Source organism: Sphingomonas sp. (assembly GCF_050725575.1).
GTDB lineage: Bacteria > Pseudomonadota > Alphaproteobacteria > Sphingomonadales > Sphingomonadaceae > Sphingomonas.
In genome coordinates, this window is the sequence record NZ_JBOHHW010000010.1 from 1 (window position 1) to 55,905 (window position 55,905).

The following is a 55,905-nucleotide window of genomic DNA, read 5'->3' on the forward strand; positions in this document are numbered from 1 at the left end:
AGTGTCCGGGCCGCTGGTGGAGGCCGGCGCGGTCGGCTCGCACGATCCCGGCGTCTCCAATCTCGTCATCAATGCGAATGCGGAGCGCCAGGTCGCGGACGGCTGGTCGGTGGACGCGGGCCTGAGCTATGCGGGGTCACGGTGGGTCGATACGGCCAACAGCTTCAAGGTCCCGGCCTTTACCACCATGAGCCTCGGCATGCGCGGCCGCTTCGAGGTTGCGCATCATCGTGCCGACCTCCGCGTTCTGGCGTCGAACATCACCAATACAAAAGGCTATATGGCCCCGCGCTCCGGCGAATTGTCTCCGATTCCGCCACGGACGGTGCGGGCCGTGCTGACCGTGACTCTCGCACCGAATCGCGGATCGGGCCAGTGAGCGGCGCCGGCGCGTGGATCATCCCTTCGACGGCAACGCATCCAACTCGCGATCGCGCGCAATCTCACTCACCAGCCAGTCGCGGAAGCGCCGGATCTTGGGCGTGTTGCGGCGATGTTCGGGATAGACCAGCCAATAGCCGAAACCGCGCGTCGAGACCTGATCGAACAGCCGCACCAGCCGCCCTTCGGCAATATCGTTGCGCCAGAAAAAGGGCGTCAGCATCGCGATCCCCTGCCCGGCGATCGCGGCATTCCCTTCATGGGCCTGGGAATCGAGCCGGACGCCGGGTCGCAGCGGGCCTTGCGGCACATCGATACCAGCCTCGCTCAGCCAGACCGACCACCAGCGGTCGTGCGGGCTGACCAGCGGCAGCGACATCATATGCTCCGGCGCGATCATGCCGCCGTGCCGGGCGAGGAATGCCGGGCTGCACATCGGGGTAAAATCGATCGGCAGCAGCAATTCCTCAACCAGGCCGGGCCAGCCGCCCTGCCCCGCACGCACCGCCAGATCGACATCGTCAGAGACGAAATCAGCCAGCGCGTCGCTGGTCAGCAACCGTACCGCCATGGCGGGATGCGCCATCTGGAACCCGCCGAGCCGCCACGCGAACCAGGTATTGGCGAAGGTATTGGAGGTTGAGATGGTCAGCAGCGCCTCATCCTCCGCACGGATCGACCCGAACGCCGAATCGAGTGCCTCGAACGCCCGCACCACCTGAGGCGAAATGCGCCGTCCCGCATCGGTCAGCAGCACGCGCTTCTTGTCGCGGCGGAACAGCGGCACGCCGAGCCGCTCCTCGAGCAATTTGATCTGATAGCTGACCGCCGCCTGCGTCATGCCAAGCTCGACCGACGCGGCAGTGAAATTCTCATGCCGGGCGGCGGCCTCGAACACGCGGACGGCAGCGAGCGGAGGGATGCGGCGCATGACGAATTGATAAGGCCAGCTTGTGGATCATGTCCAACGATTTGTTGGCGGCGACTCAGCGTGACGGGCATAACCCAATTGTCGGCAGCACAGGCCGGCAAGGAGACAAGCAATGCGTGACGATTTTCACAGCCAGGCTTGGGCCGACCATCACGGCGACCTGACCGCCTCGATCAATAAGGCCATCCGCAGCTTCATGGCCGGCCTTGAGCGACTCAACGCCCTTCAGTTCGACGCACCCTGGCGTGCGGAACAGCAGGCGAAGACGAGCCTCAAGCATTGATCGCACGACCCGTTGCCGGCCGCCCCGTGGCGGCCGGCACGACGCGTTTTCCGAAGGCGCTTCGACAGCGCGCCGGGGGACGATTATAGCAACGGACATGTTCCGGCTTGCCCTGCTCGCGCTTCTCGCGTTCACCCCGTCCATGACGTCCGCTGCCGATCAAAAACTTCTCACCTGGCCCGACCTGACGGGCCGCACCCAGCCCAAACCCGACGCGACGATCGCCTATGGTCCCGACCATATGCAGAAGGTCGATGTGTGGCTGCCCGCCGGGAAAGGCGTTCATCCGACAGTCTTGATGGTCCATGGCGGCTGCTGGACGACCAGTATCGCCGATCGCAGCCTGATGAACTGGATCGCCGACGACCTGCGCCGCGACGGGATCGCGGTGTGGAATATCGACTATCGCGGCGTCGATCGCGGCGGCGGCGGCTATCCCGGAACCTTCCTCGATGCAGCCGCAGCAGCTGACGCGCTGAGCGACAATGCCAAACGCTTTCACCTCGATACGAAACGCATCGTGGCGGTCGGACATTCGGCCGGCGGGCATCTCGCGTTGTGGCTTGCGGCCCGTCCCAACCTGCCCGCACAAAGCCCGCTTCGTGAGAGCAAGCCGCTCAGGATCGCGCATGTCGTCAGCCTGGGCGGCCTGCCCGATTTGGAGGCGACCGCCGCCAGCCCGGACAATGGCTGCGGCGTCGAGGTGGTCGCGCAACTGATCGGCACGCCCTCCACCGCCCGGCCGGACATCTATGCCGACACATCGGTCCCGCGTCTGTTGCCGCTGCGGGTGGCGCAGGATCTGGTTAATGGCCTTGAAGATCGGATCATCCCGATCCGGCTCGGCACGGGATATGAGGCACAGGCGAAGCAAGCCGGCGACACAGCCGTGCTGCATATCGTGCCGGACACCGGCCATGTCGAACTGGTCGCGCCGGAAAGCGCTGCCTGGAAGGAGAGCAAGCGCTTGATCCGTGCCGCGCTGAAAAAATAGATCAACGACCGCGCTAGCGCGGCTCATCTCGCAAAAATCCGGACCCATCACGCTGCGGCGCATGATGAAGCGTTGTTTTTCCGCGTTGACTTGATCCCCTATTGATGTGATGTTGCATCATAACATTGGGAGATCGACGATGCGTAATTTGCTGTTGATAACTGTCCCTCTTGCGCTGGCCGGCTGCGACCAGGTCTCAAACAATAGACAGGCACAGCCGATACGTATGGAGTCGATGCCCATAAGGTCGGTGAATTCGCCTCCTGACCGCGCGTTCGCGCCCAGTGCAGACATTAGCACACCCCCCAGCATTGCGGTGACCGCAGCACCGGGCGTCGCCTTTACCTATCGCTACGCCTTTCGCCTGCCGTCGGAGCGCATCTCAGCCACGCAGGAAGCGCATGTGGCGGCGTGCGAGAAGCTCGGCATCGCGCGGTGCCGCATCGCCGGGATGCGTTATCGCTTGCTGGGCGAGAACAATATCGAAGCGATGCTGTCGTTCAAACTTGATCCGGCCATTGCGCGCAACTTCGGCAAGGACGGCATCGCGCGGGTCACGGCCGTCCAGGGTACACTGGTCGATGCCGAGATCACCGGGACCGACGCCGGCGCGGCAATCGACCAGCTGACCGTGCAGCACAGCCGCGCGACCGACGAGCTGCGCCGTATCAATGGCGAGCTTGCCAAGCCCAAGCTGACCGCGAGCGAGCGCGTCGACCTGCAGCGGCAACGCGCAGAGATTTTGCGGACCATCAGTGCAACCGAGGACAGCCGCGCCGAACAGCGCGACAGCCTTGCCACCACGCCGATGACCTTCACCTACGAATCGGGCAAGGCGATCCGCGGCTTCGACGCCAGCGCACCGCTTAGCAGCGCGCTCGATACCGGGCTCGGCTCAGTCCAGATCACCATCGCGGTGGTGCTTGGCCTGATCGCGATCTTTGGCCCGCCCGGGGTAATCATATTGCTCGGCTGGCTGGCCTGGCGGCGTTTCCGACCGCGGCGCGATGTTGCACTGGCAAAAGCCGAGACCACAGCCAGCGACTAATTGCGCGCCTGAGACGCTTGGCGTATAGCTTTGCCCTTCTGGCCCCGGCCCGCGCACCCGCGCCGCCGGGGCTGTCTTTTCGTGACTTTCTTTTCAGGGGTAATGCCGCATGGCTCGCCGCCGCCAAATCTACGAAGGCAAGGCCAAGATCCTTTATGAGGGTCCTGAGCCGGGCACGCTGATCCAGTATTTCAAGGATGATGCCACCGCGTTCAACGCCCAGAAAAAGGGCACGATCAGTGGCAAGGGCGTGCTCAACAACCGCATCAGCGAGCATGTCTTCACCCTGCTCGGGCTGATCGGCGTGCCGACCCACTTCATCCGCCGCCTCAATATGCGCGAGCAGTTGATCCGCCAGGTCGAGATCATCCCGATCGAGGTGGTGATCCGCAACGTCGCTGCGGGGTCGCTATCGACGCGGCTCGGGATCGAGGAAGGCACGCAACTGCCGCGCACGATCATCGAATATTATTATAAGGACGATGCGCTCGGCGATCCGATGATCACCGACGAACATATCGCCGCGTTCGGCTGGGCCAGCCAGGAGGAAATGCACGACATCGCTGACCTGGCGATTCGCGTGAATGATTTCCTGTGTGGCCTGTTCGCCGGGATCGGCATCCGCCTGGTCGACTTCAAGCTCGAGTTCGGGCGCATCTGGGACAATGACTATGCCCGGGTGATCCTTGCCGACGAGATCAGCCCCGATGGCTGCCGGCTATGGGACATGGAAACCAACGAGAAGCTCGACAAGGACCGTTTCCGTCGCGATCTCGGCGGCGAAGTCGAGGCGTATCAGGAAGTGGCACGGCGTCTGGGACTATTGCCGGAGGGCGTCGACGGCGCGGTTCTCGACCTGGAAAAGCATCGCAAGAGCCGGGGCAAATAACCCCGGCGCGAGCTCAGCCTTTCACGCGGAACCCGCAGATGATGCCGAACACGAACGCGCTGAACAGAGCGAGCTGAACCCGGCCGGCCGGATCGCTCCAGCCGAAATATTGCCCGCCAAAGGCAAACAGCCCGACGAACATGATCATTGCGAGGGTCGCCATGGCGCCGTTCCCCAGATGGCCCCTCGCCCCAGCGCGACTCGCCGCTCACAGCATCGCGCTCAATTCGTAAACGAGCGATGAAGCTTGCGGCAGGCGGATGGCCTCGCCATAGGGTCCGCAGCCCCGCCCAGAGCATCAGGACGCGCATATGAAACTCCGCATCTTCGTCACCCTCAAGCCAGGGGTGCTCGACCCGCAGGGTAAGGCAATCCACAAGGCGCTCGACGGCCTTGGCTTTGGCGGCGTCAATGACGTCCGCGCCGGCAAGCTGATCGAGCTCGATGTCGCCGATTCGACCGATGACGCCGCGATCGACGAGATGTGCCGCAAGCTGCTCGCCAACACGGTGATCGAGAATTACCGGGTAGAACGGGCATGAAGTCCGCAGTCATCGTCTTTCCCGGATCGAACTGCGACCGCGATCTGGCGGTGGCAATTCGCGATGTCAGCGGCACCGCCCCGGCGATGGTGTGGCACGGCGACACCGAACTGCCCGAGGGCCTGGGCCTGATCGCGCTGCCCGGCGGCTTTTCCTATGGCGATTATCTGCGCTCCGGCGCGATGGCGGCGCGCTCGCCGATCCTGCGCGCCGTGATCGCAGCGGCCGAGCGCGGTGTGCCGGTGCTCGGCGTGTGCAACGGCTTTCAGGTGCTGACCGAAGCGGGCCTGTTGCCCGGCGCGCTGATGCGCAATGCCGGGATCGACTTTGTCTGCCGCGACGTACCGCTGACAGTCGAGAATGCGCAGTCGATCTTCACCAGCCGCTACGCACAGGGCGAGAAGATCATCGTCCCGGTCGCGCATCATGACGGCAACTATTTCGCCGACGACGCGACGCTCGACCGGATCGAAGGCGAAGGCCGGGTAGCGTTTCGCTATGACGACCAGGTCAATGGATCGGCGCGCAACATCGCCGGCGTGATCAACGCGAGCGGCAATGTGCTGGGCATGATGCCGCATCCCGAGCGCCGGATCGAGGCCGCGCATGGCGGCACCGACGGTCGCCGCCTGTTCGAGGGATTGCTGGAGCTGGTCGGGGCCTGACCGCCCCTGCTCATCCGCCTTCACGCTTTTATCCAGATAGGCTCTTGCGTCATCGGTGATTCGATGGCATTGGGCCCGCATGTTCTCGACTCTCCCTACCATGCGACCGCACCCGGCACTCTGTCGACATTGACGGACGCATGACTGCGCCCGTTACTCAGGGTGTAGTTCAATTGGTAGAGCGCCCGCTTTGGAGGCGGGAAGTTGTAGGTTCGAGTCCTGCTACCCTGACCATAAAATCCCGATAATTCTGCTGCCTTCAGGTGTGGCCGAACGCAATGCAGTGCGCGGTCGGTTTGTGATTCCGATGTTAGCGGGTGCAAGTCCCGCCGGTCACCCCTGAGGGCAGCAGGCGCTCAAGCGCGACTATGTCCGAGTGGCGAAATGGGAACGCAGCGGATTGCAAATCCGCCATGAGCCGGTTCGATTCCGGCCCCGGACTCCTTATGCCAGACGAACCTATCTGGTTTTACCGGAGCCCCGAAACAGGTTGGTACGACGCGCCAGGAACAGGATCACGCTGGGCCAGAAGATCGTGTTCCACAGGTCATGGATATTGGCGGCGTAATTCTGCGCGACATGCCCGACATAGCGATCGCGAATATCCCAGATCTCGCCGATCACCGCAGCCGCCGCGACCACGAGCCACGGCTTCCAGCTGCTCAGTCGCCAGCCGAACAGCAAGGCCGACCCGAACAACAAGCCGAGCGCGACATAGATGTGCAGCGCATCCTTGGCGAGATGGAGGTTATTGACCAGCCAATATTTTGTCGCCTGAAGCGGGCTCAAACGCGCGCCTTGAACGGGGTGAAATCCGTCCCTTCATCGAACACGTCGATCCCTTCGCGACGCTTGAGGAAAGCGACAACGGCATAGGTGACCGGGGTCAGGATCACTTCCCAGCTGACCTTCAGCACCCATTGCGTCACCAGCACGGTCAGCACGAGATTGGTCGTCCAGCCCTCGGCGCCGAGAAAGGCCAGTGGATAGAAGATCAGGCTGTCGACCCCCTGCCCCGCCACCGTCGAGCCGATCGTCCGGGTCCAGAGATGCTTGCCGCCGGTCCATAGCTTCATCTTCGCCAGCACATAGGAATTGACGAACTCACCGACCCAAAAGGCGCAGAGCGAGGCCAGGACGATGCGCGGCACCTGCCCGAAAATGGTTTCATAGGCCGCCTGATTGCCCCAGCTCGGCGCCGGTGGCAGCGCGACGACGACCCAGGACATGAACGCCATGAACAGCACCGCTGCCGATCCGGCCCAGATCACGCGCCGCGCCCGCGCATAGCCATAGACCTCAGTCAGCACGTCGCCGATCACATAGGAGATCGGGAAGAACAAGATGCCCGCGCCAAACGGCCAGTCGCCGATCCATGGCAGAGTGACAGTCGCGACCTTCCCCGCGCCGAGCACGTTCGAGAGCAGGATGATCGCGACGAACGCCGCCATCACGAAATCGAAATAGCGCAGCTGCCCCCCGGCAATCTCGCCCGCCGCAACGGGCCTGGGGCCGTGATTTTTCCAATCGCTCATGAATGAAGTTATGAAGCCGGTTTCGCGCCCGCGCAATCCGCGCTAACCGGCATCCTACGCGCCCGTAGCTCAGTTGGATAGAGCACGAGACTTCTAATCTTGAGGCCGCAGGTTCGACTCCTGCCGGGCGCGCCAACCTTTTCAATGAGCTGGCGCCTTCACCAGGCAAGGTGACCGGGACGTCGCGACCCTGACGGAGGGCGGATCGATTCGCCCGATTGTCCGGGAGCCGGGGCCGGTCGGCGGCGGTGCTCGCTCGCACTGCGCAATATACCGATTTTATAGAACCTAATCTTCGATACTATTCGGCTATTCCGACGACTGCCCCGCCGCCACATCCGCAGCCGCAGCGGTGCACCATGGAGGTGGTACCGCAAAGGAAGGACCCACCCCATGTCTAACACCGCTACCGCTCCGGCGCCCATCGACGTCGGAAATCTCAGTCAAGCCGCCGGCCCGGCCGCACTGCCGCTGGTCGGCCGCATCCTGATTGCCTCGATCTTCCTGCTGTCGGGCATTTCGAAGATCACCGCGCCGGCCATGATCATCGGCTATATCCAGTCGGTCGGCCTGCCTTTCCCGACGCTCGGCCTGGCCATCGCGGTCCTTGTCGAAATCGGCGGCGGCATCGCACTTGTTCTCGGCTATCGCACCCGGCTCGTCGCCGCGGTGATGGCGATCTTCTCGATCGCGACCGCGCTGGCCTTCCACAATAATCTCGCCGACCAGAATCAGTTCATCCACTTCTTCAAGAATGTGGCGATGGCCGGTGGTCTGCTCCAGGTGGTCGCGTTCGGCGCGGGGCGCTTCAGCCTCGACGCCCGCCGCTGACCGGTCGCTCCCGGGAAGGCCTGTCCACAAGGCGTCCCGGGCGCAGCACCCCCAGGAGGAGGAGGCAGCCATGGCCTATTTCCACTTCACCCGCTCGCCGTTCGAGCGTCGCGCTGCCCGGGCTCTTGTATCGCCCGCCGCCGCCGTGCGCTTTGCCGTGCTGATTGTTCTCGCCGCGACCGCCGTGCTGTTTTTCGTCCAAGTCCGTGCCGTGCTCGACGACCCGATGCCCGCCGCCATGCTCACGCTGGTGCTCGCCATTCCGCTCACCAGCCTGCTGCGCGGCCCGATCGCCGACCGGCGGCGGCCATAGGGTGACTGCCCGCTGCGTTACAACAAGGTCAAGGGCTAGGCCGACCGCCTCAGCCGGACGCCGCCTCGGTCGCCGATGTAGCCGACGCCTGACCGAGAAAGCGCTCGATCAGCCAGGATGCCGCGGGCCCCGGTAGCGTATCGGTGCGGTAGATCGCCTCGAGGACATAATCCCCACCCCTCATTTCGGGCATGTCGAGATGGACGAGCCGCCCCGCGGCCAGATCGTCGGCAATCATCGGCACTGGCATGTTGCCCCAGCCGATCCCTTCCTTGAGCAGGATATGCTTGGCGCCTAGGTCCGCCAGCCGCCAGGTGCGGCTGCTGACCACCGCAAAATCGCGCCCCTGAGTGAGCGGCGAACGATCGGTCAACACAAGCTGGATATGCTCCCGTCCCGCGCCGGGCGGGTTGCGGCCGGCGCTCGCCAGCGGGTGATCGGGCGACGCCACCGGGATCATCGGCACGCTGCCGACGCCAATGCGTTCAATCCCGACAATCCCTGCATCAAGCGGACCGCTAATGCCGATCGTGGCGACGCGGTCGAGCACGAGCTTGGTCACCGCGCCGAGCGTCTCGACATGGAGGTGAAGCAGCACGGTCGGGAACTCGACGCGGAACGTCTTGAGCGCGTCGACCACGCGGCCGGCCGGCAGCAGAACGTCGATCGCGAGATGGACTTCAGCTTCGAGTCCCTGGAGCAGGCCACGCACCTTGGCACGCAAGCCGTCAATGCCGCTGGCGACCGTGCGCGCCTCGGCGAACACCGTCCGCCCGGCCTCGGTCAGCTGCGGCTTGCGGGTCGATTCACGATCGAACAGCGTCACACCGAGCTGGGCTTCAAGATTGGAGATTGAATAGCTGATCACTGAGGTTGCTCGATTGAGCCGCCGCGCTGCGCCGGCGAAGCTGCCGACCTCGATGACCGTCAGGAAGACCTTGAGCTGGTCGAGCGTGGGCGTGCCGGGCTCAGCAATCATATCGATTTCCTCGAACGTTTTGATCCATCTTATACTGGTTTTATCGTAACACCAGCCGCCATACATTCTCTCCATCGACTTTGGAGGACGCCATGCGGCACCAATATCAAAAGCAGCCTGATCTCAGCGTCGACGAATGGTACGTCGTTGCCGACGCCTATCTCCAGGCGTCGTCCGCGCCGAAAACTCCATTATTCTCGACGGTCGCCGCACGGTTCAAATTGGCGGTTGGGATCGGCGAGGCCCCAGCCATCGACCGCGATCCCCGCGCCGAGTTGCTGCGCGACTTCGTCGCGCGCACCCGCCGCTACCGTTGTCCGGCGAATGAACTCACCGACGCGCTGATCTCCGCGGGCCTTTCCGATCGGCAAGTCGCCGCGCTGGCGCTGTTGTCGATCCATTGAACCCCGTATCCAAAGGAGACGATCATGACGCTTCAATCGAACAGCCAGCCGGTCGAGCAAGTCGTCCTGCCGGCCACCCGCGACCTTGGAGGCTTCGACGTTCGCCGCGCGTTGCCCTCCGCGCAGCGCCGCATGGTGGGCCCCTTCGTCTTTCTCGACAGCTTCGGCCCCGTCGTGTTCCGGGCCGGCGACGGCGTGGACACGCGTCCCCATCCGCATATCGGCCTCGCGACACTGACCTATCTTATCGAAGGCGAGATGGTCCACCGTGACAGCGAGGGCTATGTCCAGGCGATCAAGCCCGGCGAGGTCAATCTGATGACCGCCGGCCGCGGCATCGTCCATTCCGAGCGCACTGGCCCTTAGGCGCGAGCAGCGGGTGGCACGATGTTCGGCTTCCAGACCTGGCTCGCCTTGCCGCTCGACCTTGAGGAGACCGATCCCGGCTTCCAGCATGTCGATGCCGACGCACTGCCCCAGGATCATGGCGACGGCATCACCGTCCGGCTGCTGGCCGGCACGCTGCACGGTCGGCGTGCGCCGACCCGCATCTTCTCGGATACGCTCTATGCCGATCTTGCACTCATCGACGGCGCGCGTTTCCAGATCGAGGCGGGCCATGTCGAGCGCGCACTCTACGTCATCGATGGCGCGATCGAGGTGATCGGCCAGAGCGGCAGCTTCGGCAAGGATCAGCTCGTCGTCTTGAGGCCCGGGGCGGAAATCGTCGTCAAGGCGATCGGTAGCGCACGGATGATCCTGCTCGGCGGCGAGCCGCTCGAAGGCAAGCGTCATATCTACTGGAACTTCGTCTCGAGCCGCCACGAGCGGATCGAGCAAGCGGCCGACGACTGGCGCAACCGCCGCTTCCCAGGCGTCTCCGGCGACACCGAGTTCATCCCGCTCCCCGACGCCCCGGCAAAGCGCGCCGCCTGACGGCCCCGTTTCCAATCTCAATCTCAAGGAAAGACCCTCAGCATGACTTACGCAATCATCGGATCTGGCGCGATTGGCAGCGCACTCGCCCGGCAATTCGCCCGCCACCAGATTCCCGTGGCGATCGCCAACAGCCGTGGTCCCACCTCGATCGTTTCGCTCGCCGACGAGCTCGGCTCCCCGATCGTACCCTGCTCACTTGACGGCGCACTCGATGCCGACGTCATCATTCTCGCCGTGCCGTTTGCTGCGGTGCCGGAAGCAGTCAAAGGCCATGCCGGCTGGCACGGCAAGATCGTCGTCGATGCAACCAACGCGATCGACTTCAGCGATTATTCACCGGCCGATCTCGGCGGCCGTCTGTCGAGCGACATCGTTGCCGAGGCGGTCCCGGGGGCGGCGCTGGTCAAGGCGTTCAACACATTGCCCGCCGCCATCCTCGCCCGCGATCCCGCCGCCGGCCACGGCAACCGTGTACTGTTCGTCTCCGGCAATGATGCCAGCGCGAACGCCACCATCAGCGAACTCGCCACGCGGCTCGGCTTTGCGCCGATCACGCTTGGCGCGCTCGCCGATGGTGGCCGCCTGCAACAATATGGCGGGCCACTGGTCGCGCAGGATCTCGTCAAGGAGCACTGACCGCTTCTCCGCCAGGGGGATCCCCACCCCCCGGCGGACGTCGTTTCCCACAACCAAGGAGTATAGATCATGCGTATCTCGGACATTCTCGCACTCAAGCCTGGCAAGCTCGTCAGCGTTCCCCCCGACACGGCGATCCGCCGCGCGGTCGCCCTGATGGCGTCCGAACATGTCGGCGCCCTTGTCGTCATCGACCTCGAGGGACGTTTGCTCGGCGTGGTTTCCGAGCATGGCGTGGTCGATGGCCTTGCACGTCACGGCGTCGACCTGCTCGACCGGCACGTGACCGACATCATGATGTCGGATGGGCCAATCGTCGCGCCGGCCGACACAGTGGTCGCGGCAATGCGCATCATGACGGAACGGCGCGCTCGTCACCTTCCTGTGGTCGACGATGGCCGACTGACCGGGCTGGTCAGTGTCGGCGATGTGCTCAAATCGCGCCTCGCCGAAAAAGCGGAAGAGGTCACCGTCCTGCAGGACATCGCCCGGTTCCGGCTGGCCGCTGCCTGACCACAACGCCGCGACGGGCACCGCGCGGCAGGGCATTGCTTCATCCCCCTGGCGTGGGGTCGCCCAAGATGGTTGCGAACAGCGGAGTCAGCAGGTCGGTCAGCAGTCCGGGTTCGGCGTTCGCAAGCGTGTCGAGCTTCATCATCTGGCGCATCATCTGGAACCCCGCGACCAGGGCGAGGAGTAAGCCGGCACGCTCGGCGGCATGATCGCCGATAATGGTCCGGCTCGCCGTCGCATGATGCGCGGCGGCGATGCGCTCGCGGGCGATGCGGGCGGCAGTCTCACTCGACGCCGAGCGGAACAGGATCAGGAAGCCATCGAGTGGATGCTCGCCGGTCGCGGTCAGGCCGACCAGTGCTTCGGCAAAGGCGCGGGCGATATCCGGCGCGGCGAGATTGTCGGACGAGAGGATGACGGGGTCGCGCATGCTGTCGGCGACGACCTCGCCGAAGAGGCCCTCCTTCGATCCGAAATACCGGTTCACCATCATCGCGCTGACACCGCCCCCGGCCGCGATCGCGCGCACCCCGACGCCGTCATAGCCATGCTCGGCAAATGCCCGGCGTGCCGAAGCAAGGATTGCGGCCCTGGTATTTTCCGCCTTGGCGGAACGCTTTGCCGGGCGCGGAGAGTCGGTCATTCGGTACTTCTCCAGTCGCAATGATGGTCACGTCTACGAAGCCGTGACGCTTAAGCAAGGTCCACTAAGCGAGGCCCAGTGCGACAAGATTGCGCGCGCAATCCAGCAGCGTTGTCTCCGCCGCTTTCGGGGCAAAGCCGAGCAGCTGTCTGGCCTTGGCCGTATCCATCTCGTTGCGGCGCCCGAGATCGGCCTTGAACATCCGCAGGTCCGATATGAACAATGCGAGCAGCCGGAAGACCGCATCGGGCATGCGGCGATGAGGAACCCGCCTGGCATCCGCCCCGAGCCCGTCGCGCAGCAGGTCGGCGATCTCCCGCATCCAGAGGAACTGGCCGCCGACCAGGAATCGCTGGCCGGGCGCTTCGGGGGCGGTAAGCGCGCGAATATGCATGTCGGCAAGGTCGCGGACATCGGTGACCGAAAAGCCCAGATTGGGCAGTGCGGGTGGCTGCCCCCGCAGCATGCGCTGGACCACCTGAACCGAGCCGACCGTGTCCGCCGAGAGCAACGGACCCAGGACCGCGCCGGGAAGGATGGTCGTCAGGGTGGTTGTGCCGCGCTGGTGCGTCATGAAATCCCAGGCGGCGCGCTCGGCCAGGATTTTGGACAGGCGATAAGGGTCGAGATTGGGCGCGTCGGGATCGGCCCAGACGGTCTCCCTTGCCGGCCCGCCCCCGTGCGACGACGGGCGCGCCGTTGCCGCCGCCGATGTCATGACGATACGCTTGACCCCGGCGGCGGTCGCGGCCTTGAGGACGCGCAGCGTGCCGTCGCGGGCTGGCGGGACGAGCGCCTCACGCGTTTGCTGCCCGGAATGTCCCAGCGGCGACGCGACATGAAGCACATGCTCGCACCCGGCCATAGCGTCGGCCCAACCGGACTCGTCGGTGAGATCCGCTTCGACGAAGCTCAGATCAGTGACATCATGGCCGGCATCTTCCAGCGCAAACCGGACGCGGTCTGCCTTGTCGAGCGATCGGAGCGTGGTTCGAACGGCATAGCCCTGCGCGAGAAGCCCGGCGATGCACCAACTGGCGACATAGCCCGTCCCACCGGTGACGAGAATCCTGGTCATATCGACTCCATAATCATGGCAAATTCCAAGAAGTATACGATCGTATACAATCTTGGACATTACGAGTCTACAGTCGTCTAATTCTCCTCGCATTCCCGGCTGGGACCATCGAGCCATTGCAACAAACACTCCTGCGATGAGGTAGCGGTCATCCTCACAGGCGGCACTCATCAGGCTCAGAAGTTTCAAATTTTCCAAAAATGATAATTCTGTCCAAATTGGGATTGCATTCTCTGATGCAACCTGATCTATCACGATCGCCGAATGTTGAGATCGTGTGCAGCTTCCGATTTGAAAACGAGATGAAGCGCGGCGCGTCGCAACCAATTTTCCATATCAACAAAAACAAAGGGGGGTATGTATGAAGTCCATTCACTTATTCTGGTATGCCAGCACCGCGCTTTCGATGACCATGGGCCTCGCCCCGGCATCCGCGCAGACGGCGACCACGACAGACAGCGCAGCGATCACCGAGACCGCCCCGGCCGATGAGGCCGCAGCGGACGACGATATCGTCGTGACGAGCTCGCGCATTCAACGCTCCGGCTTCAACGCGCCGACACCGACCACCGTGCTTGGCGAAGCCGAGCTGCGTCAGGGCAATCGTCCGAGCGTTGCCCAAGTCCTGAACGACAGCCCGCAATTCCGCGCCACATCCACTCCGGCCACGACGACCGGCAATACAAGCAGCAGCACATCGACCGCCGATCTGCGCGGGCTGGGCTCAGTGCGCACGCTGACCCTGCTCAACGGGCACCGCTTCACCGGCTCCACCGATCTCAACATCGTACCGCAGAACCTGATCAAGCGCGTCGACGTCGTGACCGGCGGCGCATCGGCCGCCTGGGGCTCGGGTGCAGTCGCGGGCGTCGTCAACATCATCCTCGATGATGAGATGAAGGGCTGGCGCATGGGCGCGCAGACCGGTGTATCCTCGCGCGGCGACACGGCCCGCTACGGCGCCGATCTCGCCTGGGGCACGGATTTCGCCGGCGGCCGCGGCCATTTCATGATTTCCGCCGATTATATGCGCGAAGAAGGCGCATTCGGCCGCAAGAGCCGCCCCAATCTGGAATCAAGCGTGTTCCAGCGCGCCGACGGCCGGCTGATCCTCGCCAACGACGTCAACTACACCATCATCAATCGCGGCGGATCGCTCCTGCGGCTCAGCAATCTCTCGCCCTATAACCTGATCTTCAACCCCGACGGCAGCCTCGGTCCGCTGCCGCTGGGCAGCCAGACCTCGGGTCAATTCACGGTCGGCGGCGATGGCCAGAACATCTATGATTATGTCGCCGTGAGCTCACCGTATCAGCGCAACAATGTCTACGCGCGCGCCACCTTCGACCTCACCGATTCCCTGAAGCTGTGGGTCGATGGCAGCTATAGCCGCATATGGTCGGATTATACGTTCTTTCCCGAAACGCCGATCGTGGCGATCATGCCTGACAATGCATTCCTGACTCAGACGGCGCGCAACCAGCTTGCCGCCGCCGGCATCACCGGGCCATTCGTCCTCGGTCGGATCCTGGACGATGTCGGCCCGGACAAGATGCTCAACTTCAAATTCTCCCGCCGCAATCTCGAGGGCGCGTTCGGCCTTAAAGGGTCGTTCGGCGATGGCTGGGGCTATGATGCCTATTACGACCATGGTGAACTCAGGGCCGACCAGTCGCTCTACAATCAGCGGATCGGGGCCAAATTCAACAATGCCGTCGACGCCGTGCTGGTGAACGGCACGCCGGTATGCCGTATCAACGCCGACGCCAGCACCACCAATGACGATCCGAATTGCGCGCCGATCAATCTACTCGGCAACGGCAATATCTCGGCCGCCGGTGTCGCCTACGCCTTTGGCGGCACCCATTCCATCGTGACGAGCAAGCTCGATGCGACGGGCGCCAGTGTGCATGGCCAGCCCTTCTCGACCTGGGCCGGCAAGGTCGACATCGCGTTCGGCACCGATTTCCGCTGGGAGAAACTCACCACCAGCCATATCGACCCCCTGTCGTTGTCGAAGGCCTTCGTGACCCTCAACTCCGCGCCGACCAATGGTGGCTTCAGCGTCAAGGAGGTGTTCGGCGAGGTCAACGTGCCGTTGATCGATATCGCAGACGCGATCCATCTCGAGGTCAATGGCGCCGCACGCTATTCGGACTACAGCACCAGCGGCGGCATCTGGTCGTGGAAGACCGGCGGCACCATGCGTATCGCCAACGACCTGCTGCTGCGCTCGGTCTATTCGCGCGACATCCGATCACCCAGCATCACTGAATATTTCCTCGGCCGCGCGACCAACAAGGCCGATCTCTACGATCCCTTCCTCAAAAAGACCCAGGCGACCGTATCGATCTATACCGGCGGCAACCCGAACCTGACGCCAGAAATCTCACATACGCTGACACTCGGCGGCTCCTATTCGCCGCATTATGTCCGTGGCCTGAGCTTCTCGGTCGATTATTACGACATCAAGATCGACAATGTGATCACCACGATCACGGCTGCGGACACGCTCAACCAATGCAAGCTTGCAAACCCCAACGACCCCACTTGTGGTGGCGTGATCACCCGCAACGCGAACGGCGAGCTGGAGTCCCTTACCGCCACCTACCGCAACCTGGTATCGTACAGCACCCGTGGCCTGGATATCGAGGCGTCGTACCGGACAACGCTGGGCAACGGTAAGCTGGGCTTCCGCGTGCTCGCCAATCACATCTTCGATCTGATGATCGCCGATGGTGTCGGAACGAACGACGTTGCGGGTGTGGTAGGCGGAGATACCGCCTTTTCCACGCCGAAATGGCGGGTGACCGGCTCGGTGACCTATGAAAGCGGCGGCTTTGGGGCGGATCTGCGCGCCCGTTATGTCGGCGGCGGCATCTTCAGCCTGCAAACCGATGCAAACAAGCAGCCGATCATCAACAACCAGATCAGCGCGCGGACCTATATCGACCTTGGGCTTCAGTTCAAAACCGGGCCGTTCACGCTGTTCGGCAACGTCAACAATCTGTTCGATGCCGACCCGCCCTACACGCCCTACACCAACGCCAATTATGACGTGATCGGTCGTTATTTCTCTGCTGGCGTCAAACTGAAGTTCTGATCGTCGCCCCCATTTCCGGGGCATCATGAGACGGCCATCGGGGCAGCGGTGCGATCCACCGCTGCCCCAAAGCTTTTGTGGATGACGGAGCCGAACCCCGACGCGATGATGGTCCGGTGAGCTGTTACATCCACTGACTGACCCGGAGATCGCCCCTGTTATCCCCTGTTTTCGGCTTTGTATTTCTCGCCCCTGTTATTGTTGGACCCGATCGCCGGATTATGCGTCTGTTTTGAGCAGCATGGCTGGCTCTGCCCCTGTTATGAAAACAGGGCGGAACAGGGGCAATAGCAGGGGCCGTTTTGATCGAAACAGGGGCGACGATCGCCCGGCATTTTCGTGGCCATGTGAAAGAGCGGGACGAGAGCGCCTTACGACGCCTCCTCTGGCTTCACTATGTGACATCACGCCGCGCGATTGAATCGCTGTCCATCGCAGCACCGACGCAAACACGGGACGGAACCGATCGAACGCCATTCAAACCCCGAACTTGATCAGGGATCATCCCATTCAACCACGTATCTCTTCCATTGCTTCCCCGGTGAAGGCCGGGCCCAGTTGTGAGCGTTCGCGTTGACGTGAATCTTTGTTTACTGCTGTGTTGCAACTGGGCCCCGGCCTTCGCCGGGGGAAGAACAAGATGCATGTTGGCGCAGGTTGCAGCGCGACGGATTGGCCCTCTCACATGATCCGAAATCCGAAACGGGGCGGCAAACCGAAGCCTTTGGCTGCCGCCCCAGGTCCCTATCCTGACCTCAGTAATTCACCGACATCGAGAGCAGGCCGAAGGTCCAGGCGACATACAGCACGGTAAGCGTCGCGATCAGGATCAGGGTTGCCCAGAGCTTGCCGAACCAGCGGCGCTTTTCCCGCACGGCGAGCAGCAGGTTCCAGCCCGCCAGCAGGACGCCGCCGACGAACACGAGCAAGCCGACGATCTGCAGCGACCAGAGCTGCACGTCCGAGCGGGATGTCATATTGTCGAGGTTCGAGATCCAGGCGCTGGCCCAGACCCAGCCGCCGAGCACCGCCAGCACGAGCCCGGACCCGAGCCGGACGCCGCGATAGGCGAGCCGCGAGCGGCCCTGCAGTGTGAGCGGCGCCTTGTACCGGCGGCGGATCAGCGCGGACACCGGCCAGTGCAGCATGGTGAGCAGGAGAACGCCCATGCCCGCATAGAGCAGGGGCAGCAACCAGGCCGAGGACTGCGATGCGGGCGTCCGGTCATAGACCATGAACGGCGACATGCCATCCATGCTCCAGCGCACCACCTTGCCGTCGACGACCTGGGCGGCGAGCCGCTCATGTCCGCCGATATTGCGCCAGACAAAGGGTGCGATCTCGACCCATTTCATCGGTTCGCGGTCCATGCCGCGGGCAGAAGGGACGATCAGCTCGCCCTTCGGCCCCACCGTGATCGACACCTGCCCCAGCAGCTTGAGCGACGCGAAGATGGTCGTTTCCGACCGGCGGCTGTTCAGCCAGTTGCCGACCATCATTCTGGCGTGCTCGACGGCAGTCTTCGCATCGACCCGGCCGTCGACCGGCGCGATGTTCGGGAAATAGCGATCGGCAAATCCCTCGAACAGCGCACGACGTACCGAGCCGACCGAGCGGTCCTTGCCCATGCTGTTGAACGATGCGTACACGCCGACATTCTCGTTCATGAACAGGTGAAGCGCGGTGTGGAAGGCCAGCGTATCGCCGAGATGAGCGATGACCTGGCGGCCATTGATGTTGGTTTCGAAAAAGCCGAGTTCCATCCGGTTGAGCGGCGGCAACAGAGTCAGCGGCGAATTGTGCATCAGGCGCGCGGTTTCGGGCTTCATCAACCCTGCCCCCTGATTGAGATGCGCGATCATGAAGCGGGCCATATCGGTGCCGGATGACGACAATGCGCCGGCCGGGACCGTCGCCAGAATCTCGAATTTACGCGGTTCGCCCGAGGCCTCCATATAGCCTGTGGCCATCAGCGGCTGGAATGGCTTCGGCAGTGGCTGGCGAAAGGTCGAGTGCGCCATGCCAAGCGGCTTGAAGATGTGCTGTTCGACATAGTCGTCATACGGCATCCCGGACACGCGCTGGACGATGTAGCCCGCCAGCGCGGTGGCATAGTTGGAATAGGATGGCGTCGTGCCGGGGGTGAAGACACGCCGCGGTAGCCCGCTCTTCACATAATCGCCCAGCGGCATGAGATATTTCGGGTCGTTGAACATGGTGTATTTGCCATGTTCCTCGAAGCCGGTGGTATGCGTCATGATCTGGCGCATGGTGACGGGCAGGCCGTCCTTCAGCGGAATCCTGAAGTCGAGATACTTGTTCACATCGGCATCGAGATCGATCTTGCCCGCCTCGACCTGCTGCATCACCGCGGTCCAGGTGAACAGCTTCGATACCGAACCAGGGCGGAACAGGGTCAGGTCGGGATCGACCGGTGTGCGTTTGGCGACATCGGCATAGCCGAAGCCGCGCTTGGTCACGATCTGGCCGTCCTTGACCACCACCACCACGCCGCCGGCGACGTCGCCCCTGGCGAGTGCGTAAGGCAGGAAGCCATCGAGCCAGCTATCCAGATCCTGCTTCGTCAAAGCCTGCCCGCCCGGAGCGGCAGCCGCCTGCGATGGCGTGGCCTGCGGCCGCGGCGCGACGGCGGCCTGAGGGGTTGGCGCGAGCTGGGCCGCCACACCGCCGCCAATAAGCAGCAATGCCAGCGACGCGAGCAATGTGAATGAGCGCATATCCAACGACCTTCCCTTGCGTTGCCGCAGCCGAGATTGCCGGGCTCGATACGACGCGCTATCTTTGATAATATTTCTAATTTAGAAATATTACGATCCCAATTAGAAAATTGTCAATGTGAATTCGGGCGCCCGGAACGGCACCGAATTCCCGTCGCTGCGGGAATGGTTGCGGGAAAATGTCTTTTTGAGCGTTCTGCGGGAATCTGCGGGAATTTCTGCGGGAATTTTGATGGAGCGACACGGGAATTTTTCGCGTGGTTTGCGGGAAAATCGGGACGTCGCGGACACGTTCATGAGGGACTCGATTTCTGCTCTGCTTGATTCAAACTGTCCGCCGGATGCGCTTTACCCGGCGCGCGACGCATCCATCCGGGAGAGCAGATATGACAGGGCCCGACAGTGACTTGAATCATACCAGGCATGCCGGCCGGAACGATGATCGCCCCGACCAGCCGGCGCGCTATTCCCCGACCGCGCGCGTCACCACGCCGCCCTTCATCACGAACGCCATCGCCTCGAGCGCGCGGACGTCGCTGAGCGGATCGCCCTTCACCGCGACAATGTCCGCCGCCTTGCCGGTGGCAAGCGAGCCGATTTCATCCTGAAGCCCGATATGCGTCGCGCCCCAGACCGTCGCCGACCGGATCACTTCGATCGGGGTCAGGCCAGCCTTGGCCATCAGCGCGAATTCGCGAGCATTCTCGCCGTGCGGCGAGACCGCGGAATCGGTACCGAACGCGATCTTGACGCCACCTTCATGCGCCCGGCGCAACGCAGCGATCATCGACGGGCCGACAATCCGGGCCTTGGCGCGGACATTCGCCGGCATCCATTCGGCGGTTTCGGCCTGGCGCGCGACAGTGTCGCCAGCCAGCAGGGTCGGCACGAGATAGCTGCCCTTCGCCTTGAACAGCCGGATCGATTCCGCATCGAGATAGGTGCCATGCTCAACCGAATCGACACCGGCACGAAGTGCGGCATTAACCCCGTCAGTGCCATGCGCGTGCGCCGCCACCTTGCGCCCGAGATGGTGCGCGGTCTCGACGATCGCGACCAGTTCGGCATCGCTCATCTGCTGGCCCAGCCCTGCCGCGGTGTTGGACATCACCCCGCCGGTCGAGGCGGTCTTGATGATGTCGGCGCCGCTCTGCACCGCGAGGCGCACCGCCCGTGCGCAGTCGTCAGCGCCGGAGCACAGAGTCGGCGCGCGGAACATGTCGTGGATTTCCTGGCGATAGCCATGCACATCGCCATGCCCGCCATGCGCTGCGACACCACCGGCGGCGATGATCCGCGGCCCGGTCACCTTGCCCGCCGCGATCGCGTCGCGCAGCGCGTTGATCGCCAGCGGATCGGCGCCGAGGTCGACCACGGTGGTGAACCCCGCACGGAGCGTCCGCTGCGCATTGACCAGGCCATCAAAGGCCTGATCGGTCGCGGACTTGGTCACCGCATCGAGCTGGCTGGTCGGGCCGGACTGGAAGGTGATGTGCACATGGCTGTCGATGAAGCCGGGCATGACGAAACTGTCGCGCAGGTCAATCACCTTGCCGTCGCCAACGAAGCCATCGCGGATTTCGGTGACCCGTCCGCCCTCGACCACGATGGTCTTGTTGGTTTCGACCCGCCCGCTGGCCGGATCGGCCAGCAGCCGTCCGGCCTGAATATAGGTCCGGGGCGCCCCCTGGTTCTGGGCCGCCTGTCCCTGCGCCGCCGGGCCTTGTGCCGCGAGCGGCTGAACCGCCGTCGCGCACATCATCGCCGCCAATATGGCCGTCTTCATCTGCACCCTCCCCATTCTGTTTTCATTGATTGTTCGCGCACTCAGGCGACCGTGCGGCCCCAGATATCCTCGTCGCACCAGGCATTGCCATGCTCGTAGCGGATCGACGGGACACGGTCGGCGGCAAGGAAAATCGGCCCGTCGAGATCGACAATGTCGCACAGCTGGCCAAGCACGAACGCCGGCCCCATCGCCAGGCTCGACCCGACCATATTGCCGACCATCACGCCCAGACCGAGTTCGCGTGCGCGCCGCGCGATCGCCAGTCCTTCGGTCAGCCCGCCGCATTTATCGAGCTTGATATTGACCACGTTGAACCGGCCGACCAGTCCCTCGACATCGCCAAGGGTCAGCGCGCTTTCATCCGCAGCGAGCGGGATCGGGCATTGATAGCCGTCGAGATCGGCTTCGCGCCCCCGTGCCAGCGGCTGTTCGAGCAATTGCACATCTGCCGCCACCAGCGCCGCGACCAGCGTGTCGAGATCCTCGATCGCAAAGCCTTGATTGGCGTCCACGCCAATCCAGCATTCCGGCCGTGCCGCGCGCACCGCCTGGACCCGTGCGATATCGGTATCGAGGTCACCGGTGAGCTTGAGCTTCAACGCGATCGCCTGGGCATAGCCCCGAGCGCCCGCCGCCATCACCTCCGGATCATCGGCGCCGAGCGTAAAGGTGGTGCGCAGCGGGCAAGGCTGCGGCACCCCAGCGCTTTCCCAAACCGGTGTGCCGCTGCGCCGCGCCTCCAGTTCCCACAGCGCGCAATCGATCGCATTGCGCGCACCGCCGGCGGGGAGAAGCTGCAGCAAGTCTTCGCGCGTCACCCCGGCCTCGACCGCATCGCGCACGCCGTCGATGGCGGCGCTCATCACGGCCACGTCGTCGCCGAGATAATAGACCCCCGCCGCTTCGCCGCGCCCGATATGCTCGCCATCGGAAATCGTCGCCACCACCACCGGCGTTTCAGTGAAGACATGGCCGGAAATGCGGAACGGCTTGGCCAGCGGCAGCGATTCAACCACATAATCGAGCGACAGCCGGGTACGCACAGTCATTGTCGATAGTCCTTTGGTTTCAGATCATTGGCGGTTTCAGATCATTGAGCGCCCGTACCGGGAGCCAGCGCGGCCACGATGCGGGAGAGATAGGTGTTGTAATCGAAGGTCTGCCCCTCCGGCGTCCAGCCAAGCCGGACGATCACCGCATCACGCGACGGGATCACCGCGACAATCTGGTGATTATGCCCCATCGCCATGAAGGTATCGACCGGCAGATCCTTGAACAGCCGGCGGCGCTCCCCGGCATCGTCGCCGCGATTGAGCCAGAACTGGCCGCTGTAAAGTGGCCGCGGCGCAGCGGCGGTGGGCGTGTGGACGAAGTCGATCCATGATTGCGACAGCAGCCGCTTCTTCCCCACCATCCCGCCATTCAGGTAAAGCTGGCCGAACCGCGCCCAGTCGCGCGCGGTGGCATAGGCATAGGAACTGCCGACCGGCACACCGGATTCATCCGGTTCGATCAATGTGCTCGTCATGCCAACAGGTTCGAACAGACGCTTGCGCGCGAACCGCGTCGCCGCTTCGAGCGACGCGCCAGTCGCGGTGAACACAATGCGCGAAAGGATATTGGTCGTGCCCGACGAATAGCTCCACACCGATCCGGGCGCCTTGTCCTGCGGCAATGATGCCGCCAGCGCGCCCATATCGGGTGCGGCGAACAACATGTTGATCGAATCATTGCCGGGCTCGTAGCTCTCGACGAAACGCAGGCCACTCGACATGGTCAGCAGCTGGCGCAAGGTGATCTTGCCGCGCGGATCGCCCGCACCCTGCCATTCCGGCACCGGCGCCGGCGCATCGAGTTTGAGCACGCCGTCATCGACCAGCAAGCCAATCAATGTGCCGGCAATGCTCTTGCTCGCCGACCAGCCGAGCAACTCGGTGTTGCGGTCGAAGCCCGGGGCATATTGCTCGGCGACGATCCGTCCGCCCTGCACCACGACGATCGCGCGAGTGTCGGGATATCCGTCCTTGTTCTGCTCGACAAAGGCCTGGTTGACCGCCTTGTCGAGCGCCGCCTTGTCGACCTTTGGCCCCGGTCCCTTGGGCTGGGCATCGCCCAGCGGCCAGGGTTTCGCCGCCTGCAGCTTTAGCGGCACAAGGCCAGCCGATTGGCGCAGCAGTGTGTCACGCCCGGTCTTGCCGGTCAGCAAGGTGCAGCCCACCGCCGGCCGGTACAGCGCCGTGCGCGTGACGGCGCCGGGCGCCGATGCGATGACGGTGCGATCCTTGCGGTCGACCGCCAGGGTGACCGCTTTGGTGAAGGGCGCGAGCGCCTGAACATCGTCGCGCAACACATCCGCTTCGGCCCGCCCAGCGACGAAGATGCCGGCGCAGGCGATCTGCGCCGAGACCGCCGTGCCGAGATCGGCCGGACCGGAAATCGGGGCGGGAACCGGGTCGGCAAAGGCCGGCGCTGAGAGCAGCAACGCCAGACCCGCAAGGCCAGTCCCGGAAATGTGTCGGATCATGCAATCTTCCTTCGTCGTGGTGTCAGCCCGGCTCAGTCGCCGCAGCTGTGGCGAAGCACTTCGCCCTTCCTCGCCCCCGTATGCTTGCCGCCTTCGATCGTGACCACACCGTTGACGATCACCGTGTCGATCCCGGTCGGCAGCGCGGTGGGTTTTTCCCAGCTTGCAACGTCATCGAGTTTGGCGAGGTCGAAGATCACGATATCGGCGTGCATCCCGTCGCGGATCAAGCCGCGGTCGCTCAGCCCCATGCGCTGCGCCGGCCAGCCGGTCATCTTGCGCACGGCATCTTCCAGCGAAAGGATCGGGCGGCGCTTCACATATTCGGCGATGACACGCGGGAACGTGCCATAGGCCCGCGGATGCGGCAGGCCGAGCGCATCCATGCCGCCGAGCTTGACCGAGGCGGCCGCGTCGCTGCCGATGCTGGTCCAGGGCTGGCGCAGCGCGGTCTCAATGTCCTGCTCGCTGATCATGAAATACAGCGCCACGGAGCGGTTGGGCAGTCCCTCGAGCAGGATATCCCATGCCGCATCGGCCGGGTCGCGCTTCAGCGCCGCGCCGATCTTGTCGAAGGTCTGGCCGTGATATTGCGCGTATTTGGCGCTGAAGCCATTGGCGAGCCGCACATTGCCCCAGCCGCCTGAGGCATGGACCAGGTTGGACCAGCCTGGCATCGATCCCGCCGCGAGGTCCTTCTTCATCCGTTCGCGCTGTTTGGGATCGCGCAGCCGCGCGACGCCCTTCTCGACGCCGTCAGCCCAGACCCAGGTCGGCGCGGTGATTTCGAGGCCGGTGCCGCCAGCGGTATAGGGATAGAGATCCGCCGCCACGTCCACGCCGCGCGCGCGCGCGGCGTTGATCGCCGCGACGGCCTGCGGCATCAGCTTGCCCCATTGAGGTGCAAAGGCGGCCTTGAGGTGGAAGATTTCGACCTTCACCCCGCCCTTTTCGCCGATCTCGATCGCTTCCTCGATTGCCGGGACGAGCTTTTCGCTCTCGTCGCGCATATGCGTCGCATAGAATCCGTTGCACTGCCCCGCGACCTTGGCGAGCGAGACCAGGTCCGCGGTGGTCTGAAAGCTGCTCGGCGGATAGATCAGGGCGCTGGTAATCCCGAACACGCCGGCGCGCATCGCGGTCCTGACTTCCCCCTTCATGGCCTCCATCTGCGCAGCGGTCGGGGCGCCCGCCGCATCGCCCATGATCTTCTCACGCGCCTGGTGGGAGGCGTAATAGGTGCCGAAATTGACCGAAATGCCCTGAGTTTCGAGCTTCTTGAAATAATTGGAAACCTCTGCCGCATCGACCGGAGTGCCGCCTTCGCCGGCAATGACGGTGGTTACGCCCATGCGCAGCTTGTTCTCGGCATCGCCATTCTGGAGCAGGACTCCGCCCGACTGGTCCATCATGTCGATAAAGCCGGGCGAGACATAGCGGCCGGTCGCGTCGATCTCGCGCGTGCCATGTCCGGCAATCTTGCCGACATGCACCACGCGGCCATTCTTAACCGCGATATCGGCGCTCACCCAAGGGTTGCCGGCGCCGTCGAGGACGCGGCCGCCACGGATAACAATATCATATTCCGGCCCAGAGTCCGGCGCCGGCGCGTTCGAGACGAGCAGCAGGCATGCCGCCGAGCCGAGCAGAATATTCTTCATCATTCCATCTCCCATCACGACTGTTTGAAACTGGCCTCTTACCGGACCTGATCGTCAGATTTTGGCTTCGCATCGGCGCGCACCGTATCGACCACATCCCTGACCGCGGCGATCACGACATCGGGACGGTCGATCTGGATGTAATGGGTCGCATCGGGCACACTTTGTTCACGACCGCGCGTCGACATGCGCGCCTGTTCCTGGTGAAGCGTCCGCCATTCCTGTTTGAACCGGTCGCCGCCCTGGCGCGTCACGCCCATCCCTTTCAACTGATCGGCGGTCAACGGCGCCATCGCGGTCAGCACAATCACGGGACGGTTGCCGAAACTGCGGACCTGGCGCGCCTGATCCAGCGTCCGGTCGAAGCCCTCGACTTCGGACAGCGCGCCCTTGATCGATGTGCCGATATAGGCGGACGCCTTCGCGGTCGCTTCCCGGCGGACCGCCGGCACCTCGCCGCCGGTCATCAGGAAGCGCACAATACCGGTCCAGGAGACGGCCGAGGCGACCTTCATCATGGTCAGATATTGTTTCGGATCGAGATTAGTGTGCACCAGCTTCCCGAGCCGGACGATCTGATCGGGGTGGGACGGATCGACCATCACCAGCCCGGCGACCCGATCGCCATATTTCCCGACATAGGTCATGGTGTACGGACCTCCGATCGAATGCCCGACCAGCACCAGCGGATCGGTGATCCCGGCGCCCTTCAGCGTCGCATGCAGATCCTCGGCAACCGCGGCGGCGTCCTGCGGCGTGGATTTGGCGTCGCTCCACATGATGCCGGCGCGGTCATAGGCGCAGGCGCGGGTGAAGCCGGCGATCTTGTTATGCACCAGGGTCCAGTCGAGCGATCCGCCCGTACCCAGCCCGGCCTCGAAAATGACCGTCGGCGATCCGCTGCCGCGGCAATCGATATGCATGCGCCGCCCGCCGATATCGACCAGCTTGCCTGGCGGCGGATAGTTTCTCGTCGCATTCCATCGGCTCAGCGCCTCATAGATCGCGCCCACCACGATCACGAGGATCAGCAGCGCCAGGATGCCCAGCCCGATCCGCTTCAGCCAGCGCTTCACGCGCGAGCGCTTGACCGGAAGCGGTACCGGATCGCTGATCGGTGTCATGACACTATCCCCTCGGCGACGCCTCGGGGCGCCTGTTCTGATCGGTCGAATGGCGCCGGACGCCAATGGTCAGCAACGGCAGAGCCCGGCGACAGGGAGCGTTTGAGCCAGGAAGATCCGATTTCCCCAGCCATGGCGCTCCTCTGGTTCATGCAAGACAGCTGTCGATCAGCCGGGCGAACGGGTCGCCACCGCGGATCGGATCGGCGACGGGCAGGCCAAGCCTGCGGCTCTCCTCGGCCATCACCGCGGTCGCCTCTTCCTCCGTGAGATGCGAGGTGTTGAACGAGATACCCGCGCAACGGATCGCCGGGTTGGTCCGCGCGCCAAGCCGCAGGTTGAGATCGATCGTTTCCTCCAGGCTCGGCAGGGCGTAGGAATCGGATCCGAGCATGATCGTCCGGCCCGGCTGGTGACAGACGATGATGACATCGGGCTGGCTGCCATGGAGCAGGCCAAGCGACACCGCGGCATAGGCGGGGTGGAAGAGCGAGCCCTGTCCTTCGACCACGTCCCAATGACCGGGCGCGGCATCGGGGCTGAGCAATTCGGCGGCGCCCGCCTCGAAATCGGAGACCACCGCGTCCATCGGAATGCCGCCGCCGGCGATCATGATCCCGGTCTGCCCGGAAGCGCGGAAATCCGCGTCGAGCCCGCGCTCGACAAAGGCCTGCGACACGGCGAGCGCGGTATATTTCTTGCCCAGCGCGCAATCGGTGCCGACGGTCAGCAATCGCTTGCCGGTCCGCTTGCGCCCGGTGCCAACGCTCAGGCCAGCCGGCGGGTGGCGCACATCGATCAGCTGCCGCCCAAGGCGCTCGGCCATCACGGCCAGCCCGGGCACATCGGCCAGGCGGACATGCATGCCGCTGACGATATCCAGCCCCGCCTCGAGTGCTTCGATCAGCGCCGAAACCCAGCTCGCCGGGATCACCCCGCCGCTATTGGCGACGCCGATCAGCAGCGATCGCGCGCCTCGGGCATGCGCTTCGGCGGGTGTCAACGCAGGCAATCCCGTGCTTACCGTCGCCTGAGGCAAGGCATATTCGCCCGTGCATTTGTCGGGCGCCCAGTCGCGCAGGCCGTAGGCGGTCTTGGCAAACCCGGCCTCGGTCGTGTCGCCCAGGAACAACAGATAGGGTTGAGGCAGGCGCAGCGCGCTCGCATCCGTAGTAAAGGGCGTGTTGATATTCACCATTCATCCTTGCACATCAAAAAAGGAAGATCGGCAGCCAAATCCGCAATATATGGCCGACCCGGGCTCACCCGGAGAAACAAAGGCGTCAAATGAATCGAACGCAGCACTGCGGCGATAACTATCTCACGCCTTCCTGGCGGGAGTCGCGCCGCCCGCCATTAGCCGATGACCATGTCAGCATCTGCAATCTCTCCCATTGCCATTTTTCATCCTGATTAGGATCATATTTTCAATATTTGATAATTGCAAGGGGGTTTATAACAACACTATCCCAATGGCGCCCTCCACTTGAAGGGCGAGCGCCACGGTCAAAAGGGAGTTGCGGCAGCATTTTCCTGCGATCCACAGCGTTTTTACGCCGTGCCCATACCGTGCGAAGTCGGGACGCTGGATGGTGTTCGAGACGAAATCGATCAGATTAAATATCTGATATACAATGATATTACATGACACCCCTGCCGAGGCGGCGGCCTGAGATATGCAACATACGGTGTCCCATATCTCGCCGCGCTTCTCCGCGGTCGGGTCCGTTCAGCCCGGTCGGCAGTGGCGATTCAACCCTTGCATGAGATCGGGCATGACGACCCTTGCCGGACTTATATCGGCGCGCTCTTTCTTATTGTCGGAAAAACCAGGATTGTCGCTCTGCTATCTGCGCAGAGCTTCGCGCACGATCCGAGCTCGTGCAGGCGCCTCACGTAACCCTCGATACTTCAGGGTCAGCCCTCATCGTCGATCGGGTGCAGGGTCGATTTCAGATCATCCTGGGTGGCCGAGCATATTGAAAGGATACGGCATGGGCCTTCACCAACAGCGACATATCCATGCCCCATCGTGCCGTCGAAATACACCGAGTCCCCTTTGCTGAGAAGCGATGGCGCATAGAGGTCGCAATAGAATTCGCATTGCCCCTCAAGGACTAAAGCATATTCCTCACCCGGGTGGCGCATCAGCTCGCCGAAATCCTCGATCGACCGCACCTTGATATCGATGATCATCGGATTGAGCGTTTTGTGAAGCAGGTCCGCGGAAGGATAGATATAGTTATAGGTCGCCGTGCGGATCGAGGGCCCCTCCCCCGCCAAGGTGATGCTGCGCCGGCCCGTGGCGGTCCGGCGCGTCGCGGGAGCCGGCGCTCCAGTCGAGAAGAGCCGGGTGATATCGATGTCGAGTCCGCGGCTGATGCGCAGCAATTTTTCATAGCTGAGCGACATCTTGCCCGTTTCCGCCTTGGACAGCGTAGAGACAGGCATCCCCGTGCGCTGGCTGACGTCGGCCAGTGTCAGGCCAAGCTCCTTCCGGATATCTCGCAACACCGCTCCCGGATTGTCTTCCGCGAACGTCCGCGGATCACCGTTCGGCGATTCACGAAGACTGGCAGGCGGCATCTTGATCCTTTCACTCAATTTTCTTGATCAGCATATTGGGTACCATTGTCATTGCGCAGGAAAAACCCGAAAAAACATCCATTTCACTATGAAGGCGCTGAGAAATCACGACGCAGCGAGTCGCCCAATCAGGACATCAGTTGACAAAATAGAAAATTTCGAAAGGATCGCTGAATTGGGCGGACGGATCTCACCGGCCCTATGCAAATATCTGAAAGGGTCTCCATGAAACACCTGTCTCTCCGGTCCGCCGCCGGCGCATTGATGCTTCTGGCAAGCCCTACCTTGCTCCTGACACCCGCCGCCGCGTCGAATGCCAGGACGGTGGACCCCAGGACGCGATTGGCGGAAGAATTCGCCCGCCTGGCCAAGCAGACCGACGGTATTGTGGGCGTCGCCGTGCAGCGGGTCGATGGGAGCGTCCGGACAACGCTCAATGCCGGCACGACCTTCCCGATGGCCAGCACCTTCAAGATTGCGGTAGCCGGGACGATCCTGTCCAGAGTGGACCGGGGCGAACTGAAGCTTGACCAGATGATCACAGTGGATCCGGCGGTCATTGTGGAGTCTGAAGGCATCGCCGAACAGATGCCGCATCCGGGCGTGTCCCTGTCGCTTCACAATCTGCTGGAGCTCATGCTGACCCGCAGCGACAACACCGCGACGGACGTATTGACGGCACAGGCGGGCGGCCCGGCGGCGGTGACGGCATGGCTCCGCAGCCTTGGCGTGACCGGCCAGCAGGTAAACGGCGATACCGCCCGCATCATCTACCGCGCTTATGATATCACGCCGGGATCCGGAACCTTTGCCGAGCAGATCAAGGCCGCCCTTGCGGCCGATCCTGCCAAATTCGAACGGGCAGAAAAAGGGACGCCGAACAAGCCGTTCAATGAGGACCCCCGCGACAGCTCGACGCCGGAAGCGATGCTTGATCTGCTGCTGAAGATCCAGTCGGGCAAGGCGCTCAGCGCCGCGAATACCAAAGTGCTGCTCGACATCATGGAGCGCTGCCACACGGGCGAAAAGCGCCTCAAAGGACTGCTGCCGCTCAGCACGGTGGTTGCGCACAAGACCGGCACCTTGCTGAGCATCGCCAATGATGTCGGCCTGGTCACGCTGCCCGATGGCAGCACGTTCGCGATCGCCGTTTACGTCAAGGGAGACACCAAGGGCACCGACGTGCAGGAACGGGTGATCGCCGAGATCGCGCGCGCCGCCTATGATTATTTCGTATTGGTCGGCTGAGGTCATGATCCGGCGCTTCCCCATCCTGGTTGCCGTGATGGTGGCTGTTGTCAGCCCGGCTGCAGCTCAAACCAATCCTGCCGCCCCCTCCGCCGCCGTCATTGCGGCAGCCGCCCATAATATCGATGTCGCCGCACGCGCCGAACGCAAGGACAAGGCAATCCCGTCAATCGCCGTTGCGCTGGTCGACAGGACCGGCGTGATCTGGTCCGCGGCCTGGGGCACCGTCGACGCCGCGGACAGCCGGCCGGCAACGCCCACCACACTTTATCGGGCGGGATCGGTCAGCAAATTGTTCACCGATGTCGCGGTGATGAAGCTGGTCGAGCAAGGCAAGCTCGATCTCGACGCGCCGGTCACGCGCTATCTGCCGGAATTTTCACCACACAATCCCTTCGGTGTCGCCATCACGCTGCGGCAGCTGATGACTCATCGCAGCGGCCTGGTCCGCGAGCCGCCGCGCGGGAATTATTTCGACGCCACGCCCAAAGGCCAGGCCGACACCGTCGCCAGCCTCAACGCCACAAGCCTGGTGGCGAAGCCCGGGACGATGACGAAATACTCCAATGCGGGCATCGCCGTGGTGGGCGAGGTTGTTGCACGCGTCACTGGCATGCCGTTTGAAGAGGCGGTGCGGAAACTGGTGCTCACGCCGCTTGGCATGGCCGCCAGCAGCTTCACGCGCGCCGACCTCAAGACACCAGTCGCCTATGCGCAAATGGCATCCTTTGATGGCGGCCGATGGGCGGCTCCCGCGCTCGATCTGGGGACGCCGGCGGCGGGCAATCTGTATACCAATGTCGGCGATCTCGGCCGGTTCGTCACATCGATGCTGAACTCAGGCGCGCTGCCCGGCAGCAACGACACGCTGCTGCGCAGCGGCAGCCTTGCGGAGATGTGGCGCGCGCAATATCCGGTCGCGGCCGATGCCCGAAGCTTCGGCCTTGGCTTTGTGCTCGGCACGCTCGACGGCCAGCGAACCCTGGGACATGGCGGCGCCGTGTACGGCCATGCGACCGATGTTCGCTTCATGCCCGATGCCGGTATCGGGGTGATCGTTTTCAGCACGGTCGATGCCGGGCCGACAGCACAGCGTATCGGTACCTTCGCCTTGCGCAGCCTGCTCGCGGCGCGGGACGGAAAGCCGCTCCCGCAATGGCTACAGACGCAGAGGATATCGGGCGCCGCGGCGACAGCGAAGTCCGGCCGTTTCGTGGCTGGCCAAGACAGCGTCAATGTTCGCGTTTTCGATGGCGGCCTGGTGCTGGACGGCCCGGAGGTGGCCGCGGAAGTGCGGCAGGCCAGCGACCATAATTATCTGGATGACGCGCAATATTTCAGCGACGCGCTGGCGTTCGCACCTGACGCGAGCTGGGTCGAACTGGCGGGCCGGCGCTATGCACGCGCGGATTGGCCACGCCCGGCAAAGCCGGACGCCGAACTGGCCGGACTGATCGGCGACTATGGTTGGGACTATAACGTGCTTCGCATCTACCAGCGCGACGGCAAGCCCTATGCGCGGATCGAATGGACCGACTGGGCGCCGTTGCGGCGCCTGGAAGCCGATCGTTACGCCTTTCCCGAAGGTGTCGGGCTTTATCCGCTCGAATCTCTGCGCTTCGAACGGAATGCCTCCGGCAAGGTGACGGCGGCGCTTCTGGGCGCGATCCGATTTCCGCGGCGTGATTTCGGCGCAGAAGCGGAAGCGGCGATCCGCTCAGTCATGAATACGGGCATCGATGCGCTGCGTGCCAAGGCGCGCGCCGCAGTGCCTCCTGTCGAAACCACAGCGCTCAAAGCATCGGATCTGGTTGCCCTGACCGCCGTCGATCCCGGCATTCGGCTTGATATCCGCTACGCCGCGACCAACAATTTCATGGGCCAGAAAATCTATGAACGCGTCGGTGCGTTCATGCAGCGGCCAGCCGCCGAAGCGGTCGGGCGGATTCACAAGTCCTTGGCGGCACAGGGCTTCGGCCTGCTGATCCATGACGCCTATCGCCCCTGGTATGTCACCAAGATGTTCTGGGACGCGACGCCCCCGACTAACCGGATCTTCGTTGCGGATCCGAGCCAGGGGTCGCGCCACAATCGCGGCGCGGCCGTCGATCTGACTATGGTTGATCTTCGCACCGGTGCGCCAATCGTAACGACGGGACGCTATGACGAATTCTCCAGCCGATCCTATTCCAACTATGTCGGCGGAAGCGACGAGCAGCGATGGCTGCGCGAAGTATTGCGAACCGCGATGGAGCGTGACGGGTTCACCGTCTATTCCCAGGAATGGTGGCATTTCGACCGGGTCGGCTGGCGGGACTATCCGATCGGCAATCAGTCATTCCAGGATCTTGCGGCTGTGCCCGACACGGTAAAATAGGCCGCCCGGACAGCTTGATTCTGCATGATCAATCGCTCACGGCTTGTCCTGTAAAACCGGGTGGCAAGGGGAGTGGATGACCATGGCTGACGACATGCTCGGGTGCGAAAATTTCGAGCGTCATATTGGCACGACATTCGTCATGACCGACGAAGCGGGACAAGCCACCGACCTGGTATTGACCGAAGCCTCAGCGCTGGGCTCCTCTTTGGGAGCCGGGCAGCGCGCGCAGTTTTCGGTGCTGTTCAAATCGAGCGAGGCGACCATTCGGCCGCAAGCCATTTATTTGCTCAGCCATGCCGAAATGGGCGATATGACGCTATTCCTGGTGCCGGTCGCGCAGGATAAGGCAGGCGTCAGCTATGAGGCTTGCTTTGGCTGATCGCCGCGCGGCTCATAGACCCGCTCCATTTCGAGATAGACCTCGGTCTCGCCAATCTCGGTAAAGCCGACCCGGCGATAGAGTCTCAACGCTGGGTTGAAGCGCTCGACGAAAATGCCGATCCCCCGACCCGAGGTCGCCGCCGTAGCGATCAGCGCCTCGATTATCGCCTGCCCCAGCCCCTTGCCTCGTACTTCGGGAATCAATGCGATATCGACGATCGAGATCTGGGTCTGGCGCGGCTCCAGATAGAGCCGGCCGACCGGCACGCCGTGCTGCTCGATCAGTGCGAAACGGCAGTCCATCTGCGTCTTGTAATGATGGCGCTGCGCAGTGAATTGCTGCGCCAGGAACAGGGATTTCTGCTCCGGACTCCAATCGACCTGCGCCAGTTCGTCCTCGCGAGTCGAGGCATAGAGCCGCATCGCGAACGGAACATCCGCGTCGGTTTCGGGGCGCAGCGAAAAGCCCTTGGCGACCAGCGCTGGCGGGAGCTCGAACGAAAACCCGGCGTCCGCCATCATCGATCCGCCACCACTGCCTAGTTGCGCGCGGGGAAGATGCCCTGCAACGCGATGCAGAAGTTCAAGGTGAGATAGGGCTGCATATTGTTATGTGGCTGCCCTCCCCCCCGTGGCTGAAGCGCCTCGTTGGCCAGCGCCACCGCCGGCGTCGCCACCGACGAATAGGCATTACCCGGGTTCGAGATACCGAGTTGCGCGCCGCTATTTGGGGTCGGCACATTCTGGGCCGGATTGGCCGGGTTGAGCGTCGCAGCGTTGAGCACATGATCATGTGCGGGAATCTCGCTGATCAACAACGTGACATTATCCACGCCACTCTCTTCACCAAGGACATAGTCGCTCAGGCCCGGCCCCTGCCCCGGGGCCATGGGCGAGCGGCCCTGAAGATTGGGCAGTGCAAATGTTGTCTGCCCATTGCCACCATAGGTGGTGCCGAGCAGCGAGAACAATGCGGTGTTCTGCGAAATCGGCAGAATTTGACCCGCACAGAACGCCCAGCCTCTTGGCGGGAAGTTGAAACCGAAGATCCGAATCTCGGCTACAAATGGAGAAGACATCGTCCGAGGCTCCTGATTACTGCGAGGGGAAGACGCCGAACAGCGAAATGATGAACGATATGTTCAACGCCGGCATCCGGTTCTCATGTGCCTGGCTCCCGCCGATCGGCGAGATGCTCGTCGCGGCCATCGGCGCCTGGACCAACGCGCTTGTCCCCGGCGTGACATAGAATGAATATTGGGTTGCGGTCGGATTGACCACGCCAGGCAATGCGCCGGCGGGCGAAGGCAGTGTCGCGGCGGCGGTCGACGCGACCAGCGTATGGTTGTGCGCCGGCAGCTGGTTGATGGTCAGCGTGACCTCTTCGCTGCCGGCCTTTTCGCCAATGACGCGAGACGTAAGGCCTGGGCCCGATCCCTGATGCACCGGCACCCGGCCACGCAAATCAGGCAGTGCGAAGGTAGTCACGCCGTCCCCGCCATAAGTGGTACCGATCAGCTGGAACAGTGCCGGATTCTCGGCGATGGCCAGCAGTCGGCCATCGCAGAATGCCCAGCCCAGAGGCTGGAAATTGCCCCCGAACATCCGAATTTCGCCGATAAAAGGTTGCGACATAAAATTCTCCGTGCCGATTGGCCGAACGCTGGATCAGTTGCGCGAGGGGAAGAGACCCTGCAGCGCCATGACGAAGTTGATGACCAGATAGGGCTGCATATTATTATGCGCCTGGCTCCCGCCGCGAATGCCGACCGATGCGGACGCCAGCGGGATCGGGTTGGTGACCGGTGAGTAGAATTGCACATCGTTCCGCGAATCGGCCGCCAGCGTGTTGCCGTTCGCGGGGCGCTTGTCGCCGACTGCCGAGGTGCCGTTTAACTGATGGTCATGCTCCGGTATCTCGGTGATGAGCAGCGTATGATTTTCCTCGCCCGCCCGCTGGCCCAAGACTAAGCTGCCGCTGAAGCTGTTCGGCGTTCGCCCTCGTAAGTCAGGGAGCGCGAATGTCGTCGTGCCATTGCCGCCATAGGTGGTGCCGAGCAGCGAGAACAGCGCCTGATTCTGAGCGATCGACAGGATCTGGCCATTGCACAGCGCCCAGCCCCGTGGTGCGAAGTTGAAAGCGCACAGCTTAATTTCACCGAGATAAGGAGTGCTCATGGCAGCCTCTCAAGCTTCGATCGGGGAAAGAAGCCATCTGTCAGCCACCCGCCCCCAAGTGTTGAAATGCTTGGATGGATCGTTTTGCGACAGGACACAACAGCATTTTTTTGGGATCAGTGCAGCATAAGGGTATGACGATCAACTAAGTCATGGAAAGAACACGCCGATTGCGATTCTCGGTCCGTATGAGGACTAACGCCGATCGCATTGCCTGTACCTCATCCCCAAAGATCTGATCATCAAGCGACCATGTTGCACGGCGCACTCTATTCTGCCATCCTGAGAGGAAGGGATAATTGGCGTACCGCGCCTTTGGGAGCATTGGGGGCATGAAGGCGATCAATTTCGAGGCCGCATCGTCGGCCGGCATGGGAACTGGGGCCGAAACGACGTTGCCGGATGGCTCGGCCCATGGCGCGCGCAAGACATGGACGACGCCGATGGTGATCGTCGCATCGCAGGCGCATCACACCAACGCCAATGTGAATCACGGCACTGACGGCTCCGATCCCGGTGGATATGGCCCCTACGGCTCTTAACTTATCCCAGTAAACGCCCCCCGGCTTAACGGCCGATGCGGCGCAGCATTTAGCGATTATCCTTGTCGAACCAGGCAATGAATCTGGCCAGGGCGATAACGCGCGTTGCGACCTGCAACCGACGATGATCCGCCGGCACGCTTTCGTCCGGGCTCGCGATCATGCTCTTCAGGCGGTCGAAGTCGATATAGCGTGACAACCGGCCCTCATTATCCATCTGCTGTGCTTCGGCCAGCGCTTGCGGCGCGCAGTCTCGCGCTTGGCGGAACATGTCCGGATCTTCCGCATCATTGCCAGGCCCGCTGGCCAGCAGGCGTTGCGGCAGAATATCCTCCAACGCGCGGCGCGCGAGATAGCGTTCAAGACCGCCACGAAACTGCAGAGTCTCCGGAATCGCCAATCCGAGCTCGACGACGCGACGGTCGTGGTAGGGCCGGCTGAATTCGAGACCTTCCGCAGCCGCAAGCGTCGGCTGCACTGGCATCATCATCGCCGCCTTGTTCAGCAGATTGACCCATCGTCCGTGCCAGCGGTCATGAACCGAACGAGCCGTGCGCAACCGTGCCGGATCGACGGCACCTCGCGCAAACATCGATCGGGCAAAGCCCTCATTCACCGGCCGCGTGCGCCATAGCGGCCTCCCCTTTCGCGAGACAGACTGGATTGCGGCGGACAGCCGCAGCGGCATCAACGCAGGCGCCACATCCTCGCGCCATATCCGCCAGATCGAGCGTCCAGTCGCCCGTCTTCGTGCCCCAAACTCTCGCAGAAAGCCGACAATGCGCCCTCGGATCAGCATCCGCCCAAGCATCGCCCCCGCACGCACGTTGAGAGTATAGTCGCCCCCCATCCCGTCCAGCACCAACCGCGCACCCGACTCCCCTGCGAGCCGGTACAGGCCGCGCCGGACATAGGAGGTACCGACGCTGTCATCGGTGGTCGCGAACGACGTCTCCAGATCGCTGAAGACGTTCTCATGATGTCGCACATAATAATGCAGGTCGATAAACGGGTATTGGCGAAATGCCTCAGCCGAGGCACGCGCATCACGAACCGCGCGGCGCTCACCCTCGTCGAGCGCCGAACAAACGGCGACGATCCTGCGCTCCTGCGCCACCATGATCGGCCCCGCCAGGGCAGCGATTCCGCCGCTATCGAACCCGCCGCTGAACAATAATGCGGGAGGCCGCGTCAGCCGTCGCAGGCGACAGGCGACCGCCTCGGTCAATATTCTCCGGAAAGCGTCGACATAATAGGCCTCGTCCCGTCCCAAATGCTCGGGCGCGGCCTGCGGCTGCCAATAACGATGCGTCGAAAGCACGCCATCGGCGTTCAACCGCAGGGTCGTCCCCCCGGGGAGATTGGTGATCGCATCGTACAAGGTCGCCCCTTGTGGGAGATCGACAGGAAACAGCAGCCGGCGGCCGATCGCCTCTTCCGACAGGCGACGCGGCACGCCTTCCACGGCCCATAGCGCCTTGGTCTCGCTGGCAAAGGCGAAGAAACCGTCGCCGTGATGATAGAAAAGGCCGCGCTGGCCCATATGGTCGCGCGCAGCCATGAGCGTGCGCGTCGCACCGTCCCAGATCGCGAAGGTGAAATCGCCGAGGAGATGATCGACGCACGCCTCTCCCCAATGGCGATACGCGGCGAGCAGCACTGCGCTGTCCGGCATGTCGCCCAGCGCCGCGCCATCGATGCCGAGCGCCGATGCCAGCGCTTCACGATTATCCAGCCTGATGTCCGCGACCAGCGTGACGCCGCCGGCGCGGATCGGCTGTGCCTCGTACCAGTCCTCCTGCGTGACACGCATCAGACAATGCCCCATGCCAACGCCATCATGGACCGCGATATGACGGCCATCGGGACCGCGATGCGCCAGCATATTGGCCATGCGCCCGATCTCGCGTTCCGACACCGGCGCGCCATCGGTCCGGACGACGCCGAAGATCGCGCTCATCGGGAGCCCGAGGTCACGCCTTGCGCGAGGCGCAGTTCTTCGAGTCGGCGATAGGGCTCAGCCAGATGCTCCGCCGCCGCGGCGCGAACGGCCGGCGTCGCCGCTTGCTGCTTGCGCTCGGTATCGCGGCTGAATGCCTGCATCGGCATTTTGGCATCTTTCCCACCAGCCGCACGCAACGCCGCGCGTGCGTCGTCATCGGGATCGATCCCGAAATGGGGCAGGATCTGCGCCTCCACCGCCCCCGGCAGCGCGTCATAGTTGATCAGCAGCCCGCCACCGAGCGACTGATGCTCGATTACCGCGTCCGAAATGCTGCGCAGCACGCGCGCGGTATATTCCTCGACCGGCATATTCTGGCCATCAATGATTCCGAATGTGTTGAGGGACGCCCCGGCGACGGTCTGAATGCCTCTCATGCGCATATGCGACACGAGAATCTCCACCGGGTCGCGGTAGAGGAAGACCCATGGCGTATCAGGAAAGGCGCGCCGCAACAGCGGCAATTCCAGCGTGTGCCAGCAGTCGAGCTTGACGACGTAATGCCGGGCCTCGCCGGTACGGTCGCGGCCAAGCGCCCCGACCATCGCGCGCACTATATTGACGCGAATCTCGACCGGCACATCAGCGCGCAGGCGAGCCCATTGGATCACGTCGTCGAGCGGTGACGGTTCCGATGCTACGACAGTGTCGTCCATCGCTGCCAGCATCTGCGCGACCAGCGTCGAGCCGCAGCGCGACAGGTGGAAGACGAACCCGTTCGGGACCGGCAGGCCCTCCGTCGGCGCCCCTTGCGCGAAATTGGACAGCGGGGTGCGATAGCGCATCAGCCGGTTGATCGGCAGGGGCCGCGCTTGGATCAGTGAGTCCATGAAGAACGGGCCAGTAAGGCGCCGGCCGGCAAAATGCACCCAATCCACCACCATCTCCGGGCCGGCTGCGACCATTGCCGAGGGCAGCCATTGCGGATCGGGCCAGTCAAGGCCGCGCGGCGGCATCTCGTCGAACCGGTCCATCCCGGCCGGATCGGGCTTCACGGCACCACGGACGTCAGCGATCGACAGTGCAATGCCCTGCGCCATCGCCACATCGACAACCGCAGCGGCAAAGAGGTTGTCGTCGTAGATCGGGGCGAGGCGCTGCAGCAACGCCGGGTCGCGCATGGCATGATTGCGGAACTGATCGAGCAACGCGTTCACATCACGAATTTCGGTACCGATTGTCATGGATCGTGAACGCCGTCTTTCCAACCACCCCCGCGGCCGATAGTCTGACCGGATATCGGGGCGTCGACCCCGGTCAGGGGTGCTCGCCTATCATGCTCATTGTGCCGCAACAATCCGCGCCGACCTATGCCGACCGGTTGCGGCTACCGCTGTCGTTCGATCCGGTGCGGCTGCGCGAGGATCTCGAGCGGCTCGAACGCGATGCGTGGACCAGCCATTACGTACCGCAGAATTACGAAGGCGACTGGAGCGTCCTGCCGCTGCGTTTCGCCAAGGGCGCGACACATCCGATCAAGATGATCTATGCCGACCCGACCGCGACGGAATTCATTGACGGCCCCTATCTCGCCGCGTCGCCCTATCTGGCCGAAGTACTGGCGGCGTTCGACTGTCCGATGCACGCAGCGCGGTTGATGCGGCTGACTCCGGGATCGGTGATCAAGGAACATCATGATCATGATCTTGCCGCCGACTGGGGCAAGGCACGGATTCACGTCCCGATCACCACCAATCCCGGCGTCGAATTCATGCTTAACGACGTGCCTGTCGTCATGCTTCCGGGCAGCGCCTGGTATCTGCGACTGTCCGATCCACACCGCGTCGCCAATCGCGGCACCGAGGACCGCGTCCATCTCGTCATCGATTGCGAGATAAATGGCTGGCTCGAACGCATGTTGCGCGCCGCCGCCTGAGCGCTTGTACCGGGCTGATCGCGCCGCTACGCAAAACCCAACGGGGATTGGCAAGCGGCGGGCAAACGCGCAATGTCCGGATCGATTCTGGTGACGGCAGGCCGGGTGGGGTAATCGCGTGAAGTTTCAACGTAAAATGGCGTCAATCTGGCTGGCGAGCATCGCCGCCGCGGTTCAATCGAGCGCCGCCATGGCGCAGGATTCGCTTACCGATCCGGCGGGCTCCGGCGTATTGGTATCGGCGGTGCAGTGGATGCAGGGCACCCTGCTCGGCACGGTCGCGACCGTGGTTGCGGTGATCGCGGTCGCCGTGGTCGGCTTCATGATGCTGACCGGTCGGATCAACTGGCGTTACGGTGCGACGGTGATTCTCGGCTGTTTCATTCTGTTCGGCGCGGCAAGCATCGTTGCGGGCATTCAGTCCACCGCCAGCCTCGGGAATTGAGTGATGAACGGGCTGGAACGCGATACGGTGTTCGTCGCCCTCACCCGGCCGCAGATGTTCGCCGGAGTCACCTATAGTTATTTCGTGGTCAATGCGGTCGTCGCGACCGAATTGTTCCTGATCTTCCATTCGATCTGGGTGCTGGCGGTAGCGCTGGTCGTCCATGTCGCGGGTGTGCTGCTGTGCCTGCGCGAACCCCGCATCTTCGACCTCTGGCTGACCCGCGTGTCACGCTGCCCGCGCGTCCGCAACCATGCGATCTGGCGATGCAACTCCTACCGCCCCTGAGCCAGGACCGGAAGGCGGCAGCGCGAGAGAAACCGGCCGGCCATCACCTCCCTTATGCGCGGCATGTCGACGATCATACGATCGCGACGCGCGACGGGATGCTGATGCAGGTAATCCATCTGCGCGGCCTGTTGTTCGAAACCGCCGACACCGAAGAAATCAATTATCGCAAGACGCTGCGCGACGCGATGCTACAGGCGATCGGGTCATCGCGCTTCGCACTCAACCATCATGTCGTGCGCCGCCGGGTCGAGACCGACCTGAGCGCTGAATTCCCCGACCCTTTTTCCGAACAGCTCGACGCCGCCTGGCGTGCCCGGCTGTCGGCCAAGCAGCTCTATGTCAACGAATTGTTCCTGACCCTGATCCGACGACCGCTGCAGGGCCGGGTCGGGATCGCGGATCGGGTGCGCGGGCTGCTCGGTCGGACGGTCACCTCGGCGGACGATGAATCAATCCATGAGGTGCGTCAGCTAGACGCCGCGCGTGACGCGCTGCTCGCCCAGCTCGGCAGCTACGCCCCGCGTCTGCTCGGCGTCTACGATACACCGCAAGGCCCCTGCTCCGAACCACTCGAATTCCTCTCCTCGCTATACAATGGCGAGACGCGGCCGGTGCTGCTGCCGATGCAGGATGCGGGCGATTATCTGCCCTATCGCCGCATCAGCTTCGGCCAGGACACGATCGAGCTGGCCCCGGCCGGTGCGACGCCGCGCAGCTTTGTCGGCATGGTGTCGATCAAGGATTATCCCGGCCAGACCGCGCCCGGCATGCTCGACGAATTGCTGCGCCTGCCGTTCGAACTGACCGTGTCGCAATCCTTCGGCTTCGTCGATCGCCAGTCGGCGCTCGGCAGGATGAACCTGGCAATCCGGCGGATGAAATCGGCCGAGGACGAGGCGGTCAGCCTGCGCGCCGAGCTGTCCAGCGCCAAGGACGAGGTCGCCGCCGGCCGTGCCGGCTATGGCGAGCACCACATGACCGTCGCGGTGCGCGGCAGCACCCCGGCCGAGGTCGATAATGGCGTCGCCGAAGTGCAGGCGTCGCTTGCTGACCTCGGTATCATCGCGGTACGCGAGGAGATTGCGCTCGAACCCGCTTTCTGGGCGCAATTCCCGGGCAACTTCAAATATATCGCGCGGCGCGGCCTGGTTTCGACCGGCAATTTCGCCGGATTGGCGAGCAGCCATAACTTCCCGCTCGGGCGCGCGCAGGGCAATCACTGGGGCGATGCGGTGACATTGCTCGAAACGACTGCCGCCGGTCCCTATCATTTCAATTTCCACCAGGGCGATCTGGGCAATTTCACCGTCATCGGCCCGTCCGGCTCGGGCAAGACGGTTGTGCTCAACTTCCTGCTGGCACAGGCGCGGAAGTTTCGCCCGCGAATCATTTTCTTCGACAAGGATCGCGGCGCGGAGCTGTTCATCCGGGCGATCGGCGGGCGCTACGATCTGCTACGGCCCGGCACCGCGTCGGGGCTCAACCCGCTGCAGATCGACGACAATCCGGGCAACCGGCAATTCCTGATCGACTGGGTCGCGATGCTGGTCGGCGGCGCGGACATTGACGATGTCGCCAAGATTAAGGACGCGATCGATGCCAATTTCGCGCAACCGATCGAACATCGCCGGCTGCGCCACCTCGCCGAGCTGTTCCGCGGCGGGCACCGTCCGCATGCCGCCGACCTGTGGGCGCGGCTACGGCCCTGGTGGGGCGACGGCGAACGCGCCTGGTTGTTCGACAACGAGCGCGACCTGACCGACCTGTCGGCGGAAGCGGTCGGTTTCGACATGACCGCGATCCTTGACGATCCTACGGTCCGTACTCCGGCGATGATGTACCTGTTCCACCGCGTCGAGGAGCGGCTCGACGGTACGGCGGCGATCATCGTGGTCGACGAAGGGTGGAAGGCGCTCGACGACGAGGTATTCGTGCGCCGTATCAAGGATTGGGAAAAGACCATCCGCAAACGCAACGGGATCGTCGGTTTCGCAACCCAGAGCGCGCAGGACGCGCTGGAGAGCAAGATCGCCAGTGCAATCATCGAGCAGGCCGCGACACAGATCTTCATGACCAACCCGAAGGCGCGGGCGGCGGATTATATCGAGGGTTTCGGCCTGACGCCGCACGAATATGAGCTGGTTCGATCGCTGCCCGACGATGCCCATTGCTTCCTGGTCAAGCATGGTACCGACAGTGTGGTGGCGCGGCTCAACCTGACCGGCGAGCGCGACCTGCTGACCATCTTGTCGGGGCGCGAGCGGACCGTCCGGCTGCTCGACGAGATCCGCGAGGCGAGCGGCGATGATCCGGTCGACTGGATTCCCCAATTGCTTGAGCGCGCCTGATGGCCTGCCCGTCAATCAACTCCGGCGGCGCGTTCCTTTCGGGCGTGCTCAACTATGTCGACTGCCAGGCGCAGGCGGTCGGCCAGAGCGGCTATCAGGCGCTGGCGACACCCGGATCGGGCGTCTCGCTGCTGCTCACCGGGGTCTTGACGATCTTCATCGCGATGTTCGGCTATCGACTAATCCTGGGACAAACGCCCGATGCGCGCGACGGCGTGACCGCTATGGTCAAGATCGGCATCGTGCTGGTCCTGGCGACAAGCTGGCCGGCGTTCCGCACTTTGGCCTATGATGTCGCGATGCACGGCCCGGCGCAGCTGGCTGCCAGTATCGGCCAGCCCGCCGGCCTGCCCGGATCCGATGGCGGCCTGGTCAGCCGGTTGCAAGGCGTCGACAACAACATCGCTGCGCTGATCGCGATGGGCACCGGCAAGCCGGACGATGCCGATATCATCGCCGGCCCGACCCAGACATTGACTCCGCAACAGCAGCAGCAGGAGCAGCAACGCCTGCAGCGCAGCCTGCAGCGCCCGCGCTGGGACCCGGCCAAGGATAATGACCGGCTGAACCAGGCTCGCACGCTCTATTTGACCGGCGCGATCGCCGCCTTCGCATCGGTGCGGCTGGTCGCCGGCCTGTTGCTTGCCCTGGGGCCGTTGTTCGCCTTGTTCCTGCTGTTCGACGCGACCCGCGGCCTGTTCGAGGGCTGGGTGCGTGCGCTCGCCGGTGCCGCGCTCGGCGCACTGTCTACCGCGATCATCCTGGGGATCGAACTGGCGCTGATCGAGCCATGGCTGGCCAATGTCCTGGCCCAGCGCAATTTCGATATCTCGACCCCCGCAGCACCAGTCGAGCTGCTGGTGATGACATTGGTGTTCGGGCTGACACTGCTGGCCGCGCTGATCGCGGTGGCGCGTGTCGCACATGGATTCCGTATTCCCGATAGCTGGCGCCTGACGCCTGCTCGGCTGGCCGATGCAATGGGCGGGCTGGATGGAGGCCGCGCATTCGTGTCGCCGGCCGGCCGCTCGACTCCCGCCGACGAGCCGCGTTCGCGCGCGATCGCGATTGCCGATGCGGTCGCCGCGAGCCAGCGGCGCGAGAGCGCCGGATCGCCGCCGCCGGTGACGCAGATCGGCGCACGGATGGGCAGCCAGGCGGTGTCACGCGATATTCCGGTGGCGGGGGCGACCCCACTCGGTCAAAGCTATCGCCGCCGCACCAAGGGGCGCGTATCGGCGGGGGCCGCGCGGCGGGACGGGAACAAATGAACAAGACCACCAAGATACCGCGCGAAGGCTATTACAAGGCTGCGGAAAGCTGGGCCAACGACCAGCAGGAAGCGTTGCGCGCATCGCGCAAGGTCGCCTGGATTGTCGCCTCCGTCGCCGCTGCGGTCGCACTGGTCGAAGGGATCGCGCTGATCGTGCTGATGCCGCTCAAGACCGTCGTTCCCTATACCCTGCTGGTCGATCGCAGCACCGGCTTTGTCGAGGCCTTGAAGCCGCTCGACGCAGCGACGATCGCACCGGACAAAGCGCTGACTCAGTCATTCCTGGTGCAATATGTCATTGCGCGTGAAAGCTTCGACATCGACGCGCTGCAGGCCAATTACCGCAAGGCGTCGCTATGGTCCGCCGAACCTGCGCGGTCGGAATATGTCTCGAGCGTGCAGGTCGCCAATCCCGACAGCCCGCTGGCGCGCCTGCCGCGCTCGACCGTCATCTCGACCCGGGTGAAGAGCATTTCCCCGCTTGGCGGCAACTCGGCCCTGGTCCGGTTCGAAACCCAGCGGCGCGACGCCGGCCGCCAGCCGTCGCCGCCTCAGGCCTGGGTATCAATCATCCGCTATCGCTTCTCCGGCGAACCGATGCAGCGCGAGGACCGTTTCGTGAATCCACTTGGGTTCCAGGTCCTGCGCTATCGCCGCGATGCGGAATCGCCGCCTCCACCCGATCCGGCGATACCGGTTGCCGGCGACGATCCCCAGGACATCGCGCCTGCGGCGAACACGGCGCAAGGTTCTGCCCCAGCGCCTGTGCCCCAATCCATTCAGCGGAACGGACGCCAGCAAGGTATCGAGATCGTCCCTTGAGGTTGATCCTGCTCCTCTCCCTGCTCGTCGCGCCGCTTGCCGCGCATGCACAGATACGCCCCGTTCCCGGCGCAGGTGATCCGCGCATCCAAACTGTCGCCTATGATGCCGCCCAGGTCGTCTCGCTGCAGGTCGCGAGCGGCTATCAACTGACCGTCGAACTCGGCGCCGGCGAGCGGATCGAAAATGTCGCGATCGGTGACAGCAGTGCGTGGCAGGTCGCCCCCAACAAACGCGGCGACCATCTGTTCATCAAGGCGCTGCAGAATGGTGTGGCGACCAACATGACGGTAGTCACCGACGCGCGCAGCTATAATTTCGAATTGATGCCGCTCTATGGGCCGCTGCCGGACATGGCCTTCACTGTGCGCTTCACCTATCCCGCACCCGCCGTTGCTACGGTCGTCAAACCGGCGACCGAGCCGGGCCGCTACAAGCTGAGCGGCGCGCGCGATATCTGGCCCGCCACGATCGATGACGATGGCGAGAAGACCTTTCTCACCTGGCCCGCCGACCGCGCCTTGCCCGCGGTCTTCGCGATCGATTCGAGGAAGAACGAAACCTTGCTCGACGGCGCAATGCGCGACGGCGAATATGTCATCGACAGCGTACAGCAGAAACTGGTCTTCCGCTTCGACAAGAAGATCGCCCGTGCCGTGCGGGTCAAGGCGAAGAAGTGATGGCAAGCAGCTCCTCAGCGGGAGATCCCCGCGTCGCCGGCAATCGCGAGGCCGATGTGCGACCAATCGTCGCCATGCCATCGTCCGGCCTCCCCTTATGGGTGATCGTCGCCGGCATCGTGATCGCCGGGATCATATTGTTCACCGTCCTTGACGGCCGCCGCCGCTCGCTCTCCGCACCCGCGACGAAGGCACGCGCATCGGATCTGTCGGGGGGTGCCGCCATGCAACCGGCGCCGCTTTATGTCCCGCCGGCCCCGGCTCCGGTCGTGATCCAGCCAGTGGCGCCGCCGACGCTACCGCCGGCCCGCATCACGCCAACGCAGCCGCGCATCGTCTATGTGCCGCAGCCCGGTCCGCCGATGCCGCAGCAAATGCCGATGCCGCCGGCGCCGCCGGCCGCACGCGGCGCCGCAGACCCAGTCCTGATCGTCGATCTCGGCACGGCCGAACCCGCCGCACCGCCCGCCGATGCCGCCGCCAGTGCCAGCGCGATTGCCGGCGCAGGGGTGCGCGCCGGATATATGCGCAATCGTGCAACCACCGTGCCGCAGGGCGCGCTGATCCCGGCAGTGCTTGAAACCGCGCTCAATTCGACCCGCCCGGGGCTTGCCCGCGCGCTGGTGCAGACCGATGTGCGCGGCTTCGACGGGAGCAAGGTGCTGATCCAGCGCGGCAGCCGCCTGATCGGCGAATACAAGGCCGACCTGCAGCCCGGGCAGAATCGCGCGCTGGTCATGTGGACCCGGCTGGTCCGGCCCGACGGGGTGACGATCGCGCTCAATTCGCCAGCCGCCGATCCGCTCGGCCAGGTCGGCATCAAGGGCAAGGTCAACAGCCATTTCCTCGCGCGCTTCGGCGCCGCGATCCTGCAATCGGCGCTCGACGTGGGGGTCAATGTCGCGTCGCGGTCTATCGGCGGCAGGAATTCCGCCGTCGTCGTCGCCCTGCCCGGCGCGCTGCAGAACAGTACCGCGCCGCTGACCAACACCGCGCAGATTCAGCCCACCCTGACCGTCAAGCAGGGCACGGCGATCGGCGTGTTCGTCGCGCGCGACCTGGACTTCACGGGTGTCGAGGGCCGGCGGTGAGCGCAGCCGTCGCCAGTGACCGGCCGCTCTATCTGCACAGCTACCTCGCGCCGCTCGCCGACCATCTGAACCGCCCCGACATCACCGACATCTATGTCAATCGTCCGGGCGAAGTGTGGATCGAGAGCATCACCGGGGCGATCGAACGCCATGACGCGCCCGGCCTGGACGAAGCGACGCTGGCACGACTGGCGCGTCAGATCGCGGCGCTGTCCAATCAGGGGATCAGCCGCGAGCATCCCCTGCTCTCTGCATCCCTGCCCGATGGCGCGCGCGTGCAGATCGTCATTCCGCCGGCGACCCGGTCGGGCATGGCGTTGGCGATCCGCAAGCATGTCTCGCCCGACCTGACGCTCGACGATTATGTCACGACCGGTGCGTTCGCCGATACCAGGCGCGGCGACCTGTCGGCACGCAGCGAGGTCGACGAGAAACTGGCCGCGCTACTCGACGCACGCGACATCGCGGCGATGCTGTCGCTGGCGGTACAGTCGCGCAAGAACATCCTGGTGTCCGGCGGCACCTCGACCGGCAAGACCACCTTCCTCAACGCACTGCTGCGCGAGATTCCGGCCGAAGAGCGGCTGATCCTGATCGAGGATACGCCCGAGCTCAATCTGCGCCATACCAATGCCGTCGGCCTGCTCGCGGCGCGTGGCGCGCTGGGCGAGGCGCGGGTGACCGCCGACGACCTGCTTGCGGCATCGCTGCGTATGCGCCCCGACCGGATCATCGTCGGCGAATTGCGCGGGAATGAGGCCTATACCTTTCTGCGCGCGGTCAACACCGGCCATCCCGGATCTATGACTACCGTCCATGCCGACAGTACCGAGCGTGCGATCGAACAGATCACGCTGCTGGTGCTGCAGACCGGCACGCAACTGGGCCGCGAAGACGTGCACCATTATGTCCGCAGCACGGTCGATGTGTTCGTACAACTCGCGCGCAGCAGCGGCCGCCGCCATATCGCGGAAGTCATGCTCGCCCGATAGACCCCAATAGGATATAGTTGTAACCATATCGATCTGTCGTTACGCTGCCGGTTCAGCTATTGCGTGACATTGGGGGCAAACATGTCGAACGAAACTGATCTTACTGTATCGTCGGTGGAAAAGCTCGCAGCAAAGGCGGTCGATCGTCGTAAGGTTGTCGCGGGCATCGCGGCCGTGCCGATCGTGACCTCCGGAATTGGCGGCATCGCCGCGCCCGCAATGGCCGCGACGATCGCCCCCTCGGATGCGCGCATCAACACATTCAAGGGGCGTTATGCGCTCGGCAGTGGCAAGATCATCGAGGGCTATTTCGCGCAGCCGCGCGGCAAGACCAATCTCAACGTCGTGCTGGTCATGCCCAAGGGCGACACGCTCGATGCCGAGACCGAGAATGAAGTGCGCCGCCATGCGCTGGCCGGCTACCTTGCCGTTGCGCCCGATCTCAGGGCGACCAGTGGCGCCCTGTCGCTGGCGGGCCGTGATGCAATGATCGCCGACATGATGACGGCATTACCCGGCCTGAAGAAGATGGCGCACGGTAATGGTCATCTCCGGGTGGTTGGCACCGAGGGCTAAGAGCTCTTTCGCACGCATTGGTATTAACGATCGCCGCTGCTCTCGCTCCCTGTCGGGAGCGGGATGGCTGGTGCAGATTTAGGCGATGCGGAAGCGGGCCGTTCCCCTCCCTTTCAAACCGTTCTAGGCTGTCGGCATGCCGAAGGCCCGTAATCCATGAACCTGCGCCATATAGAGATCTTCCACGCCGTTTACGTCAACGGTTCGGTCAGCGCCGCCGCTCGAGCGCTCAACGTCTCGCAACCCTCTGTGTCCAAGATGCTGCGCCATGCCGAGTCGCTGCTCGGTTTCCCGCTGTTCCAGCGCACCAATGCCGGTCTGGTCGCGACCGAGGATGCGCATGCGCTGTTCAGCGAAGTCAGCGAGATCCAGGACCGGGTCTATGCGTTGCGCGAGGCGGGCCGGAACCTGAAACGCGGCGCGACCGGCATGTTGCGCATCTCGGCGCTGCCGTCGCTGGCGCTTGACGCGCTGCCGACCGCCGTTTCGCGCTTCCTGCGCAACCACGAGAATGTGCGCTTCGACCTGCAGACTGTCCATCACGACGATCTGCTGCGCAAGCTCTACGAACGCGAGACCGACATTGCGCTTGCGTTTGAAGTGCCGCCGGCAACGCCGATCAGCCACCGCTGGCTCGGTGAAGGCGAACTGGTCGTGCTGTACCGCGAACAGGACATGCCTGATGCGCCGCCACGGGTGGAGCTCGAGGCGCTGCGCGGCCGGCGCTTCATCAGTGTGGCGGGCAGCGGCCCGATCGGTCATCTCTTCACCCAGGAGCTACAGCGCCTCGACCTCGAACTTGACGAAGTCGTGTCGGCGCGCACCTTCTACATCGCCGCAGCGCTGGTGCGGCAGGGTGTGGGCATGACCGTGGTTGATAGCTTCACGGCCCAGGCATCGCTTGTACCCGGTCTCTCGATCCGGCCGCTCAAGCCCCAAGTCACGTTCGATGTGCACGCCATGTTCCTGATCAACCGGCCGCCGACCGCACTCGCCACCGACTTCCTCAACATGCTCGCGCGGGTGATCGACACGCCATGACGCGCCATAACGCCAGGCTATAGCCGGCCTTTCACTCACTATGCCGGAGACGCGCGAGGCGAGGATAGGCTCATGGCGATGATCCCTGCTCCCTATCTCCTGTATCTCGGTCACAGCACCGATCCCGTCGGCATCAAGACCTCGCGCGGTCTCGCAGTCTTTCGCCGCGACGCCTGTGTCGGCGAGTTCCGCTATGACGACTGCCCGTTCACGCTCGATCTGCCGCGCATGACGCTGGCCGAGGGCGCGGCAGCAGGGGCGCGCACGCTGGTGCTCGGCATCGCCAATTCGGGCGGCACGATGGGCGAAGATCTGATCGCCGACGCCGTCGCCGCGCTTGAGGCCGGGATGAACGTCGCCGCTGGCCTGCACCAGCGCCTGCGCGACGTACCCCAGCTCGCCGCACTGGCCGAAGAACGCGGCCTGCAGCTGTTCGACGTCCGCGACCCGCCTGCGGACCTGGTCGTCGGCACCGGCTATGCCCGCGCCGGGCACCGGCTGCTGACGGTCGGTACCGATTGCTCGGTGGGCAAGATGTACACCACGATCGCCCTGACCGAAGCCCTCCGCGCCCGCGGCGTGACCGCCGATTTCCGCGCGACCGGCCAGACCGGCATCCTGATCGCGGGCGCCGGCGTGCCGGTCGATGCGGTCGTCGCCGACTTCATCTCCGGTGCAATCGAGCAGCTCACCCCGGCGCGCGGCGATGGCGGCTGGGATGTGATCGAGGGGCAGGGGTCGCTGTATCACCCGTCGTTCGCCGGTGTCTCGACCGGGCTGCTGCATGGCGCCCAACCCGAGGCGATCGTAATGTGCGACGATCCGGTCCGCCGCCATATGCGCGGCATTCCCGGACGCGCCCTGCCCGGCATCAAGGAATGCCTGGAGATGAACCTGCAGGTCGCAAGGCTGACCAGCCCCGGCGTCCGTGCGGTCGGCATCTGCCTCAACACCTCGGCCATGGACCTCGAAACGGCGCGCGCGTTGTGCAACGCCACGGCAGACGAACAGGGCCTGCCCTGCACCGATCCGATGCGCTTCGGCCTCGACGGCGTGATCGACCGATTGCTGCAATGAGCCGCACGCTCCAGGCGCAGCACGACCGGTTCGACCTGATCGCGCCGTTCCGCATCGCGCGCGGGGTCAAGACGGCGGCCGATGTCGTGACGGTGACGATCGGCGACGGTGACGCGATCGGCCGCGGCGAAGGCGTACCCTATCCCCGTTACGGCGAAAGCATCGAGAGCACGCTGGCCGCGATCGAGGGCGCAAGGGTGGCGATCGAGGCGGGCGCCGACCGGCAGGCACTGCTGACGCTGCTCCCGCCCGGTGCCGCGCGCAATGCGGTCGATTGCGCGCTGTGGGATCTCGAAACGCGCCAGTCGGGCAGGAATGTGGCCAGCCTGATCGGCGCGCCGGAGCCGCAGCGGCTGGCGAGCGCGCTGACCATCGTCATCGACACACCCGAGGCGATGGCGCGCGCCGCCGCCGCGCTGGCCAGCGCGCCACTGCTCAAGGTCAAGGTCGATGCCCACGCTCCCGCCGCGCAAATCCGCGCGGTCCGGAATGCTGCGCCAGATACCGCGCTGATCGTCGATCCGAATGAGAGCTGGAACCAGGCGCTGGTCGAAGCGCTGCAGCCGATCCTGATCGAGGCCCGCGTCGCGTTGCTCGAACAGCCGGTGCCGGCCGACAATGATGCGTGGCTTGAGGGTTTCACATCGGCCGTGCCGATCTGTGCCGACGAATCGGTCCATGTCGCCGCCGATCTCGACGTGATCGCGCGCCGTTACAGTCATGTGAACGTCAAGCTCGACAAGGCCGGCGGGCTGACCGCTGCACTTGAGCTTGCTTTCGCAGCGCGCGCGCGCGGGCTGGGGCTGATGACTGGCTGCATGGTCAGTTCCTCGCTGTCGATCGCCCCTGCCCTGCACGTCGCGCGCCTGTCGGATTTCGTCGATCTTGACGGCCCGATCTGGCTCAGGGAGGATCGACCCGGCGGTGTCACGGACGAGAGCGGGATGCTCGCCCCGCCGGCTACAGGATTTTGGGGAACGATATGAACCGCATCGCGCGCGTCCTGGCTGTGGCGACCATCCTGACGAGCGCGTGCGGTGCCGCGCCGGCGCGGCAAAGCGTCGACCTGCTGATCCGCGGCGGCACCATCTATACCGGATCGGACGCGCCGTTCGTCGGCGATGTCGCGATCAGCGGAGATCGCATCCAGGTGGTTGCCGCCCATGCCGATGTCACGGCCAGGCGCGTGATCGACGCCACCGGCATGGTCGTCGCGCCGGGCTTTATCGACCCGCATACCCATATGGGCGATGCGCTTGCCTCCCCGAACCCCGCGACCCGTCTGATCCCGCCTTTCCTGATGCAGGGCGTGACGACCGCATTCATCGGCAATGACGGCGGCGGTTCCCCGGATGTCGCCAAGGTGCTGGGCAGCGTCGCGGCAAAGCCGGTCGGGATCAATTTCGCCGCCTATGTCGGGTTCGGCGCGGTCCGTTCGAAAGTGGTCGGCGCCGCTGACCGCGCCCCCACGGCCGCTGAACTGGCGCAAATGAAGGCGCTGACCGCGACCGCGATGTGCCAGGGCGCGATGGGCCTGTCGACCGGCCTGTTCTATGCGCCGCAAAGCTTCTCCAAAACCGATGAAGTGGTTGCGCTGGCGGCCGAAGCCGGCCGGCATGGCGGCGTCTATGACAGCCATATCCGCGATGAATCGAGCTATACCGTCGGCCTCGCCGCGGCGATCGACGAAGCGATCACGATCGGGCGCGAGGGCAAGTTGCCGGTGCATATCTCGCACATCAAGGCGCTCGGCGTGGACGTGCAGGGCCAGGCCGGCGCGATCATCGCCAAGGTCGAGGCGGCACGGCGCGCGGGACAAGAGGTCACCGCCGACCAATATCCCTGGTCGGCATCGGGCACGAGCCTGACCGCATCGCTGATCCCGCTCTGGGCGCAGGATGGCGGGCGTCCCGCGCTGCTCAAGCGTTTCGACGACCCCAAGCTTGCCGAGAGACTGCGCACCGGCATGACCGAGACGTTGCGCAAGCGCGGCGGCGCGGCGTCGCTGCTGATCACCGCCGGCCAGTTCAAGGGCCACACGCTGGCCGACATCGCCAAGGCGCGCAAGGAAGACCCGCTGACCACGGCGATCGCGGTGATCCGCATCGGCGACCCGGCTGTCGCCTCGTTCAACCAGATCGAGCCCGACATCGCCGCGTTCATGAAGCAGCCCTGGGTGATGACCGGATCGGATGCCTCGACCGGTCATCCGCGGGTCTATGCGACCTATGCGCGCAAATACGCCAAATATGTCGTCGCCGATAAGGTGCTGACCTTGCGCGACTTCATCGAGCGGAGTTCGACGCTGGCCGCCGATACCTTCCATCTCGAGGGTCGTGGGCATCTGAAGGCCGGCGCGTTCGCCGATGTGGTGGTGTTCGACCCCAAAAGCTACGCGCCGCGTGCGACCTATGAGCAGCCGACGCTGCTGGCGGTCGGGGTGCGCACCGTGCTGGTCAATGGCGTGGTCGCGGTGGGCAATGGCGTGCTGACCAAGCGGGCCGCCGGCCGTGCCCTGCCGCGCACGCCGACCCCGGGCAGCTGTTCTTGAACCTGCTCCGCACCTGGTTCGCGATCGCCTTGTGGAAGCGCGTGCTGGGTGCGCTCGCGCTCGGCCTGATCTTCGCGCTGGTCTGGCCGTCGGCAACGCCGGCGGTCGCGTTCATGGGTGAGCTGTTCGTGCGCGCGATCCGCATGCTGGTCGCGCCGATCGTGCTGATCACCATCGCCTCGGGCATCACCGCACTGGCCGATCCCAAGCGTCTCGGCGGACTCGGCGCAAAGACCATTGGCCTGTTCGCCTTCACCACGGCGATCGCCGTCTCGGTCGGCATGCTGGTTGCTGCACTGGTGCGGCCCGGAGTCGACGCACCACTCGGCACCGCCGTCGCGCATGCGCTCGGCCCTGCGGTCACGCCCTATGACCAGTTGATCGGCATCGTGCCGCTCAACATCGTCGATGCACTGGCCAAGGGCGACATGCTCGCGCTGATCTTCGTCGCGATCCTGCTGGGCGTCGGCACGGTCGTTGCCGGCGAGGCGGGCAAGCCGTTTGCCGCATTGCTGCAATCGACCTCGGCCGTGCTGCTCAAGATCGTCGGCATCGTCATGGAAGCGACACCGTTCGGCGTCTTCGCGCTGATCGCCGGCGCGGTCGCGGCCAATGGTGCGGCGGTGTTCGTGCATGTCGGCTGGCTGGCGCTTGCCGTCGTGCTCGGCTCGCTGATCCAGATCCTTGTCGTGCACAGCCTGTTGCTGAAATTCGCCGCCCGCCTGCCCGTGTTGCCTTTTTTCCGCGGCATCGTCGACGCGCTGGTCGTCGCCTTTTCGACCGCGTCGAGCTCAGCCACGCTGCCGGTCGCGATGCGCGTGGCGGAGAGCAATCTCGGCGTCGGCCGGCCGGTCTTCTCGACCGTCCTCCCGCTCGGCGCGAGCATCGGCAAGGACGGGACGGCAATGTATGTCGGCCTGCTCAGCATGTTCGCGTTGCAGGCGTTCGGCACGCCGCTGACCCCTGGCGTGTACGGCCTGGTGCTGCTGACCGGTGCGCTTGCCGCGTTCGGCACCGCACCGGTTCCGTCCGCCTCGCTGTTCATGCTCGCTGCCGTCTTGTCGGCGGTCGGTATCCCGCCTGAGCAGACCGCGCTGGTGGTCGGCTTCGTGCTGCCGTTCGACCGGCTGCTCGACATGACCCGCACCGTACCGAGCGCAAGCGCCAATTTGACCGTCGCGACGACCGTCGCGCGCTGGGAAGGCGAGCTCGACGAAGAGATTTACCGGTCGCGGCGCGACGATTGAACGAGCGATGGAAGGAGTGGCAATGGCGAGCAGGGATCAGGACGACATCGCCGCCGCCTATCACCGTGACGGCTATGCGATCGTGCGCGGCGTGTTCACCCCGGCCGACATCGACGCGATCGGCGCGGCGGTCGATCAGATTCATGCCGAGGGCGTGCAGCACGGTCGCAGCTTCCGGCACGGCAATCTGTTCTACAATGTCGCGGATGGGGCTGATGGCCCGGTCGTCAGGATGGTGCAATGGCCATCCTATCATCAGCCGGTGCTCAATGCGGTGCGCACCGATCGCCGCATCGCCCGTATCCTCGAGCCGCTGATCGGCCGCGACCTGAAGCAGATCATCAACCAGTTGCACTGGAAAACGCCGGGCGGTCAGGGCGATTTCGCCTGGCATCAGGATTCGCGCTTTCGCAAACCGGATGCGGCGTACCGCAATCTCGGCACCTCCTATATCCAGACCGGCCTTGCGATCGACCCGCATACGCATGATTCTGGCTGCATGAGCTTCATTCCGCGCAGCCATTTGCGCGGCAATCTCGAGCTGGATTCCTCGATCGAGGTGCTGGGCCGGTCAATGAGCGATTCCGCGCTGCTCTCCGCCGATCTGTCGCCGGACGATGCGGTCGATGTGGTGCTCGAGCCCGGTGACCTGGCGCTGTGGAGCCCCTATCTGGTCCATGGTTCAGGCACCAACCGGTCGACCCATCGCCGCCGCCTGTACATCAACGGCTATGTCCGCGCCGAAGATTGCGACCGCGGCGAATGGGCATTCCGCGACGGCGAGCCGGCGCCGCTGGGTCCTGAGCCCGTACTGGTCCATTATGAGGAACTGCACGAGCGCGGCGAGCCGCATTACGTCTAGAGTCTCATCGACCTGGCTGGCATCACCTTCCCCGTTCGTGCTGCGCTTGTCGAAGCACCGTCCTTCTTCTGTGTCGGAAAGAGAAGAATGGCCCTTCGACAGGCCCAGGGCGAACGGAAGGGAATGGATCAACTCAGCTCGAAATCGCTCTAACTGTCCGCAAGAAAAGCTGGCTGTTCCTGGCTGTTATTCGCTGATTTCTTTTTTTCTGGCTGTTAATTCCAACGTCCGCGCCAGAATTCACTATGATTTTCAGAAGTTTACCAGGTGGCTGGCTGTTATCAAATAACAGCCAGCTATCAGCCAGCTATCAGCCAGCTTGTTCTATTGTCCAACCATGTCAAAGAGCGCGCCGGTGTCCGCGGTGGATCCGTCGGGCATGGCAATGCCATGATCGCGACCCGTGTTGAATCGGCGAGCCCCTCGCCACGCGCTATTCGGTAAAGGCAGCAAGATTGTCGAGCGTCGAGCCGAGCCCGACTGCATGGTCCTCCGGCTTAATCCCGGGCGGTACATTCTCGCAAATGATGCGCACTTCGGTCCCGTCGGGCACCGGCGTCAGTGACCAGGTCATGGTCATCTCGCCGGCAAAGGCCGGATCGTCCGACTCGAATTCGACGACCTGCACGACGCGCTGGTCCCGGATCAGCGATACGAACCGCCCGCGAACCACATCGGAATCGGCCGAGGCCTTGCCCGATGCCCCGGCCGGCAACTCGTCATAAGTCAACGTCATGTGGTAACGCCCGCCTTCAAAAGGCTGGAACAGCTCGATGCTGCCCGTCATGCCCTTGGGCGGCAGCCAGACAAGCCAGGCGTCGGCGTCGACAAAGGCACGATACAGGGACTGTGGTGAGGCATTGATGATCCGCG

At 63.9% G+C, this 55,905-nt stretch carries 57 protein-coding genes and 3 tRNA genes (1 of these 60 only partly in view); 38 read left to right on the plus strand and 22 right to left on the minus strand.

Annotation, left to right across the window (positions count from 1 at the left end):
* Positions 1-379, plus strand: a 379-nt coding sequence (locus ACRECS_RS09000) for a hypothetical protein (RefSeq protein WP_431582630.1), incomplete at its 5' end; no start/stop codon positions are given.
* Positions 380-397: 18 nt separating this feature from the next.
* Here the strand turns inward: ACRECS_RS09000 and gcvA are convergent.
* Positions 398-1,312: a transcriptional regulator GcvA gene (gene gcvA, locus ACRECS_RS09005; protein WP_431582631.1), complete on the minus strand. Its 915-nt coding sequence runs from the start codon at positions 1,310-1,312 to the stop codon at positions 398-400.
* Between the two features lie 112 nt (positions 1,313-1,424).
* Between gcvA and ACRECS_RS09010 the strand changes: the two genes are divergently transcribed.
* The 4 genes from ACRECS_RS09010 to purC all read left to right on the plus strand — a co-directional run bounded on the left by ACRECS_RS09010 (position 1,425) and on the right by purC (position 4,526).
* Positions 1,425-1,595, plus strand: coding sequence for a hypothetical protein (locus ACRECS_RS09010; RefSeq protein WP_431582632.1), 171 nt, complete (start codon positions 1,425-1,427; stop codon positions 1,593-1,595).
* 97 nt (positions 1,596-1,692) lie between these two features.
* Entirely contained in the window at positions 1,693-2,589 is an 897-nt protein-coding gene (locus ACRECS_RS09015; RefSeq protein ID WP_431582633.1) for an alpha/beta hydrolase family protein, read from the plus strand.
* 316 nt (positions 2,590-2,905) lie between these two features.
* Positions 2,906-3,637, plus strand: a complete 732-nt coding sequence (locus ACRECS_RS09020; RefSeq protein WP_431582634.1) for a hypothetical protein — start codon at positions 2,906-2,908, stop codon at positions 3,635-3,637.
* A 109-nt stretch (positions 3,638-3,746) separates the two neighbouring features.
* Positions 3,747-4,526 (plus strand): phosphoribosylaminoimidazolesuccinocarboxamide synthase, encoded by a 780-nt coding sequence (purC, locus tag ACRECS_RS09025; RefSeq protein WP_034156630.1) that lies wholly within the window; start codon positions 3,747-3,749, stop codon positions 4,524-4,526.
* 13 nt (positions 4,527-4,539) lie between these two features.
* On the opposite strand, the gene ACRECS_RS09030 is transcribed toward purC, so the two are convergent.
* Positions 4,540-4,689, minus strand: a complete 150-nt coding sequence (locus ACRECS_RS09030) for a hypothetical protein (protein WP_187762946.1) — start codon at positions 4,687-4,689, stop codon at positions 4,540-4,542.
* A gap of 148 nt (positions 4,690-4,837) precedes the next feature.
* Between ACRECS_RS09030 and purS the strand changes: the two genes are divergently transcribed.
* From purS to ACRECS_RS09050, 4 genes are all read left to right on the plus strand, one after another.
* On the plus strand, positions 4,838-5,068 hold the full coding sequence (gene purS, locus ACRECS_RS09035) for a phosphoribosylformylglycinamidine synthase subunit PurS (RefSeq protein WP_187762945.1): 231 nt from the start codon (positions 4,838-4,840) through the stop codon (positions 5,066-5,068).
* Positions 5,065-5,733, plus strand: a complete 669-nt coding sequence (gene purQ, locus ACRECS_RS09040) for a phosphoribosylformylglycinamidine synthase subunit PurQ (RefSeq protein ID WP_431582635.1) — start codon at positions 5,065-5,067, stop codon at positions 5,731-5,733. The genes purS and purQ overlap by 4 nt, the downstream gene beginning before the upstream one ends.
* 158 nt (positions 5,734-5,891) lie before the next feature.
* Positions 5,892-5,967, plus strand: a tRNA-Pro gene (locus tag ACRECS_RS09045).
* Positions 5,968-6,103: 136 nt separating this feature from the next.
* Positions 6,104-6,175 (plus strand) — tRNA-Cys (locus ACRECS_RS09050).
* A 17-nt stretch (positions 6,176-6,192) separates the two neighbouring features.
* Here ACRECS_RS09050 and ACRECS_RS09055 read toward each other — a convergent pair.
* Both ACRECS_RS09055 and ACRECS_RS09060 read right to left on the minus strand, forming a co-directional pair.
* Positions 6,193-6,522: a hypothetical protein gene (locus ACRECS_RS09055; protein WP_431582636.1), complete on the minus strand. Its 330-nt coding sequence runs from the start codon at positions 6,520-6,522 to the stop codon at positions 6,193-6,195.
* On the minus strand, positions 6,519-7,268 hold the full coding sequence (locus tag ACRECS_RS09060; protein ID WP_431582637.1) for a queuosine precursor transporter: 750 nt from the start codon (positions 7,266-7,268) through the stop codon (positions 6,519-6,521). Before ACRECS_RS09060 ends, ACRECS_RS09055 begins: the two co-directional genes overlap by 4 nt.
* A 58-nt stretch (positions 7,269-7,326) precedes the next feature.
* On the opposite strand from ACRECS_RS09060, the gene ACRECS_RS09065 reads away from it, so the two are divergent.
* The 3 genes from ACRECS_RS09065 to ACRECS_RS09075 all read left to right on the plus strand — a co-directional run bounded on the left by ACRECS_RS09065 (position 7,327) and on the right by ACRECS_RS09075 (position 8,412).
* Positions 7,327-7,403: transfer RNA gene (locus ACRECS_RS09065), tRNA-Arg, on the plus strand.
* A gap of 258 nt (positions 7,404-7,661) precedes the next feature.
* Entirely contained in the window at positions 7,662-8,099 is a 438-nt protein-coding gene (locus ACRECS_RS09070; RefSeq protein WP_431582638.1) for a DoxX family protein, read from the plus strand.
* A 70-nt stretch (positions 8,100-8,169) separates the two neighbouring features.
* Positions 8,170-8,412, plus strand: a complete 243-nt coding sequence (locus ACRECS_RS09075) for a hypothetical protein (RefSeq protein WP_431582639.1) — start codon at positions 8,170-8,172, stop codon at positions 8,410-8,412.
* A 49-nt stretch (positions 8,413-8,461) separates the two neighbouring features.
* Here the strand turns inward: ACRECS_RS09075 and ACRECS_RS09080 are convergent, their stop codons facing one another.
* On the minus strand, positions 8,462-9,388 hold the full coding sequence (locus ACRECS_RS09080; protein WP_431582750.1) for a LysR family transcriptional regulator: 927 nt from the start codon (positions 9,386-9,388) through the stop codon (positions 8,462-8,464).
* A gap of 95 nt (positions 9,389-9,483) precedes the next feature.
* On the opposite strand from ACRECS_RS09080, the gene ACRECS_RS09085 reads away from it, so the two are divergent.
* The 5 genes from ACRECS_RS09085 (at position 9,484) to ACRECS_RS09105 (ending at position 11,883) form a co-directional block, all read left to right on the plus strand.
* Positions 9,484-9,795 (plus strand): hypothetical protein, encoded by a 312-nt coding sequence (locus ACRECS_RS09085; protein WP_431582640.1) that lies wholly within the window; start codon positions 9,484-9,486, stop codon positions 9,793-9,795.
* Positions 9,796-9,819: 24 nt separating this feature from the next.
* Positions 9,820-10,161, plus strand: a complete 342-nt coding sequence (locus ACRECS_RS09090) for a pirin family protein (protein WP_431582641.1) — start codon at positions 9,820-9,822, stop codon at positions 10,159-10,161.
* Positions 10,162-10,182: 21 nt separating this feature from the next.
* Positions 10,183-10,731: a pirin family protein gene (locus tag ACRECS_RS09095; protein ID WP_431582642.1), complete on the plus strand. Its 549-nt coding sequence runs from the start codon at positions 10,183-10,185 to the stop codon at positions 10,729-10,731.
* A 42-nt stretch (positions 10,732-10,773) separates the two neighbouring features.
* Positions 10,774-11,370, plus strand: a complete 597-nt coding sequence (locus ACRECS_RS09100) for an NADPH-dependent F420 reductase (protein ID WP_431582643.1) — start codon at positions 10,774-10,776, stop codon at positions 11,368-11,370.
* 69 nt (positions 11,371-11,439) lie between these two features.
* Complete coding sequence (locus tag ACRECS_RS09105) at positions 11,440-11,883, plus strand: CBS domain-containing protein (protein ID WP_431582644.1); 444 nt, start codon at positions 11,440-11,442, stop codon at positions 11,881-11,883.
* 40 nt (positions 11,884-11,923) lie between these two features.
* On the opposite strand, the gene ACRECS_RS09110 is transcribed toward ACRECS_RS09105, so the two are convergent.
* Together ACRECS_RS09110 and ACRECS_RS09115 are read right to left on the minus strand one after the other, a co-directional pair.
* Positions 11,924-12,526, minus strand: a complete 603-nt coding sequence (locus tag ACRECS_RS09110; protein ID WP_431582645.1) for a TetR/AcrR family transcriptional regulator — start codon at positions 12,524-12,526, stop codon at positions 11,924-11,926.
* A gap of 64 nt (positions 12,527-12,590) precedes the next feature.
* Positions 12,591-13,604 carry an NAD-dependent epimerase/dehydratase family protein gene (locus ACRECS_RS09115; protein ID WP_431582646.1) on the minus strand — a complete coding sequence of 338 codons (1,014 nt, stop codon included), beginning with the start codon at positions 13,602-13,604 and terminating at the stop codon, positions 12,591-12,593.
* Positions 13,605-13,965: 361 nt separating this feature from the next.
* Here ACRECS_RS09115 and ACRECS_RS09120 point away from each other — a divergent pair, with 361 nt between their 5' ends.
* Complete coding sequence (locus tag ACRECS_RS09120; protein ID WP_431582647.1) at positions 13,966-16,707, plus strand: TonB-dependent receptor domain-containing protein; 2,742 nt, start codon at positions 13,966-13,968, stop codon at positions 16,705-16,707.
* A 755-nt stretch (positions 16,708-17,462) separates the two neighbouring features.
* Here the strand turns inward: ACRECS_RS09120 and ACRECS_RS09125 are convergent.
* From ACRECS_RS09125 to ACRECS_RS09160, 8 genes are all read right to left on the minus strand, one after another.
* Entirely contained in the window at positions 17,463-19,445 is a 1,983-nt protein-coding gene (locus tag ACRECS_RS09125) for a serine hydrolase domain-containing protein (RefSeq protein ID WP_431582751.1), read from the minus strand.
* A gap of 463 nt (positions 19,446-19,908) precedes the next feature.
* Positions 19,909-21,231, minus strand: coding sequence for an amidohydrolase family protein (locus ACRECS_RS09130; protein ID WP_431582648.1), 1,323 nt, complete (start codon positions 21,229-21,231; stop codon positions 19,909-19,911).
* Between the two features lie 41 nt (positions 21,232-21,272).
* Positions 21,273-22,283, minus strand: a complete 1,011-nt coding sequence (locus ACRECS_RS09135; RefSeq protein ID WP_431582649.1) for a dipeptide epimerase — start codon at positions 22,281-22,283, stop codon at positions 21,273-21,275.
* A gap of 41 nt (positions 22,284-22,324) precedes the next feature.
* Positions 22,325-23,758 carry a serine hydrolase domain-containing protein gene (locus ACRECS_RS09140; RefSeq protein WP_431582650.1) on the minus strand — a complete coding sequence of 478 codons (1,434 nt, stop codon included), beginning with the start codon at positions 23,756-23,758 and terminating at the stop codon, positions 22,325-22,327.
* A gap of 32 nt (positions 23,759-23,790) precedes the next feature.
* On the minus strand, positions 23,791-25,419 hold the full coding sequence (locus tag ACRECS_RS09145) for an N-acyl-D-amino-acid deacylase family protein (protein ID WP_431582651.1): 1,629 nt from the start codon (positions 25,417-25,419) through the stop codon (positions 23,791-23,793).
* Between the two features lie 38 nt (positions 25,420-25,457).
* Positions 25,458-26,543, minus strand: coding sequence for an alpha/beta fold hydrolase (locus ACRECS_RS09150; protein ID WP_431582652.1), 1,086 nt, complete (start codon positions 26,541-26,543; stop codon positions 25,458-25,460).
* Positions 26,544-26,691: 148 nt separating this feature from the next.
* Complete coding sequence (locus ACRECS_RS09155; protein ID WP_431582653.1) at positions 26,692-27,741, minus strand: DUF1611 domain-containing protein; 1,050 nt, start codon at positions 27,739-27,741, stop codon at positions 26,692-26,694.
* 719 nt (positions 27,742-28,460) lie between these two features.
* On the minus strand, positions 28,461-29,057 hold the full coding sequence (locus tag ACRECS_RS09160; protein ID WP_431582752.1) for a helix-turn-helix domain-containing protein: 597 nt from the start codon (positions 29,055-29,057) through the stop codon (positions 28,461-28,463).
* Between the two features lie 297 nt (positions 29,058-29,354).
* Between ACRECS_RS09160 and bla the strand changes: the two genes are divergently transcribed.
* The 3 genes from bla (at position 29,355) to ACRECS_RS09175 (ending at position 33,136) form a co-directional block, all read left to right on the plus strand.
* The gene (bla, locus tag ACRECS_RS09165; RefSeq protein ID WP_431582654.1) at positions 29,355-30,377 is read left to right on the plus strand and encodes a class A beta-lactamase; all 1,023 of its coding nucleotides are present in this window, start codon (positions 29,355-29,357) and stop codon (positions 30,375-30,377) included.
* Positions 30,378-30,381: 4 nt separating this feature from the next.
* Positions 30,382-32,754 (plus strand): serine hydrolase, encoded by a 2,373-nt coding sequence (locus ACRECS_RS09170; protein ID WP_431582655.1) that lies wholly within the window; start codon positions 30,382-30,384, stop codon positions 32,752-32,754.
* 82 nt (positions 32,755-32,836) lie between these two features.
* A complete protein-coding gene (locus tag ACRECS_RS09175) occupies positions 32,837-33,136 on the plus strand; it encodes a DUF6916 family protein (RefSeq protein WP_431582656.1) in 300 nt (99 codons plus the stop codon).
* Here ACRECS_RS09175 and ACRECS_RS09180 read toward each other — a convergent pair.
* From ACRECS_RS09180 to ACRECS_RS09195, 4 genes are read right to left on the minus strand one after another with little or no spacing between them, the layout of a single operon-like run.
* The gene (locus ACRECS_RS09180; protein ID WP_431582657.1) at positions 33,115-33,660 is read right to left on the minus strand and encodes a GNAT family N-acetyltransferase; all 546 of its coding nucleotides are present in this window, start codon (positions 33,658-33,660) and stop codon (positions 33,115-33,117) included. The two genes, ACRECS_RS09175 and ACRECS_RS09180, sit on opposite strands and share 22 nt — an antisense overlap.
* A gap of 17 nt (positions 33,661-33,677) precedes the next feature.
* Positions 33,678-34,217: a phage tail protein gene (locus ACRECS_RS09185; RefSeq protein WP_431582658.1), complete on the minus strand. Its 540-nt coding sequence runs from the start codon at positions 34,215-34,217 to the stop codon at positions 33,678-33,680.
* Positions 34,218-34,233: 16 nt separating this feature from the next.
* Positions 34,234-34,773: a phage tail protein gene (locus ACRECS_RS09190; RefSeq protein WP_431582659.1), complete on the minus strand. Its 540-nt coding sequence runs from the start codon at positions 34,771-34,773 to the stop codon at positions 34,234-34,236.
* A gap of 33 nt (positions 34,774-34,806) precedes the next feature.
* A complete protein-coding gene (locus tag ACRECS_RS09195; protein WP_431582660.1) occupies positions 34,807-35,316 on the minus strand; it encodes a phage tail protein in 510 nt (169 codons plus the stop codon).
* Positions 35,317-35,648: 332 nt separating this feature from the next.
* Here ACRECS_RS09195 and ACRECS_RS09200 point away from each other — a divergent pair, with 332 nt between their 5' ends.
* On the plus strand, positions 35,649-35,858 hold the full coding sequence (locus tag ACRECS_RS09200; RefSeq protein ID WP_431582661.1) for a hypothetical protein: 210 nt from the start codon (positions 35,649-35,651) through the stop codon (positions 35,856-35,858).
* Positions 35,859-35,907: 49 nt separating this feature from the next.
* On the opposite strand, the gene ACRECS_RS09205 is transcribed toward ACRECS_RS09200, so the two are convergent.
* Both ACRECS_RS09205 and ACRECS_RS09210 read right to left on the minus strand, forming a co-directional pair.
* Positions 35,908-37,818 carry an asparagine synthase-related protein gene (locus ACRECS_RS09205; RefSeq protein ID WP_431582662.1) on the minus strand — a complete coding sequence of 637 codons (1,911 nt, stop codon included), beginning with the start codon at positions 37,816-37,818 and terminating at the stop codon, positions 35,908-35,910.
* On the minus strand, positions 37,815-39,044 hold the full coding sequence (locus tag ACRECS_RS09210; RefSeq protein ID WP_431582663.1) for a sulfotransferase: 1,230 nt from the start codon (positions 39,042-39,044) through the stop codon (positions 37,815-37,817). Before ACRECS_RS09210 ends, ACRECS_RS09205 begins: the two co-directional genes overlap by 4 nt.
* 92 nt (positions 39,045-39,136) lie before the next feature.
* On the opposite strand from ACRECS_RS09210, the gene ACRECS_RS09215 reads away from it, so the two are divergent.
* From ACRECS_RS09215 to ACRECS_RS09290, 16 genes are all read left to right on the plus strand, one after another.
* Positions 39,137-39,736: an aspartyl/asparaginyl beta-hydroxylase domain-containing protein gene (locus ACRECS_RS09215; protein WP_431582664.1), complete on the plus strand. Its 600-nt coding sequence runs from the start codon at positions 39,137-39,139 to the stop codon at positions 39,734-39,736.
* Positions 39,737-39,872: 136 nt separating this feature from the next.
* On the plus strand, positions 39,873-40,181 hold the full coding sequence (locus ACRECS_RS09220) for a TrbC/VirB2 family protein (protein WP_431582753.1): 309 nt from the start codon (positions 39,873-39,875) through the stop codon (positions 40,179-40,181).
* 3 nt (positions 40,182-40,184) lie between these two features.
* On the plus strand, positions 40,185-40,469 hold the full coding sequence (locus tag ACRECS_RS09225; RefSeq protein ID WP_187762918.1) for a type IV secretion system protein VirB3: 285 nt from the start codon (positions 40,185-40,187) through the stop codon (positions 40,467-40,469).
* A complete protein-coding gene (locus ACRECS_RS09230) occupies positions 40,448-42,820 on the plus strand; it encodes a VirB4 family type IV secretion/conjugal transfer ATPase (protein ID WP_431582665.1) in 2,373 nt (790 codons plus the stop codon). The genes ACRECS_RS09225 and ACRECS_RS09230 overlap by 22 nt, the downstream gene beginning before the upstream one ends.
* On the plus strand, positions 42,820-44,091 hold the full coding sequence (locus ACRECS_RS09235) for a type IV secretion system protein (protein WP_431582666.1): 1,272 nt from the start codon (positions 42,820-42,822) through the stop codon (positions 44,089-44,091). Before ACRECS_RS09230 ends, ACRECS_RS09235 begins: the two co-directional genes overlap by 1 nt.
* Entirely contained in the window at positions 44,088-44,915 is an 828-nt protein-coding gene (locus tag ACRECS_RS09240; protein ID WP_431582667.1) for a virB8 family protein, read from the plus strand. The genes ACRECS_RS09235 and ACRECS_RS09240 overlap by 4 nt, the downstream gene beginning before the upstream one ends.
* A complete protein-coding gene (locus tag ACRECS_RS09245) occupies positions 44,912-45,595 on the plus strand; it encodes a TrbG/VirB9 family P-type conjugative transfer protein (protein WP_431582668.1) in 684 nt (227 codons plus the stop codon). Before ACRECS_RS09240 ends, ACRECS_RS09245 begins: the two co-directional genes overlap by 4 nt.
* Positions 45,595-46,686 (plus strand): TrbI/VirB10 family protein, encoded by a 1,092-nt coding sequence (locus tag ACRECS_RS09250; protein ID WP_431582669.1) that lies wholly within the window; start codon positions 45,595-45,597, stop codon positions 46,684-46,686. The genes ACRECS_RS09245 and ACRECS_RS09250 overlap by 1 nt, the downstream gene beginning before the upstream one ends.
* Positions 46,683-47,678 (plus strand): P-type DNA transfer ATPase VirB11, encoded by a 996-nt coding sequence (gene virB11, locus ACRECS_RS09255; RefSeq protein ID WP_431582670.1) that lies wholly within the window; start codon positions 46,683-46,685, stop codon positions 47,676-47,678. The genes ACRECS_RS09250 and virB11 overlap by 4 nt, the downstream gene beginning before the upstream one ends.
* A gap of 81 nt (positions 47,679-47,759) precedes the next feature.
* On the plus strand, positions 47,760-48,254 hold the full coding sequence (locus tag ACRECS_RS09260; protein ID WP_431582671.1) for a hypothetical protein: 495 nt from the start codon (positions 47,760-47,762) through the stop codon (positions 48,252-48,254).
* A gap of 156 nt (positions 48,255-48,410) precedes the next feature.
* Complete coding sequence (locus ACRECS_RS09265) at positions 48,411-49,295, plus strand: LysR family transcriptional regulator (RefSeq protein WP_431582672.1); 885 nt, start codon at positions 48,411-48,413, stop codon at positions 49,293-49,295.
* A 78-nt stretch (positions 49,296-49,373) separates the two neighbouring features.
* Complete coding sequence (gene dgcN / locus ACRECS_RS09270; RefSeq protein WP_431582754.1) at positions 49,374-50,372, plus strand: N-acetyltransferase DgcN; 999 nt, start codon at positions 49,374-49,376, stop codon at positions 50,370-50,372.
* Positions 50,369-51,358, plus strand: coding sequence for an N-acetyl-D-Glu racemase DgcA (gene dgcA, locus ACRECS_RS09275; protein WP_431582673.1), 990 nt, complete (start codon positions 50,369-50,371; stop codon positions 51,356-51,358). Before dgcN ends, dgcA begins: the two co-directional genes overlap by 4 nt.
* Positions 51,355-52,923, plus strand: coding sequence for an N-acyl-D-amino-acid deacylase family protein (locus ACRECS_RS09280; protein WP_431582674.1), 1,569 nt, complete (start codon positions 51,355-51,357; stop codon positions 52,921-52,923). The genes dgcA and ACRECS_RS09280 overlap by 4 nt, the downstream gene beginning before the upstream one ends.
* Positions 52,920-54,170 carry a dicarboxylate/amino acid:cation symporter gene (locus ACRECS_RS09285; protein ID WP_431582675.1) on the plus strand — a complete coding sequence of 417 codons (1,251 nt, stop codon included), beginning with the start codon at positions 52,920-52,922 and terminating at the stop codon, positions 54,168-54,170. The genes ACRECS_RS09280 and ACRECS_RS09285 overlap by 4 nt, the downstream gene beginning before the upstream one ends.
* A gap of 22 nt (positions 54,171-54,192) precedes the next feature.
* Positions 54,193-55,032 carry a phytanoyl-CoA dioxygenase family protein gene (locus tag ACRECS_RS09290; RefSeq protein WP_431582676.1) on the plus strand — a complete coding sequence of 280 codons (840 nt, stop codon included), beginning with the start codon at positions 54,193-54,195 and terminating at the stop codon, positions 55,030-55,032.
* A gap of 433 nt (positions 55,033-55,465) precedes the next feature.
* Here the strand turns inward: ACRECS_RS09290 and ACRECS_RS09295 are convergent, their stop codons facing one another.
* Positions 55,466-55,905, minus strand: partial view of an SRPBCC family protein gene (locus ACRECS_RS09295; protein WP_431582677.1) — the 3' portion only. It continues 28 nt past the right edge of the window; only the last 440 of its 468 coding nucleotides appear in the window; its start codon lies beyond the right edge, outside the window — the gene reads right to left on this strand; it ends in the stop codon at positions 55,466-55,468.

Bases quoted from the DNA above. Each gene is read 5' to 3' on its own strand.
- ACRECS_RS09225 (WP_187762918.1), top strand. From the start codon at position 40,185: ATGAACGGGCTGGAACGCGATACGGTGTTCGTCGCCCTCACCCGGCCG.
- purQ (WP_431582635.1), top strand. From the start codon at position 5,065: ATGAAGTCCGCAGTCATCGTCTTTCCCGGATCGAACTGCGACCGCGAT.
- gcvA (WP_431582631.1), bottom strand. From the start codon at position 1,312: ATGCGCCGCATCCCTCCGCTCGCTGCCGTCCGCGTGTTCGAGGCCGCC.
- ACRECS_RS09110 (WP_431582645.1), bottom strand. From the start codon at position 12,526: ATGACCGACTCTCCGCGCCCGGCAAAGCGTTCCGCCAAGGCGGAAAAT.
- ACRECS_RS09030 (WP_187762946.1), bottom strand. From the start codon at position 4,689: ATGGCGACCCTCGCAATGATCATGTTCGTCGGGCTGTTTGCCTTTGGC.
- ACRECS_RS09265 (WP_431582672.1), top strand. From the start codon at position 48,411: ATGAACCTGCGCCATATAGAGATCTTCCACGCCGTTTACGTCAACGGT.
- ACRECS_RS09260 (WP_431582671.1), top strand. From the start codon at position 47,760: ATGTCGAACGAAACTGATCTTACTGTATCGTCGGTGGAAAAGCTCGCA.
- ACRECS_RS09195 (WP_431582660.1), bottom strand. From the start codon at position 35,316: ATGAGCACTCCTTATCTCGGTGAAATTAAGCTGTGCGCTTTCAACTTC.
- dgcN (WP_431582754.1), top strand. From the start codon at position 49,374: ATGATCCCTGCTCCCTATCTCCTGTATCTCGGTCACAGCACCGATCCC.
- ACRECS_RS09100 (WP_431582643.1), top strand. From the start codon at position 10,774: ATGACTTACGCAATCATCGGATCTGGCGCGATTGGCAGCGCACTCGCC.
- ACRECS_RS09105 (WP_431582644.1), top strand. From the start codon at position 11,440: ATGCGTATCTCGGACATTCTCGCACTCAAGCCTGGCAAGCTCGTCAGC.
- dgcA (WP_431582673.1), top strand. From the start codon at position 50,369: ATGAGCCGCACGCTCCAGGCGCAGCACGACCGGTTCGACCTGATCGCG.
- ACRECS_RS09230 (WP_431582665.1), top strand. From the start codon at position 40,448: ATGCAACTCCTACCGCCCCTGAGCCAGGACCGGAAGGCGGCAGCGCGA.
- ACRECS_RS09150 (WP_431582652.1), bottom strand. From the start codon at position 26,543: ATGACACCGATCAGCGATCCGGTACCGCTTCCGGTCAAGCGCTCGCGC.
- ACRECS_RS09200 (WP_431582661.1), top strand. From the start codon at position 35,649: ATGAAGGCGATCAATTTCGAGGCCGCATCGTCGGCCGGCATGGGAACT.
- ACRECS_RS09115 (WP_431582646.1), bottom strand. From the start codon at position 13,604: ATGACCAGGATTCTCGTCACCGGTGGGACGGGCTATGTCGCCAGTTGG.
- ACRECS_RS09280 (WP_431582674.1), top strand. From the start codon at position 51,355: ATGAACCGCATCGCGCGCGTCCTGGCTGTGGCGACCATCCTGACGAGC.
- ACRECS_RS09090 (WP_431582641.1), top strand. From the start codon at position 9,820: ATGACGCTTCAATCGAACAGCCAGCCGGTCGAGCAAGTCGTCCTGCCG.
- ACRECS_RS09290 (WP_431582676.1), top strand. From the start codon at position 54,193: ATGGCGAGCAGGGATCAGGACGACATCGCCGCCGCCTATCACCGTGAC.
- ACRECS_RS09145 (WP_431582651.1), bottom strand. From the start codon at position 25,419: ATGAAGAATATTCTGCTCGGCTCGGCGGCATGCCTGCTGCTCGTCTCG.
- ACRECS_RS09015 (WP_431582633.1), top strand. From the start codon at position 1,693: ATGTTCCGGCTTGCCCTGCTCGCGCTTCTCGCGTTCACCCCGTCCATG.
- ACRECS_RS09205 (WP_431582662.1), bottom strand. From the start codon at position 37,818: ATGAGCGCGATCTTCGGCGTCGTCCGGACCGATGGCGCGCCGGTGTCG.
- ACRECS_RS09215 (WP_431582664.1), top strand. From the start codon at position 39,137: ATGCTCATTGTGCCGCAACAATCCGCGCCGACCTATGCCGACCGGTTG.
- bla (WP_431582654.1), top strand. From the start codon at position 29,355: ATGAAACACCTGTCTCTCCGGTCCGCCGCCGGCGCATTGATGCTTCTG.
- ACRECS_RS09235 (WP_431582666.1), top strand. From the start codon at position 42,820: ATGGCCTGCCCGTCAATCAACTCCGGCGGCGCGTTCCTTTCGGGCGTG.
- ACRECS_RS09175 (WP_431582656.1), top strand. From the start codon at position 32,837: ATGGCTGACGACATGCTCGGGTGCGAAAATTTCGAGCGTCATATTGGC.
- ACRECS_RS09095 (WP_431582642.1), top strand. From the start codon at position 10,183: ATGTTCGGCTTCCAGACCTGGCTCGCCTTGCCGCTCGACCTTGAGGAG.
- ACRECS_RS09130 (WP_431582648.1), bottom strand. From the start codon at position 21,231: ATGAAGACGGCCATATTGGCGGCGATGATGTGCGCGACGGCGGTTCAG.
- ACRECS_RS09170 (WP_431582655.1), top strand. From the start codon at position 30,382: ATGATCCGGCGCTTCCCCATCCTGGTTGCCGTGATGGTGGCTGTTGTC.
- ACRECS_RS09140 (WP_431582650.1), bottom strand. From the start codon at position 23,758: ATGATCCGACACATTTCCGGGACTGGCCTTGCGGGTCTGGCGTTGCTG.
- ACRECS_RS09185 (WP_431582658.1), bottom strand. From the start codon at position 34,217: ATGTCTTCTCCATTTGTAGCCGAGATTCGGATCTTCGGTTTCAACTTC.
- ACRECS_RS09085 (WP_431582640.1), top strand. From the start codon at position 9,484: ATGCGGCACCAATATCAAAAGCAGCCTGATCTCAGCGTCGACGAATGG.
- ACRECS_RS09210 (WP_431582663.1), bottom strand. From the start codon at position 39,044: ATGACAATCGGTACCGAAATTCGTGATGTGAACGCGTTGCTCGATCAG.
- purS (WP_187762945.1), top strand. From the start codon at position 4,838: ATGAAACTCCGCATCTTCGTCACCCTCAAGCCAGGGGTGCTCGACCCG.
- ACRECS_RS09180 (WP_431582657.1), bottom strand. From the start codon at position 33,660: ATGATGGCGGACGCCGGGTTTTCGTTCGAGCTCCCGCCAGCGCTGGTC.
- ACRECS_RS09250 (WP_431582669.1), top strand. From the start codon at position 45,595: ATGGCAAGCAGCTCCTCAGCGGGAGATCCCCGCGTCGCCGGCAATCGC.
- ACRECS_RS09135 (WP_431582649.1), bottom strand. From the start codon at position 22,283: ATGACTGTGCGTACCCGGCTGTCGCTCGATTATGTGGTTGAATCGCTG.
- ACRECS_RS09010 (WP_431582632.1), top strand. From the start codon at position 1,425: ATGCGTGACGATTTTCACAGCCAGGCTTGGGCCGACCATCACGGCGAC.
- ACRECS_RS09240 (WP_431582667.1), top strand. From the start codon at position 44,088: ATGAACAAGACCACCAAGATACCGCGCGAAGGCTATTACAAGGCTGCG.
- ACRECS_RS09075 (WP_431582639.1), top strand. From the start codon at position 8,170: ATGGCCTATTTCCACTTCACCCGCTCGCCGTTCGAGCGTCGCGCTGCC.
- ACRECS_RS09120 (WP_431582647.1), top strand. From the start codon at position 13,966: ATGAAGTCCATTCACTTATTCTGGTATGCCAGCACCGCGCTTTCGATG.
- ACRECS_RS09190 (WP_431582659.1), bottom strand. From the start codon at position 34,773: ATGTCGCAACCTTTTATCGGCGAAATTCGGATGTTCGGGGGCAATTTC.
- ACRECS_RS09070 (WP_431582638.1), top strand. From the start codon at position 7,662: ATGTCTAACACCGCTACCGCTCCGGCGCCCATCGACGTCGGAAATCTC.
- purC (WP_034156630.1), top strand. From the start codon at position 3,747: ATGGCTCGCCGCCGCCAAATCTACGAAGGCAAGGCCAAGATCCTTTAT.
- ACRECS_RS09155 (WP_431582653.1), bottom strand. From the start codon at position 27,741: ATGGTGAATATCAACACGCCCTTTACTACGGATGCGAGCGCGCTGCGC.
- ACRECS_RS09220 (WP_431582753.1), top strand. From the start codon at position 39,873: ATGGCGTCAATCTGGCTGGCGAGCATCGCCGCCGCGGTTCAATCGAGC.
- ACRECS_RS09060 (WP_431582637.1), bottom strand. From the start codon at position 7,268: ATGAGCGATTGGAAAAATCACGGCCCCAGGCCCGTTGCGGCGGGCGAG.
- ACRECS_RS09125 (WP_431582751.1), bottom strand. From the start codon at position 19,445: ATGCGCTCATTCACATTGCTCGCGTCGCTGGCATTGCTGCTTATTGGC.